Origin of the sequence: Umezawaea sp. NPDC059074 (assembly GCF_042738955.1) — a bacterium.
GTDB lineage: Bacteria > Actinomycetota > Actinomycetes > Mycobacteriales > Pseudonocardiaceae > Umezawaea.
The window spans coordinates 1-57,671 of the sequence record NZ_JBHYHC010000009.1 but is presented as its reverse complement, the minus strand read 5'-3'; the positions used below and the strand labels follow the sequence as shown (position 1 = coordinate 57,671).

Below are 57,671 nucleotides of genomic sequence, written 5' to 3'. Positions count from 1 at the left end.
GTCTTGGCGGTCAGCCAGTTCATGTTCACCCCGATCATCACGACCACACTGCTGATCTGCACGCTCGTGGCGTTGGTGACGGTTCCGACCGCGATCATGCTGGGCCGCAACATCGCCCGCCGCAGCGTCTGGGAACACGAGGCCAGAGCCCGCGAACGCGCCGCCGAAGCCTCCCGCCGCGAGCTGGTCGCCTGGATCAGCCACGACCTCCGCACCCCGCTGGCGGGCATCCGCGCCATGGCCGAGGCACTGGCCGACGGCGTGGTCGCCCAACCACGTGAGGTCTCGGACTACGCGGGCCGCATCAGCACCGAGGCGGACAAGCTCTCCGCCATGGTCGACGACCTGTTCGAACTGTCCCGCATCACCGCCGGCGCCCTCAGGTTGACTCTGTCCGACGTTCCCTTGGCCGACATCGTCAGCGAGGTGGTCGCGGCCGAAGGCCCGATCGCCCAACGCAAGGGCGTCCACCTCACCGCCAGCGCCGCAACGTGGCCAGTGGTCCTCGGCAGCGATCCGGAATTGGCACGCGTGGTCCGCAACCTCCTGTCCAACGCCATCCGCCACACCCCACCGGACGGCACGGTAGCCATCCACGTGGACGTCGACGGCCAGGAAGCCCGCCTCCAGGTGGACGACGCCTGCGGCGGCATCCCGGAACCAGACCTGCACCGCGTGTTCGAGGTGGCGTTCCGCGGCACCCCAAGCCGCCAACCAGTAGGCGGCGGCCTGGGCCTGGCGATCGCCCGAGGCCTCGTGGAGGCCCACAAGGGCACCATCGACGCCCAGAACCACGGCCCCGGCTGCCGCTTCGAAGTCCGCCTGCCCTTGGCGGCGGCTATGGCGGGGTGAGTTCCTCCGGGAGCGGGAAGGCGTAGAAGCGGAGGGCTACCTCGCGGGTGCCGGGGGCGCCGCGGCTGTGCAGGAGGCAGTAGCGCATTGCCAGGTCGTGGTACTCGGCGTCTAGAGCTGCCAGTTCCGCCTCTGTCAGGTGGGCTCCGGCGCGTTCGCCCTTGCCCCACGGGCCGAAGTCGTCGCGGTTCTGGGCTGCCCACGTGAGCAGGCGGATCTCGTGGGCGAACTTCGCGTCCAGGAACGCGGCGATCGTGGGGCGGTCGGTGTCCGGCACGTCGGCCAACGTCGGCAGGCGGAGGTCTTGTCTTGCCGGGTGCCAGTGGCCGTCGCGGGATTGGCGGACGTAGCCGGAGCGGGCCAGTTCGTGGAGGTCGGGGGTCACGTCGTCGCGGTTCAGCGCGGTGGCGAGGGCGTTGGCGGTGGTGGGGGCCAGTGCGCCGAGCGTGGTCAGCAGGTGGCGGGTGTCGGGGTTCGTGTGGAGCGCCACGTCGTGGGCCGACAGGGTGCGGCGGGGCATGCCGTCGGCGAGGATCAGCCTGGCGCGCAGGACCAGCAGGACGGCCGCGGGGAGTTCGACCAGCAGTGCCAGTGCGACGCTGGTCCAGCGGTCCGGGTCGGACCAGTCGAGGACCACGTCGAACCAGGCGTCGCAGCACAGCAGCGCGGCCGTGGCGGAGAGCAGCGGGACCGCCGCGCGGCTGCGGCGCAGGCCGAGCCACGTGGCCGTGCCGAAGCAGCCGATCAGGGCCACGTCGAACCCCACCCACGCCAGGCGCCACTGGGTGGTGCCGTAGTCGTCGGGCAGGGTGTTCGCCAGGTACACCGTCCACGGCACCAGCACCACCGCGGCGGCGGCGATGAACACGAGCAGCGCGCGTCTGATCACCTTCGCACCGTAGGGCGAAGCGCGCGGCGGGGCATCAGGGTTCGTCCCCGGTCAGCGCAAGGGGTCGGTGGCGAACGCCTTCACGCCGGTAGCGAAGCTGGTGAGCGCGGTGAAGCCGAGGAGGCGGGTGGCTTCGGCGGGGTCGGCGACGACGTGGCGGACGTCGGCCGAGCGGGCCCCGCCGACGACGCGCGGTGTCGGGCCGTCGCAGGCCAGGGCCAGTTCGACGGCCAGGTCGCCGACGGTGCGGGGTTCGCCGGAGCAGATGTTCAGCGGCGTGAGGGTGTCCGTCTCGGCGTGCAGGGCGAGGACGTTGGCCCGTGCCACGTCGGTGACGTGGACGAAGTCGCGGCGCTGACGACCGTCTTCGAGGACCGTGGGGGCCTGGCCGTTCTCCAGCGAGGAGCGGAACAGCGAGGCGACGCCCGCGTACGGGGTGTCGCGCGGCATCCGCGGGCCGTAGACGTTGTGGTAGCGCAACGCCCACACGGAGCCGCCGGTCTGGCGGGCCCACGCGGCGGCGTAGTGCTCCTGCGCCAGCTTGCTGGCGGCGTAGGTGCTGCGCGGGTCGAGCGGCGCGGTCTCGGGCACGAGCAGCGGCTCCAGGGCGGCGCCGCAGTAGGGGCACGGCGGTTCGTAGTCGCCGTTGTCGATCGACTCCTGCTTGCGCGGGGCGGCGCGGACGACGTCGTGCGTCGGACAGCGGTACCGGCCCTCGCCGTAGACGACCATCGACGACGCGAGCACGAGCTTGCGGACACCCGCCTCGTGCATGGCGGCCAGCAGGACGGCGGTGCCGTAGTCGTTGTTGAACGCGTAGAGCGGCGCGTCCGACGGGTCGAGGCCGTGGCCGACGACGGCCGCCTGGTGGCACACCGCGTCCACGCCGCGCAGCAGCCCCGCCACGACGGTCGGATCGCTCACGTCGCCGACGACGACCTCGTACCGCTCGGCCCACGGCGGCACCGGACCGCTGTGGGCCTGCGGCAGCAGGGCGTCGAGCAGCACCGGCTCGTCACCCCCGGCGGCCAACGCGTCGGCGACGTGGGACCCGATGAAACCGGCTCCGCCGGTGAGGAGAACTCGCACGTGGTCGACGTTAGGGGCCAGCGGTCCGCGACACCCGCCCCGAGAGCGACACGTCATGGAACCGTCAGATCCGTCCATTGGCTACGGTTGTCCGCATGGAACGCAGCGCGCAGCGCCTCGGCCGCGCCCTCGTCGTGATCGTGGACGACCGGGTGGCGCACGGTGAGCACGACAACAGCACGGGACCACTGGTCACCGAACTGCTCGAAGAGGCAGGTTTCATCGTCGACGCGACAGTCGCGGTCGAGGGCGAGGTGGTCGACATCCGCGCCGCGCTCAACACCGCGGTCATCGGTGGCGTCGACCTCGTGGTCACGGTCGGGGGGACGGGCGTCTCCCCGCGTGACGTCACCCCCGACGCCACGCAGGGCGTGCTCGACCGCCCGATCCCCGGCATCGCCGAGGCCCTGCGCGGCTCCGGCCTCGCCGCGGGCGCCGTGGACGCGGGCATCTCCCGCGGCCTCGTCGGCGTGTCCGGCAGCACCCTGGTCGTGAACCTCGCCGGTTCGCGCGCCGCGGTCCGCGACGGCATGGCCACCCTCTCGACCCTCGTGCCCTACGTGATCGAACAGCTCTCGGGCCTCGACGAGGCATGACCGACCAGCAGGAGGACGACGCCGTCGCCGCGGAAGCGGCGCGGCGACGTCGCCTCGCCGAGGTGTTCGGCGAGGTCCTCCCGGACACGACCTCGGACGAGCGGGACCCCGACCAGGGCGACGCCGACCGCGAGTCGTGGTACCGCGAGAACCGGCCGCCGCACCACGGCGGTTAACCCCTTTCCGCGCCGCCGCAGGCTTTCGTGCTCGTTACCAGCCTGCGCGGCGCGGGTCAATGGCCCGTGCTCGACCATGGTTCGGCCAGTGAGGGGGATCGTTCGGGGAACTCCGATTCCCAAGACTGGTGGAGGTCCGAACACCTCTCCCAGCCTGGAGTTCTCCATGATCGAGTCCCACCGCCGGTCCCGTTCCGCCCGCCGCCGCGGCCTGTCGATCGCCACGGCGGTCGTGGTGAGCGGAGCCGTCATGGCGGCGGCGGTCCTGCCGTCCTCGGCGGCCCCCGCGGCGCAGCGCGACGTCGTGCAGCAGAGCCTGACCGCGCTGGTGCGCACCGACGGCTTCCCCGCCGCGCTGGCCTCCGTTCGGGGTCGGGACGGGCGGGTCCGCGACTACACCGCGGGCGTCGGCGACCTGGCGACGAAGTCGCCGGTGCCGGTCAACGGCCAGGTCCGCATCGCCAGCAACACCAAGACGTTCGTCGCCACCGTGGTCCTGCAACTCGTGGCGGAGGGGAAGGTCCGGCTCGACGAGCCGGTCGAGACCTACCTGCCGAACGTCGTGCGGGGCGAGGGGATCGACGGGCGGGTCATCACCGTGCGGCAGCTGCTCCAGCACACCAGCGGGTTGGCCGACTACGACGAGATCGTGGCCGACGGCTACGACAAGGTCCAGCACCGCTACTTCGAGCCGCGCGAGATCGCCGACATCGGCCTCGCGAAGCCCGCCCAGTTCGCCCCTGGCACCGGGTGGGCGTACAGCAACACGAACTACGTCCTCGCGGGCCTGGTCGTGCAGAAGGTGACCGGTCGCCCGATCGGCGAGGAGATCACCCGCCGCGTGATCGACCGCGTCGGCCTGCGCCACACGTACTGGCCGGGCCAGGGCGACCAGTCCATCCGCGAACCCCACCCGCACGGCTACTTCGCCGCGGGCCCCGGCCAACCGCTCGCCGACGTCACCGAGATGGACCCGTCCCTCGGTTGGGCCGCGGGCCAGCTGATCTCCACGCCCCGCGACCTCAACACCTTCTTCCTCGCCTTGGTGGACGGCCGCCTGCTCGCCCCGGCGCAGCTCGACGAGATGCGCACGATGGTCGCGGCCCCCGGCTCCAGCGTGCGCGGCGACGAGAAGTACGGCCTCGGCCTGGCCACCTTCACGTTGAGCTGCGGCGGAGTCGCGTGGACCCACGGCGGCGACGCCCCCGGCTACGAGACCCGCAACGCCGTGACCCCGGACGGCCGCGCCGCCACCATCGCCGTCACCGCCCTGCCCACCACGGTGGACGCCGCGAGGCACGTCGAGGAAGCCGTCGACGCCGCCCTGTGCAAGTAACCCGAACCCCGGAGCCCCGGTCGCGCAGCCGCGTGGCCGGGGCTCTGGTGTGAGCGGCCGGGAACGGAAAGGGAGAAGGCGGGGAATGGTGGAGGGAAAGCGCTGAGATGCGACAGCGCTGTTGCCACTGGTCGGGGTGAGACGAGGAAACAGGCACTGGGAAGTGGGCAGAGAAAGGACAGGGGAGTGCCGAAGGGAAAGCGTCAAGGCACGGGCTTGACGGCGCTGGAGTCGCCGGTCCGAGAGGAGCCGCTGAGAAAGGGCCGACCGGGAGATGGCGCGGCGACGAGGAAGGCGGGTGTGGGCGCGGTGGGAAGGACGCGGAGGCTGCGGTGATGTGGGGGTGGTGAAGGGGGAGTGGGCGCGGCGATGGGAGTGGTGTGCGGGGGAAGAGGAGCTGCGGGAGTAGCGGGGAAGGTTGTTGTGCGGGCTGGATTGGTGGCGGCTGGGCCGTCGCCGGTCCGAGGGTGGACCGGCGACGGGTGGGTCAGCGCTGGCGCTGTTGGGCCGCGAGCAGGTCGCGGATCTCCTTCAGGAGTTCGGTGTCGGTCGGTTCCGACGGGCCGGCTTCCTTGCCGCGCTCGCGGCGCTCCTTGATCTTGTTCATCGGCAGCACGAGGATGAAGTAGACGACCGCCGCGACGATCGCGAAGTTGATGATCGCGGTGATGATCGCGCCGAAGTCGATCAGGGTCTTCTCGTTCGACTCGATCAGCTTGTACGCGAAGCCGTCGACGTTGCCGCCGCCGATGGCCGCGATGATCGGGTTGATGAAGTTGGACGTGAACGCCGTGACGATGGCGGTGAAGGCGGCGCCGATGACCACGGCCACGGCCAGGTCGATGACGTTGCCGCGCATCAGGAAGTCCTTGAAGCCCTTGAGCACAGCCAGCTCCTCAAATGATGGGGGGACGAGCAGGGGTTAGCGGAGGGTAACCGCAAGTGGCTGTTCCAGTGACACCGCCGCTATTCGTGTCGCATTCTTCCTGCTCAACCCGAGCACCACGAGTCGGTCGGGTTTCGCGTCCCTCACGGCCAGCACCGTCGCCCCGTCCGCCAGCACTTCGGCGTCCGCGCCGACCACGTCGACGCGGCTGCCCGGTCTCAGCAGTTCGGCCACTCCGGCGTCCGCCAAGCGCACGGCGACCGACGTCCTGTCCGGGTCGGCGGTGGTCAACCGGACGTCGGTGATGGGCTCACCTGACCTGGCGGCGCCGGTCAGCGCTTGGCCGACCGCGGTGTCGAGGGACTCCAGCACCCCGGTCGGTCTCTCCGTCAACGGCGTGAGCCGGAGGTCGGCCGACGTCAGCGCGACGCCGGGCGGGAGGTCGCGCGCGGCGACGACCGCGACGGCCGGAGCCGGGGCGGGCCACAGCGCGCAGGCGACGGCCAGCAGGGCGAAGAGGCAGGCCAGGGCCTTGCGCGGCCGGGGTGGGAGGTGGAGGGGCACAACTCGACGTTAGGGCTCGGGAGGTGGCCCGGAAAGCGCAAACCCCCGAGCTGTGGACAACTCGGGGGCCTGTGGACAACTCAGGTTCTAGGAGGCGGCCTTCGCGGGCGTGCTGGCCGGAGTGCTGGTCGACGACTTGGAGTCGCCGCTCTTGCTGTCGCCGCTCGCGGCGGGAGCGGCGGCGGGCGTGGCCGGAGCCGTCGCGCTGCTGCTGGACCGGCTGTCCGTGCGGTAGAAGCCGCTGCCCTTGAACACGACGCCCACGTTGCCGAACAGCTTCCGCAGCCTGCCGTGGCACTGCGGGCACTCGGTGAGCGCGGAGTCGGTGAACGACTGCACCGCGTCGAAGCGGTGATCGCACTCGGTGCAGGCGTACTGGTAGGTCGGCACTTGCCCTCCACGAGCTGTTAGTTGGCACTCGGGCATGACGAGTGCCAATACTTCATCATGCGCCGGCAGGACCTGGCACGCAAACAAGTCGGGCCAAGGTCACACCCTGCTCAAGCCCGCGGGCGTGAACACCGCCGTCATCCGCACGTCGTGCGGCTCGACCGGCAGGTCCTCGACGAACTCGACCTCCCGGACCACGCCGACCAGCGGCGCGTCCGCGAGAGGAAGGGACCGGTCGTAGTGGCCGCCGCCCTTGCCGATCCGCGTCCCCCGCCGGTCCACGGCCAACGCCGGGACCAGCACCAACGCCGCCGAACCGATCGCCGACGGCCCCAGCCGCGCGCCGATGGGCTCGCGCAGACCGTGCGGACCCGGTCGCAGAGCGTGGTCACCCGTGTACTCAGCCCAATCGAGTGGCGCCGCGCCGACCACCACGGGCAGCAGCACCCGGTACCCCGCCCTGCGGAGGGTGTCCAGCAGCGCGACCGAACCCGGCTCCGACGCCGTCGCGAGGTAGGCGCACACGGTCCCACCAGCGGCGACGTCGAACTCGGCGACCACGTCGAGCACCCCGGCGGCCAGCGCTTCGGCGTCGTGCCCCCGCTCGGCCAACGGCACCGCTCTGCGCGCCGCCGTCAGGCGTTCGCGCTCGGCGTTCTTCCGTTCGAGTTGATCGGACGTCATGGGAGGTAACCCTAGGTGCGGCACTACGCTCGCCACCATGAGCTCGACTCGCGCCTTCCGCACCGCAATCGTGCCCGCAGCCGGTCTCGGGACCCGCTTCCTGCCGACGACGAAGGCGGTGCCCAAGGAGCTGCTGCCCGTCGTGGACACCCCCGGCATCGAGTACGTCGCCGCCGAGGCCGCCGAGGCGGGCGCCACGAAGCTGGTCATCGTGACGTCCCCCGGCAAGGACGCCGTCGCCGAGTACTTCCGCCCCCAGCCCGAGCTGGAGGCCACCCTCGAGAGCCGCGGCAAGCACGAGCTGGCCGCCAAGGTCCGCCGTGCCGAGCAGCTGTTCGAGACGGTCGAGACCGCGATCCAGGAGCAGGCGCTGGGTCTCGGCCACGCCGTCGGCTGCGCCGAGGGCAACCTGACCGGCGAGGACGAGGCCGTCGCCGTCCTGCTGCCCGACGACCTCGTGCTGCCCAACGGCGCTCTGACCGAGATGGCCGCGGTCCGCGAGCGCCACGGCGGCACGGTGCTCTGCGCGTTCGACATCCCGCGCGAGCAGATCTCCGCCTACGGCGTCTTCGACGTCCGCGACACCGACCAGGACGACGTGAAGCAGGTCGTCGGCATGGTCGAGAAGCCGAAGGCCGAGGACGCCCCCTCGACGTTCGCCGCGGCCGGTCGCTACTTGCTCGATCGGGCGATCTTCGACGCGTTGAAGCGCATCACGCCGGGCGCCGGCGGCGAGCTCCAGCTCACGGATGCCATTGCCCTGCTCATCTCCGAGGGCCACCCGGTCCACATCGTCGTCCACCGCGGCGAGCGACACGACTTGGGCAATCCGGGGGGATTCCTCCGAGCTGCGGTTGACTTCGCGCTGAAGCACCCCGACTACGGGCCCGAGCTCGGGGAGTGGTTGCGGGGTCGCCTCGACAACTCTTGAGCGGGGTTTCAACGATGAGGTCAGTGGATGAGCAGCTCGCGCGGGTGATCGCCGCCGCCGTGCGGCCCGCCCCGGTGCGGGTCGCGATCTCCGAGTCGCAGGGCTTGCTCTGCGCCGAGGAGGTCGTCGCGGAACGCGCGTTGCCCGGTTTCGACCAGGCCGCCGTCGACGGCTACGCGGTGCGCAGCGTGGACGTGCAGGGCGCGGGCGAGCAGCCGGTGCAGCTGCCGGTGGTCGGCGAGATCCCGGCGGGGTCGCGGCAGCCGAGACGGTTGCAGCCCGGCCAGGCGGTCCGGGTCGCGACCGGCGCGCCGCTGCCCACGCTGGCCGACGCCGTCGTCCCGCTCGGCTACACCGACGGCCACCAGGCCAAGGTGACCGTGCAGCGCCCGGTGCCGTCCGCCGCGTTCGTCCGCCGGACCGGCGAGGACGTGCAGACCGGCGACATCGCGGTCCGCCGCGGCGCGTCCATCGGCTCGGCCCAGGTCGGCCTGCTGGCCGCCGTGGGGCGCAACAAGGTGCTCGTCCACCCCCGGCCGCGGGTGTCGGTGGTGTCGGTCGGCGAGGAGCTGGTCGACGTCGACCGCACGCCCGGCCAGGGCCAGGTCTACGACGTGAACTCCTACGCGCTGGCCGCCGCCGCCCGTGACGCGGGCGCGGAGGTCAGCCGGGTCGGCATCCAGTCCGCCGACCCGCGACGGCTGCGCGAGGTCGTCGAAGGACGGCTGCTGCTGTCCGAGATCGTGGTGGTGGCGGGTGGCGTCGGCGGGGTCGTGGGCGACGAGGTGCGGGCCGCACTGGCCGACCTCGGCGACCTGGACGTCACCCGCGTCGCCATGCACCCCGGCTCCGCGCAGGGGTTCGGGCGGCTCGGGCCGGACGCCGTGCCCACGTTCCTGCTGCCCGCGAACCCGATGAGCGCGCTGGTCGTGTTCGAGGTGCTGGTCCGGCCGCTGATCCGCGCCGCGCTCGGCAAGCGCAACCCGTACCGCCGAGCGGTCGCCGCCCGGCTGCTGTCGCCGCTGACGTCCACCAAGGGCCGTCGCGGTTTCCTGCGCGGGCAGCTGCTGCGCGACGCCGAGAACGGCGAGTACCTGGTGCAGCCGCTCGGCACGTCCGGCTCGCACCTGCTCGCGTCACTGGCCGAGGCGAACTGCCTGATCATGCTGGACGAGGACGTCACGGACGTCGCCGTCGGCGAGGAAGTGCTGGTCAGCTTCCTCGCGCAGAGAGGATGAGCGCGTCGTTCCACCTGGAGTCCAGCAGGCACCCCGGCTGGCCGACGAGGCTCGGCCCGCTCCGGGTGCCCGCGGGCGTCGTCGCGCTGCGGCCGCCCAAGCTGTTCGACGGCAGCGCTTGGAGCCGCACCCGGCTGCGCGACCGGGCGTACCTGGAGAACTGGGAGCCCACGGCCCCCGACGGCTGGACCGAGCGCAACTCCGTGCTGTCGTGGCCGACCCAGTGGTCGTCGCTGCGGGCGCTGGCCCGGCGCGGTGAGGCCCTGCCGTTCGTGATCACCGTCGACGGTGAGCTCGCCGGGCAGATCACCGTCGGCAACATCGTCCGCGGCTCGCTGCGCTCGGCGTGGGTGGGCTACTGGGTCGCGGCCGACCGCGCGCGGGGCGGTGTCGCCACAGCGGCCCTTGCGCTCGTCGTCGACCACTGCTTCGGCGACGCCGGACTGCACCGCCTGGAAGCCACCGTGCGCCCCGAGAACGCCGCCAGCCTGCGGGTCCTCTCGAAGGCCGGGTTCCGCGAGGAGGGCCTCTTCCAGCGCTACCTCGACGTCGCCCACGCCTGGCGCGACCACTACTGCTACGCGATGACGAGCGAAGAGGCGTCCCCGGAAGGCCTAGTGCGCCGATTGGTCGCGCGGGGCAACGCCCAAATCCCCTGAGCACAGCGTCCAACTGCCGTAAAGGGCTCACCCGAAAGTGGGTGATAAAGCACACCTTCGTACGTACGGCACCCGGCGAGCCTCCGACACAGGTGTGACTGTTGTGACTAGCGTGGCGAACGCACGACGCGTTCCGCTTGCTGGCAGGGGGAGGTGACGGGGATGCCCAGTTCGTTGATCATCGTCGGGCTCGTAGTTGCCTGGCTGGTCGTCCTCGTCCCGATGGTCGCCCGCAAGCGCACGGAAGTTGCTCGCACCGCGGACTCGGACGCCCGGAACGTGCGAGCGGGGAGCACGCGCGGCAGCATGGAAGAGGAGCACCCCATGCCTGACGCCGACGACGAACTCATCGACGAGTTCGAGGCCGAATTCGACGACGACTACGACGAGTACCTCGACGACGACATCGTGCACCGCCCGTACCGACCGGGCCGGGGCGGCTTCGACGCCGAGACCGCCCGCATCGTGGCCCAGGCCCGCTACGCGTTCCGCCGCAGGGTCGTCGCGTTCATGCTGATCACCTCGCTGGTGACCGGCCTGCTCGCGGGCATCCTGTACCCGATGGTCTGGTGGGGGCACGCCGCCGTCGACCTCGCGCTCGTCGGCTACCTCGTCTACCTCCGCCGCCAGGTGCGGATCGAGGAGGACATCCGCGCCCGCCGCCAGTCCCGCCTCGCCCACGCCCGCCGCCGCTCCGCCCCGGCGCCGGCTCAAGCCCCGGCCCCGGCCCCGGCCTCTCGGCCGGAGCAGACGCGCGCGCCCGTCGTGGAAGAGGCCGAGCCGGAAGTCGAGGAGCCGCAGGAGTCCGGACTCGCCCCGCGGCCGGTGTTCCGGCACCGCACCCGTCCGGGCACGATCGTGGTCGAGGCCGACGACGAAGATCCGGTGTTCGTCGAGCTAGACGGCCCGCAGTACCAGCCGTACCGACGCGCCGCGGGCGAATAGGAGGGGGTGGCAAAACCACCCCCGCGCTACTGATATGCTTCTCTCGCACGACAACGAGGGGCTGTAGCGCAGTTGGTAGCGCGTCTCGTTCGCATCGAGAAGGTCCGGGGTTCGATTCCCCGCAGCTCCACGCAAGTCAAAGGCCCGGACACTCCATTGTGTCCGGGCCTTTGACGTTGAGCGGTGCCGAAGTCGATCGCTGGTGGCGGTCGCGCGGCTTCTCGGCGGGTGGTTGTGCGTTCGGGGTGGGCTTCGTCATTTCCGGTGTCGGCGGTTCGGGGAATCGCGCTTTCCGCGGAGATCGCGGTTCCGGGGGAAAGAGCCGTTGGTTCCGGGGGCTCGGGCGGGAATGCGGGGGAGTGGGACGTCCGTGCAGGTTGCACGGGTGTGGGGATTGTCGCGCCGGTAAACGTGGTGGTCGTGGTGGGTGGGACCGGTGTGCGGAGTGGTCGTGTCCGGTCTGATCAGGGGTGCGGCGTCCATTGAGGACCTGTCCGGTACCGGATTTGCCGTTACGACCCGCCGGTGAATTTCCTACCGACCGGCCACTGGCGCACCCCCGCCCGCATAGGGTGGGGGCTGTCGAGAGGGGTGGTGGAAGTCGTGGGGCTGGCCGAGTCCTTGCTCGCATGGCTGCACGGCTGGGCACTGCCGCTCTGCCCTGGCGACTGGGCGTGGACCGTGACGGCGTTGGGCGCTGCCGCGGGGCTGTTGCCGACGATCGCCGCGCTGCTCGCCATCACCGTTCGCCGGGTCGTGGGGAATTCCTACGGGCCGGTCGCGGGCGCGATCTTCGCGGCGCTCGGGGTCAGCAGCACGCTGGTGCTGCCGTGGCTGCTGTTCTCCGGAGCGGACGAGGCGCTGCGCCGCCGGACGCTCGCGGGCACGGAGTCGTTGGACGAGACGCCCTGCGGGGCGTTCACCCAGTTCGACTACCTGGTCGGCGCGCGGTCGATCGGCCGGATCGTCAGCGACCCCGGCGGCACGCAGGTCGTGTTCCTGGTCGCGGGGGGCATCACGGCGGTGCTCGCGCTGCTGTGCCTGCTGTTCGTGATGATGCAGGCCGGGTCCGCGTTCCGCCTCGGCCCGAACTGGCCGCGCCGGGTCTTCTGGCCCCCGTTCCTGGTGCTGTTGGTCGCCACGTCGTTGCTGCCCGTGACGCTGGTCGGCCACCTCCTCCTCGGATTCTTCCCGATTGCGCTGATTGGCTCATTCGTCGTGCGCATCTTCGGGTTGACTACGGCCATGCTGAACCGCCCCGGACGTGATCGCGGCAACGAGACACCGCAGGCCGCGGCCAACCGCGTGCCTCCGCCGCCCCACCAGGGCGGGCAGAACGGGCCGCAGAAGCCGCCGCCGTACCAGCCCGCCCAGATCCCGCCGTACCGCCCGGCGGGCTCACCACCGCCGTACCAGCCGCACCAGTCGCCCGCGCCGCTCTCGCAGCCCGTGCAGCAGCCGCCCGCGCAGAAGCCGCCGCCCCGCCAGTACCCGCCCACGCGGGTGGCCGAGGTGCCGCGCAAGGACCCCGCGCCCACGCGCGTCGAGCAGCCGCCCGCCCAGCAGCCCCCGCGCCCGACCAGGGTCGAGACGCCCCAGGGCCCGCCGCCGACGCGCGTCGACACGCCCCAGGGTCCACCCCCGAACCGCGTCGAGCCGCCCACGCGCGTGGAGCACCCGCAGTCCCAGCCCCAGCCGTTGTCGAAGCTCGCCGACACCCCCGGCCCACTGCCGTTCGGGCCCGGCGCGGCGGCAGCCGCTGCTGCCTCCGCCCCCATGGCCACCGGCGAGGACAAGGTGTGGAACCCGGCCAGCGGCCGCTTCCGCCGCGTGCGCCAGCTCGGCCGCGGCGGCTTCGGCACCGTGTGGCTGGCCGTCGACACCCAGCTCGACCGCACTGTGGCGGTCAAGCTGGCCCACGCCCCGGACTCGGACACCGAGCAGCGCATGCTGCGCGAGGCCCGCGCGCTGGCGGCGGTCCGCCACCCGAACTGCGTGCGCGTGTTCGACATCGTGCAGGACCCGGACGGCCTCGCCATCGTCATGGAGTACATCGACGGCGACCCGCTGTCCGACGTGGTGCTCAAGAGCGGCCTGCTCGCCGACACCCTCGCCGCCCGCCTGTGGGTCAACATGGCCGACGCCTTGGCCGCCGCCCACGACCGAGGCGTCCTGCACCGCGACGTGAAGCCGTCCAACGTCATCGTCGACACCGAGGGAACCGCCCACCTCATCGACTTCGGCATCGCCCGCTCCAAGGGCGACAGCACCCTCACCGCGGCCGGGATGATGGTCGGCACCCCCGACTTCCTGGCCCCGGAAACCGCGCGCGGCGACGCCGCCAGCCCCGCCTCCGACGCCTGGCAGCTCGCCGCGACGGTCAGCTACGCCCTCACCGGCCACCCGCCGCGCGGAACCAGGGACAACCCGATCTCCTCCCTCATGGCGGCCGCCCAGGGCGAGCCGAACGTGAAGCTGCCGGTCCGCAGCGTCCACCACCGCCTACTGGTGTCGGCACTCGACGCGGACCCGAAGCGCAGGCCGTCCCTGGCCGCGATCCGGGGCGAGCTGAGCGGCTGGCTGTCCAACGCCGGGGTCAGCAAGGAAGGCCCGGTCACCAGGATGATCTCCAAGCCCGACCCGCCCACTCGGCCGGTTCGCTGAGGATCGCCTGACCCCATCCCTGTTCGACGAGGCAGGGATGGGCGAGACAGGGGCAGGGCTGGGTTACCTCCAATCGGTGAGGGCTGAAGCCGCGGACGGCATGGCCGGGATTCCTGGCTCGCGGCGGCAGTCGGATGCCGCCACAGAGGGCTGTCGGCTGTCGCCGAGCAGCGGAGAACCGCTATCGGCTTAGCGACCCGCGACCGGACGGCCGCCATGGCGGAGCGGCGGACCGCTGGGTGGCGATTGCCGGTGCCCGCGGCGAAGCGAATGGCTGGTGGCCAATCGCTCTGCGGTGGACGGCAACCGGTCGACAGCAGGGCTGCTGGGGCACGGCGGCTGGCTGGGTAGCTGGTGGTAGTAGGGGAAATGGCGGTTGGCGGCTCCTGATGCGGCTGCGGCTGGGTGGGGACCGTCGCTGGGTGAGGTAAGTCCGCGACCGGGGCGGTGGCTGATGGCAACGGGGAGGGGCGGTTGGCAGCTCCTGACGGGGCTGTGGCTGGGTGGCGGGCAGGTGGGTCCGCGACCGGGCGGTGGCTGATGGCAATGGGGGAAGGGGCGGTTGGCGGCTCCTGACGCGACTGCTGCTGGTGGGGATCATCGCTCGGCAGGCGGGTCCGCGCCTTGGGGCGGCGGCTGGATGGCTGGTGGCAATGGGGGAAGGGCGGTCGCTGGCTTCTGATGAGGCTGTGGGTGGGGGCGTCGCTGGGCGGGTGGGTCCGCGACCGAGGCGGTGGCTGTGGCAGTGGGAAAGGGCAGTCGCTAGCTCCTGACGGCGCTGTGGCTGGGTGGGGGTCATCGCTGCGCAGGTGGTGCCCGCCTGGAGCGGTGCCTGGCTGGGGCGACAGGGAAGGGCGGTTGCTGGCTTCTGACGGGGCTGTGGGTGGGTGGGGGCCGCTGGGCGGGCGGGCCTGCGGCCGGGGTGGCTGGTGGCAGTAGAGGAAGGCGGTTGCTGGCCCCTGGCGCGGCTGAGGCCGGGTGGGGATCGTCGCTGGGCGGGCGGGTCTGGCCAGCCGGGGCGACTGGCTGGGTGGCTGGTGGCAGTAGGAGAAGGGCGGCCTGCGGCCCCTGATGCGGCTGCTGCTGGATGGGGATCGTCGGCGGGTCGGCGGCCGGGGGCGGCCAGTTGGTGGTTGGTGACGTGGAGAGGGCGGTTGGCGGCTCCTGACGCAGCGATCGGTTGCTGGGCGACGGCTGAAGGTTGGTTGGCCGCGGTGGAGCGGGCGGTTGGCTGGAGGACCTGCGGTGGGGCCTGTGGATGGCTGGCTGGCTGTGGACGTGAAGCGGCTGGTGGTCCGCGCGGTTCCGGAAGGTGACTACCTGCGATGTGCGCTGGCGGGAGCCGGAGGTGGGCGTGGCAGCGCGGGGTGAGTCGAGGTGGGTGGCCGTGAGGTGGGCGAACGCCGAGTGGGAGGGGTGGGGGTGAGGTGGGCGTAACGAACGTTTGATCCTTGCCGACCAAAGCGGTGATCGGGGAACCGTGCGGTGAACGGGGTGAGTGGTGTCGGGTGGGGAGAGGGTTGCCGAGGAGAGTTGGCATGCTGCTCGGTTGATTCCCACCTCGGGCATCAACGGGGCCGATGAGCAGGAGCGGCGGGCCACCTCGGCGCTTCTCGCGGTGATGTCGGCCGTGCGGGAGTTCGGGCGGGCGTTGACGCAGCCGCTTGGCGCGCCCGCGGCTGCTGTGCGGACGTTCATCGAGGTGCCGTTCGAGGTGGACGGGCGGAAGGTCATCCCGGACGGGCTGATCCGGGTGGTGCGCGGGCAGCGGACGTGGACCGCGCTGGTCGAGGTGAAGACCGGCACCAACGAGCTGCGGGCCGAGCAGCTCGAGAACTACCTGGACGTGGCCAAGGAGTTCGGCTTCGACGCGTTGATCACCATCTCCAACGAGATCCCGGCCATGCCGGGGCAGCACCCGACCGTCGTCGACCGGCGCAAGCTCCGCAAGGTCGCCCTGCACCACTGGTCGTGGACCGAGGTGCTCGGCGAGGCCGTGATGCAGAAGGAGCACCGGGGAGTGGCCGACCCCGACCAGGCGTGGATCCTGGGCGAGCTGATCCGCTACCTGGAGCACCCGCGGTCGGGCGCCATGGAGTTCGACGACATGGGGGCCTCCTGGGTCCCGCTGCGCGAGGCCGTCGCCGCGGGCACGGTGCGGCCCGCCGACAAGGCGGCGTCGGAGGTCGCCCTGCGGTTCGACGCGCTGCTCCGGTTCGCCTGCCTGCAACTGGGGCGGCGGTTGGGCACCGAGGTCACGCCCGCGTTGTCGCGCAAGGAACTGGCGGACCCGCAGGGCCGCGTCACGAAGCAGGTGGCTCAGCTGGTCGCCGAGGGGAAGCTGACGGGCGGCGTCCAGATCCCCGGCACCGTCGGCACGCTGCACGTCGTCGCCGATCTGCGGGCGGGCCGCGTCCTGTGCCACGTCGACCTCGACGCCCCTAAGGAGGGCCGCCCCACCACCCGGATCAACTGGCTGATCCGGCAGCTCAAGGACGCCCCCGGCTCGCTGCGGCTGGAGGCCTTCGCGCTGCACGGGCGCGGGGCGGGCGCCTCCGAGCTGCTCGCGTTCGTGCGCGACAACCCCGGTGTGCTGCTCGTCGACCCGCAGAAGGAGATCCGGGGCTTCCGGATCGAGCAGTCCGCGCCCATGGGCGCGAAGCGCGGCACCGGGCGGAACTCCTTCATCGACTCCGTGCTGGGGTCCGTGACGGGGTTCTACGAGGAGGTCGTGCAGACGCTGAAGCCCTGGGCGGCCACGCCACCGCGCATCCGCCCCGAAGAGGACTTCGCGCCACCGGAGGACGTGCCCGTCGCGCTCGTCTCGACCGCCCCGTCCTCGCAGGACGGACCGGAGACCACGCGGTTGAGCGGCAGTTTGCTGTAGGAGTCGCACGGGATCGAGTAGACAGGCGACCCCCGACAAAAACCGGGGGTCGGCCCGTCACCCGATCGGGTAGAGCTGGGAAACCTAGCTCCACGAGGGCAGCCAGCGCTGCATCTCCCACATCTCCGGCGTGATCGGGTTCCCGTTCAGGATCGGCCACAGCCACACGAAGTTCGCCACCACCAGGCCCACGTACAGCGCCACGGCCAGCAGCCCCGTGCCGCGCCGCTCCTTGCCCGCCACCACCGGCCCGAGCACGTGCCCGAGCGCCAGCGTGATCAGCAGGACCAGGAACGGGGCCATCGGCGTGACGTAGAAGAAGTACATCTGCCGGTCCAGGTTCAGGAACCACGGCAGCAGCCCGGCCATGTACGCCACGAGGACGCCCGCGTACCGCCAGTCGAGCCGCGCGATCGAGCGCCACAGGCCCCACGCGATGGCCGGGAACGCCAGCCACCACATCGCGGGCGTGCCGATCAGCATGATCGCGCCGACGCAGCTGGCCTGCCCGCAGCCCTGCACCGCGCCCTCGTAGTAGTAGAGCATCGGCCGCAGGCCCATCGGCCACGTCCACGGCTTGGACTCCCACGGGTGCCGGTTCGTCGCCGACGTCACCAGCTTGCTGTGGAAGTCCAGCACGTTGCCGCTGTAGTACCAGAGCGCCCGCAGGGCTTCCGGCACGAACGAGTCCTTGCCGATCTTCACGCCCGCCACGTGCCGGTCGATGCCGGTCTCGCTGGCGAACCACGCCCACCAGGTGCCCAGGTAGACCAGGATCGGGATGACCAGCAGCGCCGCCAGCGACGGCAGCAGGTCCTTCGCGAACGAGCCGAGCCACGGGTTGCGCACGCCCGCCGTGCGCCGCGCCAGCGCGCTCCACAGCACGGACAGGACGCCGAACGCCGCCACGTACCAGAGCCCGGACCACTTCACGCCGCACGCGAGGCCGACGCACACACCCGCGCCGAAGCGCCACCAGCGGAACCCGAGCCACGGCCCGTACGGCGACTTGTCGATCCAGCCTTCCTTCACGGCCACGGCCAGCCGGGCCCGCATCTGGTCGCGGTCCACGACCAGGCAGCCGAACGCCGCCACCACGAACACGGCCAGGAAGATGTCCAGCATCCCCATCCGCGACTGGACGTGCGAGACGCCGTCGCAGATCAGCAGGATGCCCGCGATCGCGCCGAGCAGGTCGGACCCCGTGATGCGCCGCGCGATCCGGACGATCAGCAGGATGCTCACCGTGCCCGCGACCGCCGAGGCGAACCGCCAGCCCAGGCCGTCGTAGCCGAACATCCACTCGCCGAGCCCGATGAGCTGCTTGCCCAGCGGCGGGTGCACCACCAGCTCGTAGCCGGGGTTGTCCTCGTAACCGCCGTTGCGCACCACCTGCGCCGCCTGCGGCACGTAGTGCTTCTCGTCGAAGATCGGCGTGCCCTTGTCGGTCGGGAACCCGAGGTTCCAGAACCGCACCAGCCCGCCGACGAACGCCAGTGTCAGCGTCATCAGCCAGCCGCGCAGCCGGTTCGACGGCACCCGCGGGGTCAGGGCCGCGACCCGTTCCTCGCGGTCGGCGCCTTCCGGGCGCGACGGGGGCGGGACTTCGCCGACGTCGACCACGTCGTCTGGTGACTGCGGCACGAGGAGGCTCACGGGTGCGATCGTAGGGTGAAGGCTGTGAGTCCCGTATCTGGATCAGGCCGTTTGGTTCTGGCAGCCACGCCGTTGGGCGATGTCCGCGACGCGTCCCCCCGGCTCGTGGAGGCGTTGGAGACCGCCGACGTCGTGGCCGCCGAGGACACCCGGAGGCTGCACTGGCTGGCGTCCGCGCTGGACGTGAAGCCCACCGGCCGGGTCGTGAGCTTCTACGACCAGGTGGAGGTCAGCAGGCTTCCCGGCCTGGTGGAGGCGATGCACGCGGGCTCGACGGTGCTGCTGGTGACCGACGCGGGCATGCCGAGCGTGTCCGATCCGGGCTACCGGCTGGTGGCCGCGTGCGTGGCCGAGGGCCTGCCCGTGACGTGCCTGCCGGGGCCGTCCGCGGTCACGACGGCGCTCGCCGTGTCGGGATTGCCGTGCGACCGGTTCGCGTTCGACGGGTTCCCGCCGCGCAAGCAGGGCGAGCGGCGGAAGTGGTTCGCGGCGCTCAAGACCGAGTCGCGGACGGTCGTGTTCTTCGAGTCGCCGCACCGGATCGCCGACACGCTCGCCGACGCCGCGTTCGTGCTGGGCGCGGACCGGGCGGCCGCGGTGTGCCGCGAGCTGACCAAGACCTACGAGGAGGTCAAGCGCGGCGGGCTCGGGGAGCTTGCCGAGTGGGCGGTCGACGGCGTGCGCGGCGAGATCACCGTCGTGCTGTCCGGCGCGGAGCCCTCGGAGGCGCCGACGGACCTGGCGTCGCTCGTCGTGGAGGTGCGGCAGCGGGTCGCCGACGGCGAGCGGATGAAGGCCGCCGCGGCCGAGGTGGCCGAGGCGGCGGGCGTGAGCAAGAAGGCGCTGTACGACGCGGCCGTCAAAGCCCCTTGACCAGTTCGGCGGTGATCTGGGTGATCCGCGCCTTCGCGGCCTTCTCGCTGGTGGACGCGGGTTGGGCGGTCAGGACGACCACGACGTAGCGCTGGTCGTCGCCGAGCAGGCCCGAGGTGTGCAGCGTCCGGTGGCCGCGGCAGCACGACCAGCCCTGCTTGACCGCCCACGGCCGGTCGCCCGCCGCCACGGGGAGGCCGAAGCGCTGGTCGAAGCCGTCCGCGCCGAAGTCGGTCATCCCGTCCAGCGCCTTGACGACCAGTTGGCCGTCGGGGTCCTCGAAGAGGTACTGGTAGACGCGCGCCACGTCGGAGGCGGTGGTCAGCGTGTCGCCCCACCGGTTGTCGTCGGCGGGCGGCTCGGTGCCGGACAGGCCGATCCTCTTCGCCCACGCGACCACGATCCGCCCACCGCCTCGGGCGGCCCACAACCGGCTGGCCTCGTCGTCGTCGCTGGTCGCGAGCATCCGCGCCACCGAGGCCGGGTCGCCCGCGCCGCTGGAGAGCGCGTCCAGGGCGATGAGGACCTTCACCAGCGAGGCGCTGTCGAACTGCTGGTCCGGGTAGAACGACGAGAGCGGCTTGCCGGTCTGCCGGTCGACCACGAGCGCGCCGACGTCGATGCCCGCGGCCAGCTTCTCCAGGGGCGGCGACTGCTCGGCTTCGGCGGTCGCGACCGGTTCCTCCGCCGTCGTCTCGGGAGGAGGCGGGGGAGGGACGGTCGTGGTCGTCGTGGGCGGCGGGCTCGAGGAGGTCGTCGTGGTGACGACCGCCGCCTCGTCCCGCGTCCGCTCCGCGCCGACGAGCGCGCTCGTCACCGTCATAGCCGCGACGGCCCCGAACACCACCGCCCCGAGCCACCACCGTCTCGCACCCATGTCCCGGTCGAGGGGTGGACCGGCCTGGAAGGTTGAGTGCAACCTTTTGCGAGGTCAGCGCGTAGGAGACGGCCTTTTGTGACACAGATCACCCGTGGTCGGCCGACCGATGCGCGGGGTGTCGGTGGTCATCCGTAGGCTTACCCGCATGAGTGCCCCCGTGTTGACGGCGGTGGCCTGGCCATACGCCAACGGCCCCCGCCACATCGGCCACGTTTCCGGCTTCGGTGTCCCCTCCGACGTGTTCTCCCGCTACATGCGAATGTCGGGCAACCGGGTGCTCATGGTCAGCGGCACCGACGAGCACGGCACACCGATCTCGGTGCAGGCCGACCAGGAGGGCCTGACCACCCGCGAGCTGGCCGACAAGTACAACCGCGTGATCGCCGAGGACCTCCAGGGGCTCGGCCTCTCCTACGACCTGTTCACCCGCACCACCACCGGCAACCACTACAAGGTGGTGCAGGAGCTGTTCCTCGGCATGTGGCGCAACGGCTACATCGTGCCGAAGACGCAGATGGGCGCGATCAGCCCGTCGACCGGCCGGACGCTGCCCGACCGCTACATCGAGGGCACCTGCCCGATCTGCGGGTACGACGGCGCGCGCGGCGACCAGTGCGACAACTGCGGCAACCAGCTCGACCCGGCCGACCTGAAGAACCCGCGGTCGCGGATCAACGGCGAGGTCCCGAAGTTCATCGAGACCGAGCACCTGTTCCTGGACCTGCCCGCGTTCGCCGAGTCGCTGGGCGGCTACCTGTCCGGTCGCACGGACTGGCGGCCGAACGTGCTCAAGTTCAGCCAGAACCTGCTCGGCGACCTGCGTCCGCGCGCGATCACGCGCGACCTCGACTGGGGCATCCCGGTGCCGCTGGACGGCTGGCGCGACCAGCCGATGAAGCGGTTCTACGTGTGGTTCGACGCGGTGATCGGCTACCTGTCGGCCAGCGTCGAGTGGGCGCGGCGCAGCGGGAACGACGACGCCTGGAAGGAGTTCTGGACCGACCCCTCGGCACAGGGCTACTACTTCATGGGCAAGGACAACATCGTCTTCCACTCGCTGATCTGGCCGTCGCTGCTCATGGGGCAGAACGGCACCGGCGACAAGGGCGGCGTGCCCGGCTCCTTCGGGACGCTGAACCTGCCGACCGAGGTCGTCTCCAGCGAGTTCCTCACGATGAGCGGCTCCAAGTTCTCCACGTCCCGCGGCACCGTGATCTACGTGCGCGACTTCCTCCGCGACTTCGGTCCGGACGCGCTGCGCTACTTCATCTCGGTGGCGGGCCCGGAGAACCAGGACACCGACTTCACCTGGGACGAGTTCGTCCGGCGCACCAACTTCGAGCTGGCGAACGAGTGGGGCAACCTGGTCAACCGGTCGGTGTCGATGGCGCACAAGAACGTCGGCTCCGTGCCCCGCCCGACGGCCCCCACGGCGGCGGACGAGGAGCTGAAGGCCCTCTCGCGGGCCGCGTTCGAGACGGTCGGCGCGAACCTGCGCCGGTCCCGGTTCAAGCTGGCGTCGTCGGAGGCCATGCGGGTCGTCACGGCCGCGAACCGGTACCTGTCCGAGCAGGAGCCGTGGAAGGTCAAGGACGACCCGGACCGCCGCGACACGATCCTGCACACGGCCCTCCAGGTCGTGCAGGACGCGAACACGCTGCTCACGCCGTTCCTGCCGCACTCGGCGCAGAAGGTGCACGAGGCGCTGGGCGGCACGGGCGTGTGGGCCGCGCAGCCGCAGATGATCGAGGTCACGGACCTGGACGAGACGGACCGCAAGTACCCGATCCTGACCGGCGACTACGCGGGCGAGCAGGCGAGCTGGCAGTCGACGCCGATCGAGGTCGGCAGGCCGCTGGAGAAGCCGAGCCCGTTGTTCACGAAGTTGGACCCCGAGCTGGGCGAGACCGGTCCCGAGTGGGCCCCGATCGTCAAGTGACGTCGAAGAGACACGGTGAGCGACCACCGGTGCCGGAATCCCTCCCGGTGCCGGTGGTCGATTCACACACGCACCTGGACGCGTGCGGCGCGCGCACCCGTGAGGCCGTGGTCGAGGTCCTGGACCGGGCGACGGCCGCCGGGATCGACCGGGTCGTCACGGTCGCCGACGACCTGCCGTCCGCCCGCTGGGTCGCGGAGGCGTCCACGTGGGACCCGAGGGTGTTCGGCGCGGTCGCGCTGCACCCGACCCGGACGGCGGCGTTCGACGACGAGCAGCGGGACGAGCTGGCGAAGCTGGCCGAGCACCCTCGCGTGGTCGCGATCGGCGAGACCGGGCTCGACTACTACTGGGACTACTCGCCGCCCGCCGCCCAGCAGGACGCCTTCCGTTGGCACATCGAGCTTTCCAAGCGCGTCGGCAAGGCACTGATGATCCACGACCGGGACGCGCACGACGACATCCTGAGCATTTTGGACGCCGAGGGCGCGCCGTCCACTGTGGTCTTCCACTGCTTCTCCGGCGACCTCGACTTCGCGCGCGCGTGCGTGGAGCGCGGGTTCGTCCTGTCGTTCGCCGGGCCGGTGACGTTCAAGAACTCGGCGGCGCTGCGGGAGGCCGCGGAGTGGGTGCCGGAGGACCGGATCCTGGTCGAGACGGACGCCCCGTTCCTGACTCCCCACCCGTTCCGGGGACGCCCGAACGAGCCGTACGCCGCGAATTACACCCTTCGAGCAATCGCTACTCTCCGTGGTGTTGATCTGGGGGTGTTGGGGGCTTCGGTCACCCGAAATGCCGAGCGCGTGTTCGGACTTCGTGACGTGGCGTGGTCGTAATGGCGTTTACGACGAATGGCGCAGCGGATTGCTCCGCCGTTGGGGTGTCTCACATCACAACTCTGAACTGGGTGTTTGCGGAACTTCCCGACCTCCGTTACGGTCCCGTGACCGTGCCCTCCGAACGCTGAAGTCGCCGAGGAGACGCACACCCGTTGTCGGGGCGGGTACCACTGCCAGAAGCGAGTAGTCGAGACGAACGCACGGGAGTTGCCGAGGAGCAGTCGAGTTACTCCACTGCACGTCAGGTAGCACCCACGGTGCGCGGAGCGTCGGCTCCCGCCTTCATGGAGGTATCGACCCTGTGATCGAACGCGGCAGACCCCGCGCGGACGGCTCGGCGTACTCGTTCAACGACGACACCGACTGGTTCACCCCGGTGACCGGAACCGCCACCGCCACGGGCGTCATGGAGCCCCCGGCCTTCGTGGACCACCCGAGCTCGCCGGGCTTCACCGGCCTCGGCGTGACCCCGGCCGACGTGTACGAGGTGCTCGGCTCGGACGCCGACGCGCTGCTCGCCACGGCCAACGTGGACGTCGACGAGCTGATCCGCCTCATCAACGCCGAGACCACGCTCCTCCCGGCCATCGTCATCCCCGACGAGCTGCCCGAGGACCGCCTGGCCGCCCAGTTCGCCGCGGAGGAGCCCAGCGGGCCCCCAGCGGCGCTCGTGGAGGCCGTGAGCACGTGGAAGCGGAAGTTCCTCAAGGCGACCGTGCTGGCGCTGCTGGTGACCATCACCGGCGGCGGCGCGACCGCCATCGCGATGGACAAGTCGATCACGGTCGACGTGGACGGCCAGGAGAAGACCGTCCGCACGTTCGACTCGACCGTCGGCGACATCCTCGCGGAGGAGGGCATCGCGGTCGGCGAGCACGACGCGCTGAGCCCCGCCCCGAGCGCCAAGGTCGGCGACGGCGGGAAGATCACCCTCGACCGCGGCCGCATGGTCAAGGCGACCGTCGACGGTGAGCAGAAGGAGGGCTGGGTCCGCTCCGTCAACGTCGGCGAGGCGCTCGACCAGCTCGGCATCAACGACGACGGTGCCTGGGTCTCCGAGGACCGCGGCAAGGACGTGCCCCTCTCGGGCATGGCGCTGCAGGTCAAGAGCCTGAAGAACGTCACGCTGTACGACGGCGGCAACGCCCCGCGGCAGCTGAAGACCACCGCGCTGACGGTCGGCGAGCTCATGCAGGCCGAGAAGGTCTCCATGGGCGCCGAGGACACCGTCGAGGGCGGGATGGACCTCAAGATCGCCAACGGCGCCGAGATCCACATCAGCCGCACCGGCGTCTCCGTGGTCAACGTCGCCGAGCCCATCGCGCCGCCGGTCGAGGAGATCCTCGACGCGGAGATGAAGAAGGGCGAGACGAAGGTCGAGCAGGAGGGCGTCGCCGGCGAGGCGATGAAGTCCTACCGCGTCACGCTCAAGAACGGCCAGGAGGTGGGCCGCGAGGAGATCGGCTCCAAGGTCACCAAGGAGCCCGTCGCCAAGAAGGTCCGCAAGGGCACCAAGGCCCCGGCGACCCCCGTCATCTCCGACGGCAGCGACTGGGACCGGCTCGCGCAGTGCGAGGCGGGCGGCAACTGGGCCATCAACACCGGCAACGGCTACTCGGGCGGCGTGCAGTTCAGCCCCTCCACCTGGAACGCCTACGGCGGCGGCCAGTACGCGCCCGAGGCGTACCTCGCGTCCCGCGAGCAGCAGATCGCCATCGCCACCAAGGTCCGCGACGCGGCCGGTGGCGCGTACTCCGCGTGGCCCGGCTGCCGGGCGAAGCTCGGCTTGCCGTAACAATTGCCACGTGACTGAACAAGCGTCGTCGACCGGGCCGGGGAGCATGCTCCTCGGCCCGGCCGACGTTCGGCGCCTCGCGGCCGAACTGGACATCCGCCCCACGAAGAAGCTCGGGCAGAACTTCGTGCACGACCCGAACACGGTCCGGCGGATCGTGACGGTCGCGGACCTGACGCCCTCGGACGTCGTGCTCGAGGTCGGGCCGGGGCTGGGGTCGCTGACGTTGGCGCTGCTGCCCGCCTGCGCGTCCCTCGTGGCCGTGGAGATCGACCCGGTGCTGGCCGGGAGGCTGCCGGAGACGGTCGCGGAGCGGGCGCCGGGGCTGGCGGATCGGCTGCACGTCGTCCTCGGGGACGCGATGCGGGTGTCGGCCGCGGACCTGCCCGTCGCGCCCACGGCGCTGGTCGCGAACTTGCCGTACAACGTGGCCGTGCCGGTCGTGCTGCACCTGATGGCCGAGCTGCCGTCGTTGACCAAGGGGCTCGTGATGGTGCAGGCCGAGGTGGCCGACCGGATGGCGGCCGGGCCGGGGAGCAAGGTCTACGGGGTGCCCAGCGTCAAGCTCGCCTGGTACGCCGACGCCCGCAGGGCCGGGGCCGTGCCGCGCTCGGTGTTCTGGCCCGTGCCCAATGTGGACTCCGCGCTGGTGGCGTTCCGGCGGCGACCGGAACTGGTGTCCAGTGTGGACCGACGGGCGCTGTTCACGTTGGTGGACGCGGCTTTCGCCCAGCGGCGCAAGACGATGAGGGCCGCGCTGGCCGGGTGGGCCGGGTCCGCTGTGGAGGCCGAGCGGCGGTTGGTGATGGCGGGCGTGGACCCCGGCATTCGGGGAGAGCAGTTGAGCGTCTCGGACTTCGCGAGGATCGCGGCGACCGCCTGACCGGGGCCCCTCCGGCTGTGGCGTCGTTGGCCGACGACCGCGCCGAAGCAGAGGTCCTCCTGTTGTGAAGACCCCCCGACGCACACGCTACGGCGGGGGTACGACATTTTTTCGAGGCCGGTGCCGGCCTCGACGCGCGGGGCGGGTGTGGCCCTTGGATGGGGCGGCTTCGGATCGCGGCGACTGCCTGACCGGAGGCTGTCGTGTCACGGGCTGACGGTCATGGCGAGGCAGGGGTCCTCCAGCTGTGAAGACCCCCCGACACACACGCTACGGCGGGGGTACGACATTTTTTCGACGTCGGTGTCGGCCTTGGTGTGCGGGGCGGGTGTGGTCCTCGGGTCGGGTGAGCTCGGGGTCGGTGGGTGCGGTTGAGGCTCGGTCGAGGGTCGGTGTCGTGGTGCTTGATGCTGCTGGTCTGCTTGTGGCTGGTGTCCATCGTTTGAGCGACAGCGCTCGCTCGATTCACCTGTTCGGGTGCATGTGTGCCGGTTGATCATCGGCCAGTGGGCCGATCGGCCGTTGATCCAGGGGTTCGGTACCGGAACCGGGCGGTGATACTGGTCCGGAAGTGTGACTTCTCGAACGATCCCAGATTCTGGGCTGTTCGGGCTTGCGTTTGCGGTGTCGCGTCGGGTGTACTCGTGGTGCCATCCCGAGCGGCCGAGAGACCTGGCTCTTTGACGCCGCAGCAACCACCCGCTGGACGCGGGCAGGTGCTTCCGCCAGGCTCGATGGAGGATTACGTGCCCACGCAGGGAATGCTCACGAGGCGACGGACAGTCGACCAGTGCCGTCGCACGAACACGGGCTGTCGACGCTAACCGTTCAGGCGCCTCCTCTTCCCATCCCCTAGCTTCTACCCGAATTCCTCGCCGTCCTCATCGGACGGTCCTTTGAGGACGGCCGTCGCATGCCACAAGCGAGCGACGCCGCGCGTAGCCGTGGAGCGAAAACGTGATCACAGTCGAAAACCTCACCAAGTCCTTCGCCGGTCGCAGTGGCCCCGTCGTGGCACTGGACGGCGTCAGCCTCGAAGTCCAGGCCGGAACCGTGCTCGGCGTGGTCGGCCCCAGCGGAGCGGGCAAGTCCACCCTCGCCCGGTGCGTCGCGCTGCTGGAGCGCCCCGACAGCGGGGCGATCCGGGTCGACGGCACCGACCTCGCGTCGTTGGACGGCACCGCGCTGCGGGCCGCTCGTCGTCAGATCGGCGTTGTGCCGCAAGGGGATTCGCTGCTGCGGCAGCGGACCGCCGCGGGCAACGTGGCGTTGCCGCTGGAGTCCGCGGGCGTGCCGGGGCCGCAGCGCCGCAACCGCGTCGCCGAACTGCTCGACCTCGTCGGGCTGACCGACCGGGCGGGCAGCTACCCCGAGCAGCTCACCGCCGGGCAGCGGCAGCGGATCGCCGTGGCCCGCGCGCTGGCGGCCGGGCCGTCGGTGCTGCTGGCGGACGACCCGACCGCGTCGCTCGACCCCGACACCAGCGGTTCCGTGTTGACCGTGCTGGACCGCGCCCGCGCCGAGCTGGGCATCACCGTTCTCGTCGCGACGCACGACATGGCCGTGGTGCGGCGGATCTGCGACGACGTCGCGGTCCTCGACGGCGGCCGGGTCGTGGAGCACGGCAAGGTGCTGGACCTGGTGTCCGACGCCGCCAGCCGCACGGCCACGTCGTTGCTGCCCGCGATCGACCAGAACCCGTTGGCGGAGAGCCGTTTCGACCGCGTGGCGGACGTCGTGCTGGTCGGCTTCGCGGCCGTCGGCGCGCTGCTGCCCGAGGTCACCAGCCGGTTCGGCGTCGAGCTGAACCTGCTCGGAGGCGGGCTCACGCGGCTCGGTGAGACGCCCGTCGCGCGGTTCCGCGTCGGTCTCACGGGCGAGCGCTCGGACTCCGCGCTCGAGTGGATCTCCGAGGCCGGCGCGTCCGTCCAGCGCACCCTCAAGGGGCCGCAGGGCGTCGCCGCTTGAGCAGGACTTGAGGCTGGCCGCGGTTCACCGATCACGGTGGGGCGCGGCCAGACCTTTACCTGAGGAACTTTCCGGTTTCGTAACTCGGCTCGACAGTTGTCGCTCAGGGTCCCACTCCTCCGACTGTCGGTAGTCGGGCGCTCACCGCGCCGCCCACCAGTGGTGGAGCGGTGCAGGTTTTCTTGGACGAAAGTGCACCAGGCCCCTGTTTGGCCTGGTGAGACGCCTGGGATGGGTACGCTGCCGTCGTGCAGTCCCGCAAGGCCTCACCCGCGTTGATCGACGTCATCGGCGTGACCGCGATCTCCGCGTCGGACCTCTCCGCCACAGCCCGTGCACTAGACCAATGCCCGCACGGGTCTGTTCGGGTTCGTTGGCGAACGTCCGCCGATCCCCGCCTTGTGCGACCCGCCGGAACCGGCTGATCGCCGGCCGCTGAAACGTCGAACCACCTCACGAAGGAACCCAATGCGTATTCGTGCTGCCCTTGTCGCGCTGCTGCTGACGGCGGGCTGCGGCACTGGAGCCGCCGCGACCGACCCGCACACCGTGCTGCGGGTCGGTGTCAGTCCCAGCCCGCACGGCGAGATCCTCAAGCACGTGGCCGACATCCTGGCCAAGGACGAGAACCTCAAGATCAAGGTCGTGGAGTTCACCGACTACGTGCTGCCGAACACGGCGCTGGTCGACGGCGACATCGACGCCAACTACTTCCAGACCCAGCCGAACCTGGACGCGTTCAAGCAGACGACGGGCGCTCCGCTGGAGTGGATCGGCGCGGTGCACCTCGAACCGCTCGGCCTCTACTCCAAGAAGATCCACAAGCTCGCGGACCTGCCCACCGGAGCCAAGATCGGCATCGCGAAGGAGGGCCCGAACCAGACCCGCGGCCTCGCGCTGCTCCAGGCCAACGGGCGGATCAAGGTGCGAACGGGCACCGAGGCCACGGCGACGCTCCGCGACGTCGAGTACAACCCCGGACAGCTGGAGTTCGTCGAGCTGGAGCCGTCGGAGCTGCCGCGGTCGCTGGAGGACACCGACGCCTCCGTCGTGAACGGCAACTACGCGATCGGCGCGGGCCTCAAGCCGTCGCTCGACGCGCTCGTGCTGGAGAAGGCCGAGGGCAACCCCAACGCCAACGGCCTGGTCACCCGCACCGAGCTCAAGGACGACCCGAGGATCGCCGAACTGATCGGGATGCTCCAGTCGAAGCAGGTCAAGGACTACATCAAGCAGAAGTTCTCCGGGACCGCCCTACCCGTCTGACCAGTGCGCCAAGGCCACCCGGCCCCGCCGGGTGGCCTTGGCTACAGCCCGATGCGAGCGAACACGTCCTCGACGCCCGTAGGCTGCAAGGCGTGCTCGCCGTAGTCCCACCCCCGGTCACCGTCCGCGTCCCGGCCAAGGTCAACCTCCACCTGGCCGTCGGGAACCTCCGCGCTGACGGCTACCACGACATGGTCACGATCTTCCAGGCGTTGTCGCTGCACGACGACGTCACGGTCGCGATCGCCGACGACCCCGGTGTGGAGGTGCGCGGCGAGGGCGCCGACTCCGTGCCCACCGACCCGTCGAACCTCGCCTGGAAGGCCGTTCAGGCCCTGGCGGCGCACGTGGGGCGCGATCCCGAGGACCCGAAGGTCCGCGTGGTGATCCGCAAGAACATCCCCGTCGCGGGCGGCATGGCGGGCGGCAGCGCCGACGCGGCCGCCGCGCTGGTCGGGCTGGCGAGCCTGTGGAAGCTGGAGATCGGCCGCGACGAGCTGGCGACGCTGGCCCGCGGCATCGGCGCGGACGTCCCGTTCGCGCTCTACGGCGGCACGGCGCTCGGCACGGACCGCGGCGACCAGATCGTCCCCGTGCTCGCGCGGCACCCATTCCACTGGGTCATCGCGTTCGACAAGGGCGGCCTGTCCACGCCCGAGGTGTTCGGCGAGCTGGACCGGCTGCGCGCCGACGGCAACCCGCCGCGCGTCGGCGACGCCGAGGCCGTTCTCGAGGGCCTCGCGTCCGGTGATCCCCGGCAGCTCGCGCTGCTGCTGGGCAATGACCTCCAGGCCGCCGCGGTGTCGCTGCGGCCGAACCTGCGCCGCACGCTGCGCGCGGGTGTCAACGCGGGCGCGCTCGCGGGCATGGTGTCCGGGTCCGGGCCCACGTGCGCGTTCCTCTGCACGGACGCCGATTCCGCCGTGCGCGTGGCCGCCGAGCTGGCGGGCGCGGGCGTGTGCCGGACCGTCCGCGTCGCGCAGGGGCCGATGCCCGGCGCCCGCATCGTGGCCACCGAGGAAGCGCACCGGCCGGTGCCCCCCGAAGTCCACGCCTGAGTCCTCCCGCTCGTCTCTCCTCCCCGTCAACCCTGAAGGTGCGCTTCCACCATGGCCAACTTGGTCAACCTCGAGTCCGTGTCGAAGTCGTTCGGTATCCGCCCGCTGCTGGACGGGGTGTCGCTGGGGGTCGGTGACGGCGACCGGATCGGCGTGGTCGGGCTCAACGGTGGCGGCAAGACCACCCTGCTGGAAGTGCTGGCGGGGTTGGAGGAGCCGGACGAGGGCCGGGTGAGCCAGAACCGCGGCCTGTCCATGGCCGTGGTGACGCAGCGGACCGAGCTGCCCGAGGGGTCGACCGTCCGGCACGCGGTGATCGACCCGCTCGGTTTCGACGCCGAGCACGAGTGGGCGGCCGACGCCCGCGTGCGGTCCATTTTGGACGGTCTCGGCATCACCGCGCTGGGCCTGGACTCCCCGGTGGGCACGATGTCCGGTGGCGAGCGCCGCCGGGTGGCACTGGCCGCCGCGTTGGTGCGGGACCTCGACCTGCTGGTGCTGGACGAGCCGACGAACCACCTGGACGTCGAGGGCGTGCGGTGGCTGGCGCAGCACCTGCTGGCCCGCAAGTCCGCGCTCGTCGTCGTCACGCACGACCGCTGGTTCCTCGACACCGTGTGCACGCGCACGTGGGAAGTCGTTGGGGGACAGGTGGAGCAGTACGACGGCGGTTACGCCGACTGGATCTTCGCGCGCGCCGAGCGGGGCCGGTTGGCGGACACGATGGAGGAGAAGCGCCGCAACCTGGCCAAGAAGGAACTGGCCTGGCTGCGCCGCGGAGCACCGGCCCGGACGTCCAAGCCGCGCTACCGCATCGACGCCGCCGAGGCGCTGATCTCGGACGTGCCCGCGCCCAGGGACAAGGTGGAACTGCTGGCGTTCGCCAAGCGCCGCCTCGGCCGCACGGTGCTGGAGCTGGAGGACGCCACGCTGACGGTCGGGAACCGGACGCTGGTGAAGGACCTGACGTGGCGGATCGGCCCCGGCGACCGGATCGGCCTGGTCGGCGTGAACGGCTCGGGCAAGACCACCCTGCTGCGCCTGCTCGCGGGTGAGCGGGAGACCGAGACCGGCCGCCGGATCATGGGCCAGACGGTGAAGCTCGCCCACCTGACCCAGGAGCTGCACGACCTGCGCGGCTCCATGCGGGTCCTGGAGGCCATCGAGGAGGTCGCCCGGCGGGTCGTGCTGGGCAAGCAGGAGATGTCCGCCTCCCAGCTCGGGGAGCGCTTCGGCTTCTCCTCGCAGAAGCAGTGGACGCCGGTGTCGGACCTGTCCGGCGGCGAGCGGCGGCGGTTGCAGCTGTGCCGCCTGCTGATGGCCGAGCCGAACGTGCTGCTGCTCGACGAGCCGACCAACGACCTGGACATCGACACGTTGCAGCAGTTGGAAGACCTGCTCGACTCGTGGCCGGGCACGCTCGTGGTGATCTCGCACGACCGGTACCTGGTGGAGCGGGTGTGCGACCAGGTCGTGGCGCTGTTCGGCGACGGCGGCCTGACCGACCTGCCCGGCGGCATCGAGGAGTACTTGCTCCGCCGCGACTCCCAGCGGGAGCTGGCCGAGTCGCGGGAGAGCGTCGCCGCGGCCCCGGTGGTGTCCAGCGCGGCGGACCAGCGGGCGGCCCGCAAGGAGCTGTCGAAGCTGGAGCGCCGGATGACGGCGTTGCAGAAGAAGGAAGCGGAACTGCACGCGGCTCTCGCGGCGGCGGCCACGGAGCCGGACCGGCTGCTGGCGCTGGACGCCGAGCTGCGCGCCGTGCACGCCGAGGTCGCGACCGTGGAGGAGCAGTGGATGGCCGCGGCGGAACTGGTGGAAGGCTAGGACGTACTCCTCGGCCCCCGATCGCGTGATCGGGGGCCGACCCTTCTAACGACCTCGTCGACGCAGTTCGGCTGCCAGTCGGGGCATCAGCTCGTCCACGAACGCGCAGTCGTAGCCCTGCCCGTTCAACAACGCGTGCGCGAACCGGACCTTGGTGATGTCGGCCGAGGTGGCGCCCAGCATGCCGTCCAGGGCGATCCCGATCTCCTCCAGCATCCGGTCCACCTGCGCCTGCCGGTAGCCGCGCTGGTGCGGGGCGGCCGGGGGCAGCCGGACCTGCCGCAGCTGCTTCCAGCTGGTGATCGGCGGAATCCGCCCCGGCGCCCCGGTGACGCCGGACAACTGCCGTTCCACGCGGGCCAGGAACGCGTCCACCTCGTCCTCGTCGTACCCGCGACGGCCGATGAGCGGACGGCTGAACTTCATCTCCCGGATGTCAGCGGCCGTCAGGTTGTCCTGGCCGAGGATCGTGTCCTCGATGCGGTCCAGGAACTTGTCGACCTGCGACTCCTGGTAGCCGCGCCGCCCCCGCGGGGGCTTGCCGAACGCGGCCGTGCGGACGTCCCGAGCGGTCAGCGGGGGCTCCGAGGGTTCCGGGGTCACGGCCACCGGCGGGGACTGCTCCAGCGTCACCACGACGAGGTCGAGGAACATGTCCACGTCGTCCTCGTCGTACCCGAACTGGTCGGCGGTCGCCTCGCCGAACTCGATCTCCTGGACCTCCAGCGCGGTCAGGTCGTCCTGCCCCCGCAGCGTGGCCTCGATCCGCGCGAGGAACGCGTCGATCTCGCCCTCGTGGTAGCCGGGGGTGTCGCCGCGGGGCTTGTGGAACCGGACCCCCCGCACGTCCTCCGGCTTGAGCCGGGGCGGCGGCTGCATCTTGGTCGACGTGGCGTGCGCGCCCACGGCCGGAGCCGTGGCCTGCCGACGCTGCGGCGTCGACTCGAGCGTCTCCGCCACCAGTTCGAGGAACATGTCGACCTCGGACCGGTCGTAGCCCGCGGTCCCGGTCCTGGCCAGGGGGAAGCGCATCGCGCGGATGTCGTGCGCGGTCACCGTGTCCCTGCTGCGCAGGGTCTCCTCCACGCGGTCCAGGAAGTCGTCGACCCTGTCCTCGTTGTAGCCCTGCTCGCCCACCGGAGGGCGGTGGAACACCACCTGGCCGACGTCGTCCGCGCTCAACAGCGGCGCGGGATGCGCAGGCTGGTGGTGTTTCGTGTCGTGGCCAGCCCGATCCACCCAAGCCTCCCTGAAAATCCTGTCCCGCGAGTATCTCCGCACGGCGGGCCAAACCGTTCGCCCTAATGGCCTAATGCGGGCTGTGATCCGGGGAGTCGCGGTCGTGAACCACGCGCGCGACCCGACCGATCTACCCTGACCACCATGAGCACGTTCGTGAACACGATGCTGGACACCGCCACCGGAGCCGGTGGTCAGGCCAAGGGGATGACCACCGGGGAGCCGAACAGCCCCCGGCGCCGCACCTGGGCGGAGGTGCACGAGCTGGCTGCGCGGATGGCCGGCGGGCTGGTCGCGGGCGGCGCGGAGCCCGGAGCGGCCATCGCCGTGCTGGCCGCCGACCCGGCGGAGATCGCGCCCGCCGTGCAGGCCGTGTGGATGGCCGGGGGCAGCACGACGATGCTGCACCAGCCCACCGCGCGCACGGACCTCGCCGAGTGGGCAGCGGACACCATCAAGGTGCTCTCGATGATCGACTCGAAGCTGGTGCTGCTCGGCAGCCCCTTCGACGCGCTGTCGGGCGTCCTCGACCAGCACGGCATCGGCTACCTCAAGCTCGACGAGCTGCCGGGCGAGCCGCTGACCGCGCCGGTGCCGGTGGACGAGGACGCGACCGCGCTCCTCCAGCTCACCAGCGGCTCGACGGCCGACCCGAAGGCCGTGCGGATCACCCACCGCAACCTCATGTCGAACGCCAACGCCATGAAGATCGCCGCCGCACTGGACACGTCGAGCGACACGATGATCTCGTGGCTGCCGCTGTTCCACGACATGGGCATGGTCGGCTTCCTGACGATCCCCATGCTGTTCGGCATCGAGCTGGTCAAGGTCACGCCGGTCGACTTCCTGGCCCGCCCGACGCTGTGGCCGGACCTGATCAGCCGCTACCAGGGCACGATCACCGCCGCCCCGAACTTCGCCTACTCGATCGCCGCGCGGCGGATGTCGACCGTGGACGACGACAAGGCGTTCGACCTGTCGACCATGCGGCTCGCCCTCAACGGCGCCGAGCCGATCGACCCGGCCGCCGTGCACGCCTTCACCGACGCGGGCGCGCGGTTCGGGCTGCGGCCCGAGTCGATCATGTGCGCGTACGGGATGGCGGAGGCGACGCTGGCCGTGGCGTTCGCGCCGGTGTTCACCGGGCTCGCGGTCGACGTGATCGACCCCGACCAGCTCGAAGCCGAGCACCGCGCCGTGCCGGTGCCCGAGGGCACGCCGAACGCCCGCACGTTCCCGCTGCTCGGGCCGCCCGTGCCGGGCCTGGAGGTGCAGACGATCGACGACGAGGGCAACGTCCTGGGCGAGCGCCAGGTGGGCCAGCTGCGGCTGCGCGGCGAAGCCGTGACGCCCGGCTACCTGACCGTGAACGGCCCGCTCGCGACCCAGAACGCCGAGGGGTGGCTGGAGACCGGCGACGAGGGGTACGTGGTCGACGGGCAGGTCGTCGTCTGCGGACGGCGCAAGGACGTGATCATCATGGGCGGGCGGAACATCTACCCGACCGACATCGAACGCGCGGCGTGCTCCGTGGAAGGCGTGCGGCCGGGCAACGCGGTCGCCGTGCGGCTGGAGGCCGGGACGCGGCGCGAGCGGTTCGCCGTCGTGGTCGAGTCCAAGTCCGCCGGGGACGACGACGTCGAGAAGGTCATGCGCAAGGAGATCACCTCGCGCGTCGTGGACGCGGTGGGGCTGCGGCCGTTCGCGGTCGTGGTGCTGAAGCCGGGCAGCCTGCCCAAGACGCCGTCCGGCAAGCTCCGCCGGTCCGCCGCGACCTCGCTGGTGCCCGCGGGTTAGTGGAACTTGTTCTGGGCCGCCTCGAGGCCGTCGGTGAGCAGGGCCTCGACGGCGTCGGCGGTGCGGTCCAGCTCGAACGCGAGCTCCTTGCGTTCGGCGGCGGAGAAGTCGCGCAGGACGTAGTCCGCCGGGTCCATGCGGCCCGGCGGGCGGTCCACGCCGAAGCGGACGCGGTGGTAGTCCTTGGTGCCCAGGGACTTGGTGATGGACCGCAGGCCGTTGTGGCCGTTGTCGCCGCCGCCGAGCTTCAACCGGACCGTGCCGTAGGGCAGGTCCAGCTCGTCGTGCACCACGATGACGTCGGCCGGGGCGACCTTGAAGAAGTTCGCGGCGCCCGCGACCGGGCCGCCCGAGAGGTTCATGAAGCTGCGGGGCTTGGCCAGGACGACCCGGCGGCCCGCGAGACGGCCCTCGACGATCTCCGCGCCGCCCTTGTGCGCCTTGAACCTGCCGCGCACGCGGGCGGCCAGCTCGTCCAGCACCAGGAACCCGACGTTGTGGCGGTTGCCCTCGTACTTCGGGCCGGGGTTGCCCAGGCCGACCACCAGCGCCAACTCATCGGCCACGGAAGCGCAACTCCTGCTCAAGGGTGTCCAACAGGGCGTCCACCGCCTGCACCCGGTAGCCGCGCCGGAGCCCCGACGTCGTGCTGAACCTGGTGTTGCGGACCTCGCTCGCGGTCATCCTCGTGCGACCGTCGAGCGCGGCGGCGGCCCGCCCGAGGAAGGCGTCCACCTCGACCCGATCGTAGCCGTTCGACGCCTTCGGCAGCTTCACCTCGATGAGGTCCTCGCCGCTGCGCAACCCCGTCGGGGGCACGTACCCGGCGCGCAACTGCCGTTCGACGCGGGCGAGGAAGTCGTCGACCGGGCGGGGGTCGTACCCGCGCTGCCCGCTCACGGCCCGGCGGAACACCACCGCGCGCACCTCGTCCGGGTGAACCCGGATCCGGCCCGACAACGCGTCCGCGATGCGCCGCAGGAACGTGTTGACCTGCTCGACGTCGTAACCCTGGCCCGCCTTCGCGTGGCGGGGGAACTTCGTCAACCGCACGTCGGCCGGGCTCAAAGCTTGTTGATCTTGATAAGCAAACGGAACGCCACCCTCGCGATCGTGCGGGGGTGGCGCTCCGTCAGATCTGCCCGACGTGATGGGGCTCAGCTTTCCTCGGTGGCCTCGGAGGCCTCGTCGGGAGCGTCAGCCGCCTGCGCGGCGTTGATCGCCACGACCAGGGCGTCCGGGTCCGTGACGAGGGTGACGCCCTCGGGCAGGACCAGGTCCGAAGCGTGGATCTGGGTACCGGCCTCGATACCGGAGACGGTGAACTCCACCTGCTCCGGGATGTTCAGCGCGTCGGCCTCGATCGAGATCGAGGTGATGTCCTGCGTGAGCAGGGTGCCGGGCGCGCTTTCGCCGACGAGCACGATGGGAAGGTCGACCGTGACCTTCTCGCCGCGGCGGACCAGAAGCAGGTCCACGTGCTCGATGTAGTTCTTGAGGGGGTGCGTGGTGACGGTCTTGGTCAGCGCCAGCTCGGTCTCGCTGTCGATGGCCAGCGTCAACACTGCGTTGCTGCCGTTTTCACGGATCACACGGGCGAACTCGAGCGCCGGCAGAGCCAGGTGCTTGGGGTCGGAGCCGTGGCCGTAGAGGACTGCGGGGATCTTGCCTGCGCGGCGGGTGCGGCGGGCAGCGCCCTTGCCGAACTCGGTGCGCTGCTCGGCAGCGAGACGGACCTCGGACACGGTGGGGCTCTCCTTGTACGTCGGGCGGGCTAGGCGGGGGCGGCAGCCTGCGGCGGCGAGCAGCGCGGTGCGCGGAAGAAGACAGACACGCGCGGCATCAAAGCCGCCGCGTCGATCACGCCGAACGTGATGCTCGCCCTCGCCGAGGCAACCTGAGCAGTGTAGGCCGGGATTTGCGGGAGCCCTAATCGGGGTGGGGATGGGGCTCTAACGGGTGATGGCGACGGGGTGGCGGCGAGGTGACCTCTGGGGGTCGTGCGGTGGGTGGGGCGACGGGCTGAGGGCCGGAAAACGACAGCGGCGCCCACCGAGGTGGGCGCCGCTGTCGAAGTGAGCGGATCAGGCGTTGCCGTCGAACAGGCTGGTGACCGACCCGTCCTCGAAGACCTCCTGGATCACACGGGCCAGCAGCGGCGCGATGGACAGCACCGTCATGCTCGAGAAGCGCTTCTCCACGGGGATCGGCAGGGTGTCGGTGAAGATGACCTCCTTCGCCCCGCAGTTCTCCAGGCGCTCGTACGCGGGCCCGGAGAGGACGCCGTGGGTCGCGGCGATCACCACGTCCGCCGCGCCCTCCTTCAGGAGCTGCTCCACCGCCTTCACGATGGTCCCGCCCGTGTCGATCATGTCGTCGATGACGACGCACGTGCGGCCCTTCACCTGGCCCACGACGCGGTTCGCCACGACCTCGTTCGGCCTCAGCGGGTCGCGGGTCTTGTGGATGAAGGCGATCGGGCTGCCGCCGAGGGTGTCGGCCCACTTCTCCGCGAGCTTCGTGCGGCCCGCGTCCGGCGAGACGACCGTGAGGTCGTTGTCGGCGTACTTCTCACGCACGTGGTCGGCCAGCAGGGGCATGGCCCACAGGTGGTCCACCGGGCCGTCGAAGAAGCCCTGGATCTGGGAGGTGTGCAGGTCCACCGAGACCAGGCGGTCCGCTCCCGCGACCTTGAACATGTCCGCCACCAGCCTGGCCGAGATGGGCTCGCGGCCGCGGTGCTTCTTGTCCTGCCTGGCGTACGGGTAGAACGGCATGATCACCGTGATGCGCTTCGAGCTGGCGCGCTTCAGCGCGTCCACCATGATCAGCTGCTCCATGAGCCACTGGTTGATGGGCGCGCAGTGGCTCTGGATGACGAAGGCGTCGCACCCCCGCACGGACTCCTCGAAGCGCACGAAGATCTCGCCGTTCGCGAAGTCGTAGGCGGACTGGGGGGTGACCGACACGTTGAGGTGCTTGGCCACCTCCTCCGTCAGCTCGGGGTACGCGCGGCCCCCGAAGAGCATCAGGTTCTTCTTCGGTGTGCCGGACACGGACTTCGAGAAGCTCACGGTCGAGGCCCTTCATCGGTGGTGTCCACAGTCTGGGCCGCGAGCGCGCGTTCCGCAGCGTCGGCGGCGGCGGTGCCCGCCCGACGGCTGGTGACCCAGCCCTCGAGGTTGCGCTGGGGTCCGCCCGACACGGCGAGCGCGCCCGGCGGGACGTTGCGGCGGATGACGCTGCCCGCGCCGGTGTACGCGCCGTCGCCGATCGTGACGGGGGCGACGAACATGTTGTCCGAGCCGGTGCGGCAGTGGTCGCCGATGACGGTCCGGTGCTTCTTCACGCCGTCGTAGTTGACGGTGACGCTGGCCGCGCCGACGTTGCTGTGCTCGCCGACCGTGGTGTCGCCGATGTAGCTCAGGTGCGGGACCTTGCTGCCGACGCCGATGTCCGAGTTCTTGACCTCGACGAACGTGCCGATCTTGCCGGTCGCGCCGAGCTTCGTGCCGGGCCGCAGGTAGGCGAACGGGCCGACGCCCGCGTGGTCGCCGATCTCGGACTGGCTGCCGTGGGTGCGGACGACCGACGCGCCCGCGCCGATCACGCACGCCGAGAGCGTGGTGTCCGGGCCGATGGTCGCGCCCTCGCCGACGGTCGTGCCCGCGCGCAGCTGCACGCCGGGCTCGATGAGCACGTCGCGACCGAGCGACACGTCCGCGTCCAGCCACGTGGTCGCCGGGTCGACGACCGTCACGCCCGCGCGCATCGCCTTCTCGACGAGCCTGCGGTTGAGCTCCGCGCCGAGCTTCGCGAGCTGGACCTTGTCGTTCACGCCCTCGACCAGCCACGGGTCGCCCGCGATGAGAGCGCCCACGCGCCTGCCGTCGCCGCGGGCGATGCCCAGGACGTCGGTCAGGTACAGCTCGCCCTGCACGTTGTCCGTGGACAGCCGCGAGAGGCCGTCGCGCAGCACCGCCGCGTCGAACGCGTAGACGCCCGAGTTGATCTCGGAGATCGCGCGCTGCTCCTCGGTGGCGTCCTTCTGCTCGACGATCGCCTGCACGGCGCCGTCGGCCGAGCGCACGATCCGGCCGTAGCCGGTCGGGTCGGTCAGCACCGACGTCAGCACGGTGACCGCGTTGCCGGACTCGACGTGCTCGGCCAGCAGGCCGCGCAGGGTGTCGGCGTCCAGCAGCGGCACGTCGCCGTAGCTGACGAGCACGGTGCCGGTGAGGTCGGCGGGCAGTTCCGCCAGGCCGCAGCCGACGGCGTGCCCGGTGCCGTTCTGCTCCTCCTGCACGGCGACGGTGACCTTGCGGTCGAGCGCCACGCCGAGGGCGTCCAGGTGCTCGGTGACGGCCGCGCGGCCGTGTCCGACCACGACGGCCAGGTGATCGGGTTCCGTGCCGGCCGCCGCGCGCACCGCGTGCTCCACCAACGAACGACCCGCGATCCGGTGCAGCACCTTGGGGGTCGCCGACCGCATGCGGGTGCCTTCACCCGCGGCGAGGACGATGGTGCTGACGGGGCCTGCGGAGCCTGGGGTGCTACCACCCTGGAGCATCAGCGCTCTCCCTTAGAAGCAGTTCTTCTCAGACTTGCCTGCGACGGGAGGGGACCTGGCTCCCGCCAGGAGTCGATACTAGGCCTCCGCCTCGGGTTCCCCGGCGACGGCGGCCACCTGGGATCCACCTTGGCGCTTCGCCACGTACATCGCGGAGTCGGCTCGGGAGAGGGCCTGGTTCGCGGTCTCGCGGGGGCGCAGGGAGATCACGCCGACCGACAGGGTGACCCCGCGCGAGAGGTCCAAAGGCAAGCCCGCCACGGCATCCACCGCTCGACCCAGTGCCGCCTGCGCGGCGCTGAGGGGGGCTCCGGGCAGCAGCACGACGAACTCGTCGCCGCCGTAGCGGGCGACCATGTCGTCACCCCGGAGGGCTTGGCGCAGTGTGCTCGCAATCACCCGCAGGACGTCGTCGCCCTCGGCGTGCGAGTACCGGTCGTTGACCACCTTGAACCCGTCCAGGTCGACCAGCGCGATCGACAGCGGGTAGGTCTGGCCGGTGATGAGGGTCGCCATCTTCTCGTCGAGCGCCCGCCGGTTGGGCAGGCCGGTGAGCGGGTCCTGCATGGCCTGCTGCGCGATGGCGCCGTGCGCCCGCGTCAGCCGCTCGTGGTCGCGCCGGGTGATGAGGGTCGACGTGCGGGCCTCCTGCATCTGCCACAGCTCGATCTCGAGCGCCGTGGCGTAGCTCTGGAGGGCCGACACGGTCTCCTCGCCCGCGGTGTCCGACAGGCGGGCGTACTCGCGGACCAGGCACAGCATCAGCGTCGGCTCGGAGGTGTCGTGCTCCAGGCGCTTGCGGGCGTCGCTGAGCACCTTGAGGCCCTCGTCGACGCGGCCCTCGGTCTGCAGGCACCGGGCGAGCGCGATGGCCACGATGATCAGCTCGCGGGCGTACATGGACAGCTCGCGCAACGTCCACAGCCGGTCGAGGTGGTCGGGCGACGGGTCGGCCAGCGCGTGCGCGGCCCCGATCACCGGCACCTGGTCGGCGGCGGAGCGGTCGCGACGGCCGGGGTGCAGCGACTCGCGGAACGGGCCCTCCACGGCCTTCGCTATGGCGGAGGCCATGTCGAAGTGGGCCTTGGCCTCGTCGAAGTTGTCGACCCGCTCGATCCGCAGGCCCCAGCCGATCTTCAGCCGGGTGCGGTTGAGCAGGTGCACGTAGATCTGGTGCGGGCCCGCGCTCTCCCTGATGGCCTCGTTCGCCCTGGCCAGGACCTCGTCGGCGAGCGCGAACACGCCGAGCTGGGTCAGCACGAGCCCGGTGCTCTGCAACGCCGACGCGAGCAGCCGGTTCCACGTGCGCTTGTCCAGCACGGGGTCCTGGGTGAGGCCCTCCTCGAGCATCGCGAGCCCGCGGGCGACCTCGGTGAGCGCCTTGTCCTCGACGTTGCCGAGCAGGAAGCGGCGGCCGCGCAGCGCGTGCGCCTCGGCCTCCAGCACGACCAGGCCGTGCCGCTGGGTGTGCGCGAGCATCTCGTCGAGCAGGGGGTCGGACAGGTCGACCAGGCCGGGGGTCACGAGCCGGACGACGGCGGCGGCGCGGAGGAGCTGGGCGACGATCCGCGGCTCACCGCGGCCCTGGGCCTCTTCGAGGATCTCGTCGACCTCGCTCGCGGCGTCGAGCTGGTCCGCGAGGTGGCTGCTCTGGGCGATCGCCATGAGTTCTTGCGCGCGGCCGACCAGCCAGGCGTCGGACATCTCGTGCAGCGCCGGCGACACGTTGTCCTGCTCATCGACCGCTTCGTCGTGCAGCGACCCACACCCCCATGCACCAACCGCAGGGTTTCGGGCCGGAGGTCCCGGCCCGACAGTTCCGCTCCGCCACCAGGATTCGAACCTGGACCATCTGAACCAAAATCAGAGGTGCTGCCTTTACACCATGGCGGATCGGGCGGGGCAAGCCCCGCCCGCGCGAACACATGTTGTCATGCCTGCGCCGAGCATGGTCGCATGACCACTCAACTGGCCGCTGCCATTCGGTAGTTCGATCATGACGTACCGTGTTGTGCCAGGTCAAGAGGCGCCGATGACTCCGTCCAGGAAGTCGTCCACATTTCGCCGGTACGCGGCCGGGTCGGTGTTCCACGCGGCGGTGTGGTCCGCGCCGGGCACCTCGACGTACTGGATCGGCCACTGGAGCCGCGCGGCGGCCGCCGCCAGGTCCCGCGAGCCCTGCACCGGGACGGTGCCGTCGGCGTTGCCGTGGAAGATCAACGTCTTGGGTTTCACGGCGGGCGGGTGCGCGACGAGGTCGAACTTCTCGAAGCCGATGTCGGCCCGCCAGTCCGACACCAGCTCGGCCACGGGCACGATCGCCGTCGGCACGTCCCGGTTGGCGGCTTGCAGTTCGAGGGTCTTCGTCCAGTTCGTGACCGGCGCGTCCAGCACGACGCCGATGACGGTGCTCGCCAGCGGCGACTGGGAGAGCAGCTGCCCGACGATCGCGCCGCCCATGGACCAGCCGTAGAGCAGCACGTGCGCGGCCCCCTGGGACTGCGCGTAGCGGATCCCGGCCTCCACGTCGTGCCACTCGGTGCCGCCGAGGTGGTACAGGCCGTCCGGGGACGCCGGGGCGCCCTCGTCGGTGTCGTTGCGGTAGCTCATCACCAGCGTCGGCAGGCCCCGCTCGTGCAGTTGCGGCAGCACCCGCAGCGCCTCGGCGCGGGAGCCCGCGCGGCCGTGGACGGCGACGACCCACGTGGTCGACGTGCCGGGCACGAACCACGCCGGGGCGTCGCCCAGCTCGGTGCCGATCTTGACGTCGGTGAAGTCGAGTCCGACGGCCGCCTTCGGGTCGGTGGCCCAGACGTTGGTCGCCATCCGCACCTTCGTGCCCGCCGGAGGGGCCGTGCCGTCGAGCAGCGGGCGGCGCACCTTGCCGTCCGGCCGGCCCTCGACCGGGCCCACGCGGGACGCCCCGCCGTCCCACAGCAGCCCCCACGTGCCCGGCAGGACGGTGTCCTCGGACTGCTCCAGGAGCACGGCGGGCTTGGCCGCGTCGCCCGTCGGACCGGCGGACGTGTCGGGGTAGCCGGGGCGGGCGTTCGCCGGGTCCAGCAGCTGCCCGCTGTAGTACCAGCCGCCCGCCAGCACGCCCCCGGCCGCCAGCAGCAGGAGGACGACCACGCCCAGGGTGGTGAGAACGACGATCCGTCGGCGGCGGCGCGGCCGAACGTTGGGTGACTCCACCCGCACATGATGCCGGGGCAGATCGTCCCGTGCGCGTGGGGAAAGCGTCTCGATCCTGAGAAGAACCCGAGATTTGCGTTGACCACTGGCCAAACAAGGGTGACCTAACCTACGCTGGCGTAACTTACGGTCGCGTAGGTTCACCTCCACCCCCCACACCCCGAGGTATGTCGCATGACCAGCACCATCGACCGGTCCACGGACAAGGGGCCCAAGCCGATCATCGACGGTCGGCGCGGGAACTCCGAGCAGTTCGGCGTGTACGTGTTCGTCATCGTGCCGTTCCTGGCACTGCTGGCCGCGGTCCCGATCGCCTGGGGCTGGGGACTGGGCTGGGTCGACGTGGCCCTCTTCGCCGTCTTCTACTGCTTGGCGGGCCTGGGCATCACGATCGGCTACCACCGCTACTTCACCCACGGCTCGTTCAAGGCCACCCGCGCGTTGAAGATCGCGCTCGCGATCATGGGCAGCACGGCGTTGCAGGGCCCGGTCATCGACTGGGTGGCCGACCACCGCAGGCACCACGCGTTCTCCGACAAGGAGGGCGACCCGCACTCGCCGTGGCTGTTCGGCAGCGGCCCGGCCGCGCTGGCCAAGGGCTTCTGGCACGCGCACATGGGCTGGCTCTTCGACCGCGACACCACCAACGCGCAGCGCTTCGCGCCGGACCTGCTGGCCGACAAGGACCTCGTCCGGATCAACCAGCGGTTCGTGCTCTGGACCGTCGTCAGCCTGCTGACCCCGGCCGCGCTCGGCGGCCTGATCACGCTGTCCTGGCAGGGCGCGCTCAGCGCGTTCTTCTGGGCGGGCCTGGTTCGCGTCGCGTTCCTGCACCACGTCACGTGGTCGGTGAACTCGATCTGCCACATGATCGGCGACCGGCCGTTCGCGGCCCGCGACAAGTCCGCCAACTTCTGGCCGCTGGCGATCCTGTCGTTCGGCGAGTCGTGGCACAACCTGCACCACGCCGACCCGACCTGCGCGCGGCACGGCGTGAAGCGCGGGCAGATCGACATCTCCGCACGGCTGATCTGGGTGTTCGAGAAGGTCGGGTGGGCGACGAACGTGCGCTGGCCCAACACGCAGCGCCTCCAGCGCATCAGCGCCAAGAAGTGACCCCGCCCGCCCCTCGCCGCGGCCTCCGTGGCGAGGGGCGCGCGTTTTGCCAGATCGTCGAGCGCCTAGGGTGATCGAGGTGACTGGGAGACGGCGCAAGGGCGAGGCGGACTCTGCGCCGGTCGTCAGGGTCCGGATGACGGGCAAGGAACGGCGCGAGCAACTGCTCGACGTGGCGCGCGCCCTGTTCGCCGAGAAGGGCTACGAGGTCGCCTCCGTCGAGGAGATCGCGCACCGCGCGGGCGTGAGCAAGCCCGTGGTGTACGAGCACTTCGGCGGCAAGGAGGGCATCTACGCGGTCGTCGTCGACCGCGAGATGGAAGCCCTGATGGACCAGATCGTCAACGCCCTGTCCGGGGGGCACCCGCGGGAACTGCTGGAGCAGGCCGCGTGCGCGCTGCTCGACTACATCGAGGGCTCGTCGGACGGGTTCCGCATCCTCGTGCGCGACTCGCCGGTGGCCTCGTCCACGGGCACGTTCTCCTCGCTGCTCAACGACATCGCCTCGCAGGTCGAGAGCATCCTCGGCACGCACTTCTCCCAGCAGGGCTACGACCGCAAGCTGGCCGCGCTGTACAGCCAGGCGCTCGTCGGCATGGTCGCGCTCACCGGCCAGTGGTGGCTGGAGGTGCGCAAGCCGAAGAAGGACGAGGTGGCCGCGCACCTGGTCAACCTGGCGTGGAAGGGCCTGTCCCACATGGACCACAAGCCGAAGCTGCGGACCCGTTAGGCGCGGGTGATCCGCAGCAGCTTGTCGTTGTCGCCGTTGGACGTCGTGACGTAGAGGGCCCCGTCCGGCCCGGTCCTGGCCGCGCGCAGCCGCCCCTGCGTGCCGTCGAGTTCGGCGGGCACGGCCACCGAGTGCACGCCGCCCTCGGGGGTGAGGGTGAACAGCATCAGCTTCGAGCCCTTCAGCGCGACGACGGCCAGCACACCGTCCAGGTCGCCCCACTGCCCGCCGCTGAGGAACGTCGCGCCCGCGATGGCCTCGGTCGGGGAGCCCGACTTCCAGATCGCCTCGACGGCGTCCGGGAACCGCGTGAGGTCCGTCATCGGCACGCTCTCGTCGTAGCCGGGCTTCGTGCCGCCCTGTCCGGGGTCCCAGCCGTAGTTCGCGCCGGGCTTCAGGAGGTTCAGCTCGTCGTCGACGTCGGGGCCGTGCTCGGCGGTGAACACCTGGCCGGTCTTCGGGTTCACCGCCACGCCCTGCACGTTGCGGTGGCCGTAGGTGTAGACCCGGCTGCCGGGGGTGGGGTTGTCCGGCTTCGGCGCGCCGGTCGCGAGGTCGATCCGCAACACCTTGCCGCCCAGGCTGTTCAGGTCCTGCGCGATCGTCCCGTTCGCCGTGTCGCCGGTGCCGACGAGCAGCGACCCGTCCTGCGCGAGCGTCGGACGGCACCCCGAGTGCCTGCCGCTCTGGTTCACCGGCAGGCCGCCCAGCAACGGGTTCTTGACCCGGATCGCGCTGGCGCCGTCGGTGGACAGCTGCCACGTGACGAGGCGGACGTCGTTCTGCGACGTCTGGCAGGTGGTGAACAGCCGCGAGGTGGCGAAGTCCGGGTGCACCACCAGACCCATCAGTCCACCCTCGCCGCGCGGCTTCACGTCGTCGAGGTCGGCCTTCAGGTCGGTGGCCTTGCCGTCCTTCACCAGGGTCAGCTTCCCGGCCCGCTGCGTGACGAGAACCTGCCCGTCGGGCAGGAACCCCACGTCCCACGCGTGGCTCAACCCGCCGACGACCTCCTCGACCTTGAGACCGGAGGGGGCTTGGGCGGGCGGGGCGCTGCCACCAGCGGTGGTCGTCGTGCACCCGGCCACGAGGGCCACGGCCAGAACCCCGGCGAGTCTGCGCATGTGTCCACAATGCCGGGTTGGGGGTGTGGTGGGCGTTGCACGGCCCTCTTACGCCGTCGCCCCCAGGTGCGCCGCGACGTCGGCGGGCAGCGGGTACGGGCGTTCGAGCGGCAGCAGGGCGGTGGCCTCGTCCAGCGACCCGGCGCGCACCAGCGCGTGGACCTCGCGGGCCAGCGGCGTCACGTCGGTGAGGCCGGTGATCCACTCCTGGACGTACCGGACGCTCGTGGCGCCCGCCAGGCCGAGTTGCAGGGAACGGTGGTCGAGGGCGTTGTGGTGCAGGTCGCGCTCCGGGTCCCACTGGACGCGGACCTCGGGCTTGGACACCGTGCGGTCGTGGCTGAGGACGGCGGCCCGCAACGCGGACTCGAACCCCGTCCGGGTGATCCGCACGGCCAGCACGTGCTCCTGGCCCTCCTTCAGCCCCCACCCGCAGCGGTACATCATCCACAGGAACGACGGCTTCACCCACGTCATCCGATCGGGTTTGAACGGGGGCACGAACCTGCCCGCCGCGAGCGCCGGTAGTGCGATCGAGGGCGAATAGGCCTGGTAGACGGTGATGTGCCGATCGTCGTAGTCGGCTCTGACCTCTTTGTTCTTCACCACTCCAGCGTGCCCGCCCCCGCAAGCGAGTTACGCTGGAAGTCGAGAACCCCTCCCCGGAGCGATCAGTCCCGGGCAGGGGTCTGTCCGCGTTTCACGCACGGGAGTCCCGAAATGCCCCAGTTCGGCCCGCTGTCCGGCCTGCTGACCACCGTCCTGTCCGACAAGGCGCTGCGCGCGCTGGTCGACGCCGCGGGCGAGCCGTCGCTGGAACTGGAAGGCCCACCCGCCGCCCGCCCGCTGGTCACGGCCGCGCTGGCCTCGGCGAAGGGCGCCGACCGGCCGGTGCTGGTGGTGACCGCGACCGGCCGCGAGGCCGACGAGCTGACCTCCGAGCTGTCCGACCTGATCGGGCCGGACGTGGTCGTGCACTTCCCGTCGTGGGAGACGCTGCCGCACGAGCGCCTGTCGCCGCGGGCGGACACGGTCGGGGCCCGGTTGCAGATCCTGCGCAGGCTGGCGCACCCGGACGAGCACCCGGCCGGGGCGTTGAAGGTCGTGGTCACGACCGTCCGCAGCCTGATCCAGCCGATGGCGCCAGGGCTGGGCGAACTGGCTCCGGTGCACCTCGAGGTCGGGGTGGAGTTCGACTTCGCCGAGCTGGTGCAGCGGTTGGTGGACGTCGCCTACGCGCGGGTCGACATGGTCGAGAAGCGCGGCGAGTTCGCGGTCCGCGGCGGCATCCTGGACGTGTTCCCGCCGACCGCCGAGCACCCGCTGCGGGTCGAGTTCTGGGGCGACGAGGTCAGCGAGATCCGGCCGTTCTCGGTGGCCGACCAGCGGTCGCTGCCGACGGAGGTGCGCGAGTTCACCGCGCCGCCGTGCCGCGAGATGCTGCTGACCGACGACGTGAAGAGGCGCGCGGCGGCGCTGTCGGCCGAGCACCAGGGGGACGCGCACCTGGTCGAGATGCTGGACAAGATCGTCGAGGGCATCCCGTCCGAGGGCATGGAGGCGCTGATCCCCGCCCTGTGCGAGGGCGAGCTCCAGATGCTCACCGACATCGTCCCGGACGGCACGCAGGTGCTGCTGGCCGACCCGGAGAAGATCCGGGCCCGCGCGCAGGACCTCGTGCGGACCGGCCAGGAGTTCCTCGAGGCCTCGTGGATGGCGGCGGCGGGCGGCGGCAAGGCGCCGATCGACCTCGGGGCGTCGGCCTACCGGAGCCTGGCCGAGGCGGCGGACGCCGCGCGCGCCAAGGGCCGGTCGTGGTGGACGCTGAGCCAGCTGACCAGCGAGGGCGAGGACGTGCTGCGGCTCGACCTCAAGCACGTCGAGGCCTACCAGGGCGACATCGACCGGGCGTTCGCCGACCTGCGCGCGCACGTCGCGACCGGCGGCACGGCCGTGCTCGTCGTGCCCGGCACCGGTACCGCGCAGCGGGCGGCCCAGCAGCTCCGGGACGCCGACGTGGCGTCGACGCTCGCGGAGGACGGCCTCGTCGAACCGCCGAAGGCCGGGCTCGTCACGGTCGTGCGCGGCACCCTCGAAGAGGGTTTCTCGATCCCCGAGCTGGCGCTGGTCGTGCTCACCGAGACCGACCTGACCGGCGGTCGCGGCGGCACGTCCACGAAGGACATGCGCAAGATGCCGTCGCGGCGGCGCAACAGCGTCGACCCGCTGGCGCTGCGGCTGGGCGACTACGTCGTGCACGAGCAGCACGGCATCGGCAAGTACATCGAGATGGTGCAGCGCACGGTCGCGGGCGCGACCCGCGAGTACCTGGTGCTGGAGTACGGCTCCAGCAAGCGGGGCCAGCCGGGCGACCGGCTGTTCGTGCCCACCGACCAGCTCGACGACATCTCGCGGTACGTCGGCGGCGAGCTGCCGACGTTGAACAAGCTCGGCGGGTCGGACTGGAAGAACACGAAGACCAAGGCGCGCAAGGCGGTCAAGCAGATCGCGGCCGAGCTGGTGCAGCTCTACGCGGCCCGCCAGTCCGCGCCCGGCCACGCGTTCGCCCCGGACACGCCGTGGCAGCGCGAGCTGGAGGACGCGTTCCCGTTCACCGAGACCGTCGACCAGATGGCGGCGATCGACGAGGTCAAGGCCGACATGGAGCGGTCGGTCCCGATGGACCGGGTGATCTGCGGCGACGTCGGCTACGGCAAGACCGAGATCGCGGTGCGGGCGGCGTTCAAGGCGGTGCAGGACGGCAAGCAGGTCGTGGTGCTCGTGCCGACGACCCTGCTGGCGCAGCAGCACCTGAACACGTTCGCCGAGCGGATGCGGGCGTTCCCCGTGACGGTGAAGGGGCTGTCGCGGTTCACCGACGCGCTGGAGGCCGAGCAGACCGTCGCGGGCCTGGAGGACGGCTCGGTCGACGTCGTCATCGGCACGCACCGGCTGTTGCAGAAGGGCTTGCGGTACAAGGACCTCGGCCTGGTGATCGTGGACGAGGAGCAGCGGTTCGGCGTCGAGCACAAGGAGCACATCAAGGCGCTCCGCACGCACGTCGACGTGCTGACGATGTCCGCAACGCCGATCCCGCGCACGCTGGAGATGAGCCTCGCGGGCATCCGCGAGATGTCCACGATCCTGACGCCGCCGGAGGAGCGGCACCCGATCCTCACCTACGTCGGCGGCTACGACGACAAGCAGGTCGGCGCGGCGATCCGCCGGGAACTCCTCCGCGACGGCCAGGTCTTCTACGTGCACAACCGGGTCTCGTCCATCGAGCGGGCCGCGCGCAAGATCCGCGAGCTGGTGCCGGAGGCGCGGGTCGTGACCGCGCACGGCCAGATGAACGAGGACAAGCTCGAGAAGATCATCGAGGGCTTCTGGGAGAACGAGTACGACGTGCTCGTGTGCACGACGATCGTCGAGACCGGCCTGGACATCTCCAACGCCAACACGCTGATCGTCGAGCGCGGCGACATGCTCGGCCTCTCGCAGCTCCACCAGCTCCGCGGCCGCGTCGGCCGTGGCCGCGACCGCGGGTACGCGTACTTCCTGTACCCGCCGGAGTCGCCGCTCACCGAGACCGCGCACGACCGGCTCGCGACCATCGCGCAGAACACCGAGTTGGGCGCGGGCATGGCCGTCGCGATGAAGGACCTGGAGATCCGCGGCGCGGGCAACATCCTCGGCGCGGAGCAGTCCGGCCACATCGCGGGCGTCGGCTTCGACCTGTACATCCGGCTGGTCGGCGAGGCCGTGGAGGCGTTCCGCAAGCACGCCGGGGCCGAGTCGGAGGTCGAGGAGGAGCTGGCCGACGTCCGGATCGACCTGCCGGTCGACGCGCACATCCCGCACGACTACGTGCCGGGCGAGCGGCTGCGGCTGGAGGCGTACCGCAAGATCGCCGCCGCCGGGGACGCCGCCGCGCTCCAGGGCGTGCTGGACGAGCTGAAGGACCGCTACGGCACGCCGCCGCTGCCGGTCGACCGGCTGCTCGCCGTGGCGGCGCTGCGCCGGGTCTGCCGGGCGCACGGCATCACCGAGGTCGCGACGCAGGGCAACACCATCCGGTTCGCGCCGATGCCGCTGAAGGACTCGCAGCTCGTCCGGCTGCGCAGGCTGCACCCGAAGGCCGTCTACAAGGAGTCCGTCTCGACGGTGTCCGTGCCGCGGCCGACCGAGGGCGCGGCGGGCGGCCGGATGGGTGCGCCGCAGTTGCGCGACCAGGAGCTTCTGGACTGGTGCGCGCACTTCATCGAGTCGTTGGCGGGTAGCGCTGTGAGCGCGACCACTGGGGCGTGAGAAAGTAGCGTCGTGAGCACTGTGCTGAGGTCCCGGTACCGTCGATTCACCCTGCTCGGCGCTGCCGCCGCGCTGCTCCTCGCGGGCTGCGGGGCGACCGGTCCGTCGCAGACGGGGTCGGCCGCGATCGTGGGCGACACCACGATCCCCCTCAACCTCGTCCAGGACAGGTTGGGCAAGTACCTCGACCGCCTGCCCGCGGACCAGCAGGAGGCGGAGGGCGGCGCCCCGAAGCCGAAGCTGGACCAGACGGCCCGCGACATCCTCACCTTCAAGATCCAGCACGAGCTGACGCTCCGCGCGGCCGACAAGGAGGACGTCAGCGTCTCCGAGGACACGCTGAGCCAGCTCCTGGACCAGGCCGGTGGCGCGCAGCAGCTCAGCGAGGGCACGTTCTTCGACGCGGACACCTTCCGCAACGAGCGCGCCCGCGACCAGCTCCTCCAGGTCGAGATCGGCCGCAAGTACGCCAGCAAGCTCTCCGTGACCTTCGACTACTTCTACGCGAAGGACACGCAGGAGGCGATCGACAAGGCCAAGCAGGTCGCGCGCGACCCGAAGAAGATGGCCCAGTTCGTCCGCGACGCCCAGCAGAAGGACGCGCAGGCGGGCGAGACCGACGCCACGGTCACCTCGGCGCAGTCGCCGCAGCTCGCGACGACGCTGCTGTTCGGCGTCCCGGCCGACACGGTGATCGCGTTCCCGCCGTCGGAGCAGCAGGGCAACTGGATCGTCGCGCACGTCAAGAAGCGCTCGACCAACGCGTCGGGGTCCTCCGACGGCGCGTCGCAGGAACTGACGCCGGACGTGCTCGCGGGCATCGGCGTGCGGATGCTCCAGCCGCTGGCCGACCAGCTGAACATCAAGGTCAACCCGCGCTACGGCGTGTGGGACACCGCGAAGATGGGTGTCGCGCCGAGCGAAGGCGAGAAGGCGGGCTTCCAGATCGCCGTCCAGCAGCCCAAGCCGTGACCCTGGTCGACGGGTGCGCCGTGGTGCTCCGCGGCGCGGTCGACGTGCTGCCGGTCGCCGCGCTGCCCTACCTGCGCGGCGCGGCGCACGTGGTCGGGGTGGACGAGCCGCCGCCCGCGCCCGACCTGCTGGTGAAGCTGGCCCGTGACGAGTCCGTCGTGCTCGTGGCGGCGTCGGTCGACGAGCCCGCCGCGGCCGCGCTGGTCGCGGCCGGGGCCCCGGTGATCGGCCTGCCCGCTGGCATGGGACTGGTCGAGGCGGTGGCCGTGATGGACCGGCTGCGCTCACCCGGCGGCTGCCCGTGGGACGCCGAGCAGGACCACGACACGCTGCGGCAGTACCTGGTCGAGGAGACCTTCGAACTGCTGGAGGCCATCGAGGACGGCGACCGCGCGGCGATGCGCGAGGAACTGGGCGACGTGCTGCTCCAGGTCTTGTTCCACGCCCGCGTGGCCGCCGAGCACGCCTCGGACGCGTTCACCGTGGACGACGTGGCCGCCGAGCTGGTGGCGAAGCTGGTCGGCAGGCACCCGCACGTGTTCGCCGGCGGTGACTCCGCGGTGCGCGACTCCTCGACCCAGCAGGTGCGCTGGGAGGAGCTGAAGCAGGCGGAGAAGCAGCGGGAGTCCAGTGTGGACGGTGTCGCGCTCGGGCAGCCCGCCGTGGCGCTGGCCGCGAAGCTGGCGCAGCGCACCAAGCGCGCCGGGTTCCCGGTCGACCTGCTGCCGGAGGGCGACGACTCGGCCACGACGCTGTTCGTCGTGGCGGCGCTGGCGAAGCTCGCGGGCGAGGACCCCGAGACCGAGCTGCGGGCGGTGGCCCGCACGTTTGCGGCCAACGTCCGCGCGGCCGAGACCGCCGCACGTCTCGAAGGAATCACCACTCTCGACACCGAGGACTGGCGCCGGTTCTGGCCCGCTAACGTCGAGGTGTGATCGAACCCGCATACCTCCGCTTCCCGCACCTGCACGACGACCTCGTGGCGTTCGTGGCCGAGGACGACGTCTGGCTGGCCCCGCTCGACGGCGGCCGGGCGTGGCGGGTGACCGCCGACCAGGTCCCGGCCCGCGGGCCGCGGTTCTCCCCGGACGGCGCGAGACTGGCCTGGGCCAGCACCCGCGACGGGGCGCCCGAGGTGCACGTGGCCCCGGTCGACGGCGGGCCGTCGGAGCGGCTCACGTACTGGGGCCACCGCACGACCAGGGTCGCCGACTGGACGCCGGACGGCGACGTGGTCGCCGTGACGGCCGCCCGTGAAGCCACGTCGGACCGGTCGTGGGCGCACGCCGTGCCGCTGGACGGCGGACCCGCCCGGCGGCTCCCGTTCGGCTGGGTCGGCGACGTCGCGCACGGCCCCGACGGGGTGCGGGCGATCACCAGCTCCTACGGCCGCGACCCGGCGTGGTGGAAGCGCTACCGGGGCGGCTCGGCGGCCAAGCTGTGGCTCGACCTGGACGGCGACGGCGAGTTCCACCGGATCCTGCCCGAGCTGACGGCCTCGCTCACCTCGCCGATGTGGGTCGGCGGCAGGCTGGCGTTCCTGTCCGACCACGACGGGGTCGGCGGCGTCCACTCGGTCCTCCCGGACGGCACGGACCTGCGGCGGCACACCGAGCAGGAGTTCTACGCGCGCGCCGCCACGACGGACGGCACCCGCGTCGTCTACCAGCTCGCGGGCGAGCTGTGGCTGCTCGACGGCCTGGACGCCGAACCGCGGCGGCTCGACATCCGCCTCGGCGGACCGCGCAACTCCCGACGCCCCAAGCACGTGTTCGCCAACCGCAACGTCGAGGACGTGGCGCCGGACCGCACCGGCCGGGCCAGCGCGATCGAGGTCCGCGGCACCGTGCACTGGGTGACGCACAAGGACGGCCCGGCCCGCGCGCTGGCCGAGCAGCCCGGCGTCCGCGCCCGGCTGCCGAGGGTCGTCGGCGAGAGCGGCCAGGTCGTGTGGGTGACCGACGCCGAGGGCGAGGACGGGCTGGAGTTCTCGCCCGTCGCGGGCGTCGAGCCGGGCAACGCGCCCCGCCGCGTCGCGGTCGGGCAGCTCGGCCACGTGGAGGAGCTGCTGGTGTCGCCGGACGGCCGCCGGGTCGCCGTGGCCACGCACGACGGCAGGCTGCTGCTGGTCGACGTGGAGTCGGGCGAGCTGCGCGAGGTCGTGTCCGGCGCGAACCCGATGGTGAGCGACCTGGCGTTCTCGCCGGACTCGAACTGGCTCGCCTGGTCGCATCCGGGGCCGCGGCCGTTGCAGAACATCCGGATGGCGAACACCACGGACCTGTCCACCGTGGACGTGACGCCGCTGCGGTTCACCGACTTCTCGCCCGCGTTCACCGAGGACGGCCGGTACCTGGCGTTCCTGTCGGTGCGCAGCTTCGACCCGGTGTACGACGCGTACGTGTTCGACCTGTCGTTCCCGACCGGCTGCCGCCCGTACCTGCTGCCGCTGGCCGCGACCACGCCGTCGCCGTTCGACCCGTTCCGCCTCGGCCGCCCGATCGGCGACGACGACGCGGCCGACAAGGCCAAGGACGGCGACGACGAGAACCCGATCACCGTCGTGGACCTGGAGGGGCTGGCGGACCGCGTGGTCACCATCCCGGTGGCCGCCGCGCGGTACGCGGACCTGTCCGCCGCCAAGGGGAACCTGCTGTGGCGGCGCAGCCCGCTCGTGGGCGTGCTCGGCGACAACCTGGCGAGCCCGGACGCCCGGCCGCCGCGGTCGGTGCTGGAGCGCTTCGACCTGACCAAGCTGAAGGCCGAGGTGCTGGTCGAGGGACTGGACGGCTACGCCGTGACCGGCGACGGGCAGCGGATGGTCGTCACGGACGGGCCGTCGGTGCGGCTCGTGCCGACCGACCGCAAGGTCGACGCCGAGGACGAGAACGACTCGATCGACATCGACCTGTCCCGCGTGCGGGTGGTCGTGGACCGGGTCGCCGAGTGGCAGCAGGCCTACGCCGAGGCGGGCAGGTTGATGCGCGACAACTTCTGGCGCACCGACATGGGCGGCGTCGACTGGCAGGGCGTGCTGGACCGCTACCGGCCGCTGGTCGACCGGCTGGGCAGCCACTCCGACCTGGTCGACCTGCTGTGGGAGGTGCAGGGCGAGCTGGGCACGTCGCACGCCTACGTGGGCGGTGGCGGCGGGTACGGCGGGCGGTCTCAGGGGCTGCTGGGCGCGGACCTGGAGCGCGACGACAGCGGGGCGTGGCGGATCGTCCGGATCATCCCCGGCGAGACGTCCGACCCGGCCGCGCGGTCGCCGCTGGCCGCGCCCGGCGTGGCGATCCGGGCCGGGGACGCGCTGGTCGGCGTGGACGGCAGGCAGGTCGACCCGCTACTGGGGCCCGCGCCGCTGCTGGTCGGGACGGCGGGCAAGCCCGTGGAGCTGACCGTCCGGCCGGGCGGCGGCGGGGAACCGCGGCGGGTGGTCGTGGTGCCGCTGGACGACGACTCGGCGCTGCGCTACCACGCGTGGGTGGCCGAGCGGCGGGCTCGGGTGCACGAGCTGTCCGGGGGCCGGGTCGGGTACCTGCACGTGCCGGACATGATGGGCGGCGGCTGGGCGCAGCTGCACCGCGACCTGCGGGTGGAGCTGCAGCGCGAGGCGATGGTGCTGGACGTCCGGGAGAACTCCGGCGGGCACACGTCCGAGCTGGTGGTGGAGAAGCTCGGCCGGAAGATCATCGGCTGGTCGGTGGCCCGCGGCTACCAGACGTCCGACAGCTACCCGTCCGAGGCGCCGCGCGGGCCCGTGGTGGCGGTGACCGACGAGTTCGCCGGGTCCGACGGGGACATCGTGAACGTGGCCATCAAGGAACTGGGGATCGGGCCGGTGGTCGGGACCCGCACGTGGGGCGGGGTGATCGGGATCGACAGCCAGTACGCGCTGATCGACGGGACCCCGGTGACCCAGCCGAGGTACGCGTCCTGGTTCGCCGGTCACGGGTGGGGCGTGGAGAACCACGGCGTCGACCCGGACGTCGAGGTGGTGATCACGCCGCAGGACCGCGTGGCCGGGCGGGACCCGCAGCTCGACAAGGCCGTGGAGCTGGCGTTGGAGGCGCTGGTGGAACGGCCGGCCGCCGTGCCGCCGCAGCTGCCCCCGCTGGTCTGACCGGCGCTCGCCTGATCGGGTACCACCCGACCGTGGAGCGCGTCACCGTTGCGGCGGGGTCCCGGAAAACGATCAATAGGAGGGTCGTTTTCCGGGAGCGGTACGGGGGTTGTGGTGGGTCATCGGGAAGTGCCGCGGAGCGGACGAGGGTGCTTCGGGGCGGTCGTGGCGCTGCCGCTGGCCGCGATCGGGCTCGGAGGAGCACTCGCACTCGTTGTGCTGCAAGGGGAACAGCCCGGTGAGGGAGCCGAGGTGGAGGCGGTGCCGGGGGTGTCCCGGCCCACGCTGGTGAGCGCGCGCCGGTCGACAGTGGCGGAGCCCTCGGTCACGGGGTCGGTGACGGCCCCGCCGCCGTCGTCGTCGTCGGTGGAGGTCGCGCCGGTCGAGGTCGAGGTGCGGGAGGCGGTCCGGAGCGGGCCGTCCTCCGTGACCGAGGTGCCGGAGGTGCTCGCCGCGCCGGAAGCCGCACCGGAGTCCACTGTGGAGGAACGGCGGCAGCGGGGCGAGCGGTCGCACCGGCACCGGCCGACGAGGACCGCGCCGCCGGTGACGACGGCTCCCGACAGCGCTCCGCCGCCGACCGTCACGCCGGTGACCACGCCGCCGGCCCCGACGATCGAGCCCGTGCCACCGGCGTCGGAGGTCCCGCCCTCGCGGTGACCGGTCAGCGGAAGAGGGTGTCTCCCCAGTAGCCGCCCTCTTTCACACCCGGCGGGACGGCGAAGTGGCCGGACCCGGTGTGCTCGACGTACTCCATCATCTTGTCGCGGGTGGAGAGCGCCTGCTGCATCGGCACGAAGTGCGTGCGGGTGTCCCGGTTGAAGCCGATGAAGAACAGGCCCGCGTCGAGGTGGCCGAGGCCGTCCGAGCCGTCGGTGAAGTTGTAGCCGCGGCGCAGGATCTTGGCCCCGTTGAGGGTCTCGTGCGAGGCGAGCCGGATGTGGGCGTCCACGCCGATCACCGGTTCGCCGCCGTTGCCCTTGACGTGCAGGTCGGGTTCGTCGAACTCGGCGAGCTGGCCCAGGGGAGCGCCGGTGCCCTTCTTGCGGCCGACGATCTCCTCCTGCTCGCGCAACGAGGTGCGGTCCCAGATCTCGATGTGCATCCGGATCCGCCGCGCCACCAGGTAGGTGCCGCCGACCAACCAGTCCGGACCGTCCTCTTTGGACACCCAGACGTGGTCGCGGAGGGTGTCCGCTTCCTCGGCCTTGACGTTCCTCGTGCCGTCCTTGAAGCCGAACATGTTGCGCGGGGTGGCCTGCGCCTGCGTGGTCGAGGACGTGCGGCCGAACCCGAGCTGCGACCAGCGCACCGAGACGCGGCCGAAGCCGATGCGGGCGAGGTTGCGGATGGCGTGCACGGCGACCTGGGGGTCGTTGGCGCAGGCCTGCACGCACAGGTCGCCGCCGCTGCGCTTCGGGTCGAGGTCGTCGGCGGGGAAGTGCGGCAGGTCGATCAACGCGGGTGGGCGTTGGTCGGCGAGGCCGAACCGGCCGTCGAACAGCGACGGGCCGAACCCGATGGTGATGGTCAACGCCGACGCGGGCAGGTCGAGTGCTTCGCCGGTGTCCTCGGGTGGTGCTTCCAGCGAGCCGCCGACGGCTCCGCCTTCGGCGGCTTCCTGGCCGTTGGTCATGCGGACGGCGGCTTCGGTCCACTCCTTGAGCAGCGCCACCAGTTCCTCGCGCTTCGTGGTCTTCACGTCGAAGGCCACGAAGTGCATGCGGTCCTGGGCGGCGGTGGTGATGCCCGCCTGGTGCTCGCCGTGGAACGGGACGGCGGACGCGAGCCCGGAGGTGTTCTCGACCTCCGGCGACCGGTCGGCCGTCAGCGCGCCGACGGCGGCGCCCGCCCCCGCGAGCGCCACACCGGCGCCCGCGAGGCCGAGCAGCCTCCGTCGGGGAAGTCCTCCGGTCACTTGGCCACGGCCTCGGCGACCTTGCTGATCGGCTCGCCGAGCGCGTCGACCGCGGCCGCCAGGTCCTTGATCTCCGACTCGCTCAGCTCGGTGTAGAGCTTGAAGCCGTCACCCTTGCGCTGCTTCTCCAGCAGGTCGTCCAACGCCTTGAAGTTGGTGTCCAGCGTGGCCAGCAGGGCCGCGTCCTTCTCCTGGATCACCGGGCGCAGCGCCGCCACGGCGGCCTGCGAGCCGTCGACGTTGGCGCGGAAGTCCCACAGGTCGGTGTGCGAGTAGCGGTCCTCCTCGCCGGTGATCTTGCCGGTCGCGACCTCGTCGAGCAGTTCCTTCGCGCCGTTGGCCAGCTGCAACGGGGTCAGCTCGACCGTCTTCGCCTTGTCGACGATCTCCTTCACGTTGGTGAGCAGGCCGTCGGCGATGGCGGGGGAGTCGGCGACCAGCCCGGTCGTCCAGAGGTCCTTCTCCAGCCGGTGGAAGCCGGTGAACTCCTGGCCCTCGGCGATGACCTCCTCGCGGCCGTCGATCTTCGGGTCGAGGTCGCCGAAGCTCTCCGCGACGGGCTCGATGCGTTCCCAGTAGGTGCGGGCGATCGGGAACAGCGCCTTCGCGTCCTCGACCTTGTTCGCCTTGACCGCGTCGACGAACTCCGTCGTCTTCGCGAGCAGGCTGTCGGCCTGGGAGTTCACGTACCGCTGGTACTCCTTGGTCGCGTCGGCCAGCTTCTGGTTGGTGTCGACGGACTTGCGGCCCTCGCCGGTGACGGTGAAGTCGGCGCGGATGCCGTCGCCGACCATGCCGGGCTTGCACGCGGT

At 71.4% G+C, this 57,671-nt stretch carries 47 protein-coding genes, 2 tRNA genes and 1 riboswitch (1 of these 50 running past the window's edge); of the genes, 28 read left to right on the top strand and 21 right to left on the bottom strand.

Annotated elements, in window-relative coordinates; genetic code table 11:
- On the top strand, positions 1-852 hold the 3' portion of the coding sequence (locus ACFWW9_RS06800; protein WP_390372447.1) for a sensor histidine kinase. It extends 162 nt beyond the left edge of the window; the window shows 852 of its 1,014 coding nt (coding positions 163-1,014); its start codon lies off the left edge, out of view; the stop codon is at positions 850-852.
- On the opposite strand, the gene ACFWW9_RS06795 is transcribed toward ACFWW9_RS06800, so the two are convergent.
- Both ACFWW9_RS06795 and ACFWW9_RS06790 read right to left on the bottom strand, forming a co-directional pair.
- Positions 839-1,741, bottom strand: coding sequence for a hypothetical protein (locus ACFWW9_RS06795; protein ID WP_390372445.1), 903 nt, complete (start codon positions 1,739-1,741; stop codon positions 839-841). The genes ACFWW9_RS06800 and ACFWW9_RS06795 overlap by 14 nt on opposite strands.
- Positions 1,742-1,792: 51 nt before the next feature.
- The gene (locus tag ACFWW9_RS06790; RefSeq protein WP_390372443.1) at positions 1,793-2,830 is read right to left on the bottom strand and encodes an NAD-dependent epimerase/dehydratase family protein; all 1,038 of its coding nucleotides are present in this window, start codon (positions 2,828-2,830) and stop codon (positions 1,793-1,795) included.
- A gap of 95 nt (positions 2,831-2,925) precedes the next feature.
- Between ACFWW9_RS06790 and ACFWW9_RS06785 the strand changes: the two genes are divergently transcribed.
- The 3 genes from ACFWW9_RS06785 (at position 2,926) to ACFWW9_RS06775 (ending at position 4,938) form a co-directional block, all read left to right on the top strand.
- A complete protein-coding gene (locus tag ACFWW9_RS06785; RefSeq protein WP_106185590.1) occupies positions 2,926-3,426 on the top strand; it encodes a molybdenum cofactor biosynthesis protein B in 501 nt (166 codons plus the stop codon).
- The gene (locus ACFWW9_RS06780; protein WP_390372439.1) at positions 3,423-3,602 is read left to right on the top strand and encodes a hypothetical protein; all 180 of its coding nucleotides are present in this window, start codon (positions 3,423-3,425) and stop codon (positions 3,600-3,602) included. Before ACFWW9_RS06785 ends, ACFWW9_RS06780 begins: the two co-directional genes overlap by 4 nt.
- Positions 3,603-3,768: 166 nt before the next feature.
- Complete coding sequence (locus ACFWW9_RS06775; RefSeq protein ID WP_390372436.1) at positions 3,769-4,938, top strand: serine hydrolase domain-containing protein; 1,170 nt, start codon at positions 3,769-3,771, stop codon at positions 4,936-4,938.
- Between the two features lie 487 nt (positions 4,939-5,425).
- Here the strand turns inward: ACFWW9_RS06775 and mscL are convergent, their stop codons facing one another.
- The 4 genes from mscL to ACFWW9_RS06755 form a co-directional block, all read right to left on the bottom strand.
- Positions 5,426-5,824, bottom strand: coding sequence for a large conductance mechanosensitive channel protein MscL (gene mscL, locus ACFWW9_RS06770; RefSeq protein WP_390372433.1), 399 nt, complete (start codon positions 5,822-5,824; stop codon positions 5,426-5,428).
- 36 nt (positions 5,825-5,860) lie between these two features.
- On the bottom strand, positions 5,861-6,388 hold the full coding sequence (locus ACFWW9_RS06765; RefSeq protein ID WP_390372431.1) for an SAF domain-containing protein: 528 nt from the start codon (positions 6,386-6,388) through the stop codon (positions 5,861-5,863).
- A gap of 87 nt (positions 6,389-6,475) precedes the next feature.
- Positions 6,476-6,778, bottom strand: coding sequence for an FmdB family zinc ribbon protein (locus tag ACFWW9_RS06760; RefSeq protein WP_390372428.1), 303 nt, complete (start codon positions 6,776-6,778; stop codon positions 6,476-6,478).
- A gap of 99 nt (positions 6,779-6,877) precedes the next feature.
- Entirely contained in the window at positions 6,878-7,462 is a 585-nt protein-coding gene (locus ACFWW9_RS06755) for a 5-formyltetrahydrofolate cyclo-ligase (protein ID WP_390372425.1), read from the bottom strand.
- Positions 7,463-7,499: 37 nt separating this feature from the next.
- Between ACFWW9_RS06755 and ACFWW9_RS06750 the strand changes: the two genes are divergently transcribed.
- The 7 genes from ACFWW9_RS06750 (at position 7,500) to ACFWW9_RS06720 (ending at position 16,786) form a co-directional block, all read left to right on the top strand.
- Positions 7,500-8,393, top strand: coding sequence for a UTP--glucose-1-phosphate uridylyltransferase (locus ACFWW9_RS06750; RefSeq protein ID WP_390372422.1), 894 nt, complete (start codon positions 7,500-7,502; stop codon positions 8,391-8,393).
- A 14-nt stretch (positions 8,394-8,407) separates the two neighbouring features.
- Complete coding sequence (glp, locus tag ACFWW9_RS06745) at positions 8,408-9,631, top strand: gephyrin-like molybdotransferase Glp (RefSeq protein WP_390372419.1); 1,224 nt, start codon at positions 8,408-8,410, stop codon at positions 9,629-9,631.
- Complete coding sequence (locus tag ACFWW9_RS06740; protein WP_390372416.1) at positions 9,628-10,290, top strand: GNAT family N-acetyltransferase; 663 nt, start codon at positions 9,628-9,630, stop codon at positions 10,288-10,290. Before glp ends, ACFWW9_RS06740 begins: the two co-directional genes overlap by 4 nt.
- Before the next feature lie 162 nt (positions 10,291-10,452).
- Positions 10,453-11,235 carry a gephyrin-like molybdotransferase receptor GlpR gene (glpR, locus tag ACFWW9_RS06735; protein WP_390372413.1) on the top strand — a complete coding sequence of 261 codons (783 nt, stop codon included), beginning with the start codon at positions 10,453-10,455 and terminating at the stop codon, positions 11,233-11,235.
- Between the two features lie 57 nt (positions 11,236-11,292).
- Positions 11,293-11,365 (top strand) — tRNA-Ala (locus ACFWW9_RS06730).
- Positions 11,366-11,760: 395 nt separating this feature from the next.
- On the top strand, positions 11,761-13,899 hold the full coding sequence (locus ACFWW9_RS06725; RefSeq protein ID WP_390372410.1) for a protein kinase: 2,139 nt from the start codon (positions 11,761-11,763) through the stop codon (positions 13,897-13,899).
- Positions 13,900-15,448: 1,549 nt separating this feature from the next.
- The gene (locus ACFWW9_RS06720) at positions 15,449-16,786 is read left to right on the top strand and encodes a hypothetical protein (RefSeq protein ID WP_390372407.1); all 1,338 of its coding nucleotides are present in this window, start codon (positions 15,449-15,451) and stop codon (positions 16,784-16,786) included.
- A gap of 84 nt (positions 16,787-16,870) precedes the next feature.
- On the opposite strand, the gene ACFWW9_RS06715 is transcribed toward ACFWW9_RS06720, so the two are convergent.
- Positions 16,871-18,442: a dolichyl-phosphate-mannose--protein mannosyltransferase gene (locus ACFWW9_RS06715; RefSeq protein WP_390372405.1), complete on the bottom strand. Its 1,572-nt coding sequence runs from the start codon at positions 18,440-18,442 to the stop codon at positions 16,871-16,873.
- 24 nt (positions 18,443-18,466) lie between these two features.
- Here ACFWW9_RS06715 and rsmI point away from each other — a divergent pair, with 24 nt between their 5' ends.
- A complete protein-coding gene (rsmI, locus tag ACFWW9_RS06710) occupies positions 18,467-19,315 on the top strand; it encodes a 16S rRNA (cytidine(1402)-2'-O)-methyltransferase (RefSeq protein ID WP_390372402.1) in 849 nt (282 codons plus the stop codon).
- On the opposite strand, the gene ACFWW9_RS06705 is transcribed toward rsmI, so the two are convergent.
- Positions 19,302-20,192: a hypothetical protein gene (locus ACFWW9_RS06705; RefSeq protein WP_390372399.1), complete on the bottom strand. Its 891-nt coding sequence runs from the start codon at positions 20,190-20,192 to the stop codon at positions 19,302-19,304. The genes rsmI and ACFWW9_RS06705 overlap by 14 nt on opposite strands.
- A 148-nt stretch (positions 20,193-20,340) precedes the next feature.
- Between ACFWW9_RS06705 and metG the strand changes: the two genes are divergently transcribed.
- The 8 genes from metG to ACFWW9_RS06665 all read left to right on the top strand — a co-directional run bounded on the left by metG (position 20,341) and on the right by ACFWW9_RS06665 (position 31,767).
- The gene (gene metG / locus ACFWW9_RS06700) at positions 20,341-22,134 is read left to right on the top strand and encodes a methionine--tRNA ligase (RefSeq protein WP_390372396.1); all 1,794 of its coding nucleotides are present in this window, start codon (positions 20,341-20,343) and stop codon (positions 22,132-22,134) included.
- Between the two features lie 53 nt (positions 22,135-22,187).
- Positions 22,188-22,970, top strand: coding sequence for a TatD family hydrolase (locus ACFWW9_RS06695; protein ID WP_390372393.1), 783 nt, complete (start codon positions 22,188-22,190; stop codon positions 22,968-22,970).
- Positions 22,971-23,379: 409 nt separating this feature from the next.
- The gene (locus ACFWW9_RS06690) at positions 23,380-24,768 is read left to right on the top strand and encodes a transglycosylase family protein (protein WP_390372623.1); all 1,389 of its coding nucleotides are present in this window, start codon (positions 23,380-23,382) and stop codon (positions 24,766-24,768) included.
- Between the two features lie 46 nt (positions 24,769-24,814).
- On the top strand, positions 24,815-25,651 hold the full coding sequence (rsmA, locus tag ACFWW9_RS06685) for a 16S rRNA (adenine(1518)-N(6)/adenine(1519)-N(6))-dimethyltransferase RsmA (RefSeq protein WP_390372622.1): 837 nt from the start codon (positions 24,815-24,817) through the stop codon (positions 25,649-25,651).
- 647 nt (positions 25,652-26,298) lie between these two features.
- Positions 26,299-26,392: riboswitch (SAM riboswitch) on the top strand.
- A 216-nt stretch (positions 26,393-26,608) separates the two neighbouring features.
- The gene (locus ACFWW9_RS06680; RefSeq protein WP_390372390.1) at positions 26,609-27,619 is read left to right on the top strand and encodes a methionine ABC transporter ATP-binding protein; all 1,011 of its coding nucleotides are present in this window, start codon (positions 26,609-26,611) and stop codon (positions 27,617-27,619) included.
- 468 nt (positions 27,620-28,087) lie between these two features.
- A complete protein-coding gene (locus tag ACFWW9_RS06675; protein WP_390372388.1) occupies positions 28,088-28,885 on the top strand; it encodes a MetQ/NlpA family ABC transporter substrate-binding protein in 798 nt (265 codons plus the stop codon).
- A gap of 92 nt (positions 28,886-28,977) precedes the next feature.
- On the top strand, positions 28,978-29,943 hold the full coding sequence (locus tag ACFWW9_RS06670; protein WP_390372386.1) for a 4-(cytidine 5'-diphospho)-2-C-methyl-D-erythritol kinase: 966 nt from the start codon (positions 28,978-28,980) through the stop codon (positions 29,941-29,943).
- Between the two features lie 51 nt (positions 29,944-29,994).
- On the top strand, positions 29,995-31,767 hold the full coding sequence (locus tag ACFWW9_RS06665) for an ABC-F family ATP-binding cassette domain-containing protein (RefSeq protein ID WP_390372383.1): 1,773 nt from the start codon (positions 29,995-29,997) through the stop codon (positions 31,765-31,767).
- A gap of 45 nt (positions 31,768-31,812) precedes the next feature.
- Here the strand turns inward: ACFWW9_RS06665 and ACFWW9_RS06660 are convergent, their stop codons facing one another.
- Positions 31,813-32,949 (bottom strand): DivIVA domain-containing protein, encoded by a 1,137-nt coding sequence (locus ACFWW9_RS06660; RefSeq protein ID WP_390372381.1) that lies wholly within the window; start codon positions 32,947-32,949, stop codon positions 31,813-31,815.
- Positions 32,950-33,150: 201 nt separating this feature from the next.
- Between ACFWW9_RS06660 and ACFWW9_RS06655 the strand changes: the two genes are divergently transcribed.
- The gene (locus tag ACFWW9_RS06655; protein WP_390372379.1) at positions 33,151-34,803 is read left to right on the top strand and encodes a fatty acyl-AMP ligase; all 1,653 of its coding nucleotides are present in this window, start codon (positions 33,151-33,153) and stop codon (positions 34,801-34,803) included.
- On the opposite strand, the gene pth is transcribed toward ACFWW9_RS06655, so the two are convergent.
- From pth to ACFWW9_RS06615, 8 genes are all read right to left on the bottom strand, one after another.
- Positions 34,800-35,369 (bottom strand): aminoacyl-tRNA hydrolase, encoded by a 570-nt coding sequence (gene pth / locus ACFWW9_RS06650; RefSeq protein ID WP_390372377.1) that lies wholly within the window; start codon positions 35,367-35,369, stop codon positions 34,800-34,802. The genes ACFWW9_RS06655 and pth overlap by 4 nt on opposite strands.
- The gene (locus ACFWW9_RS06645) at positions 35,359-35,871 is read right to left on the bottom strand and encodes a DivIVA domain-containing protein (protein ID WP_390372374.1); all 513 of its coding nucleotides are present in this window, start codon (positions 35,869-35,871) and stop codon (positions 35,359-35,361) included. Before ACFWW9_RS06645 ends, pth begins: the two co-directional genes overlap by 11 nt.
- 89 nt (positions 35,872-35,960) lie before the next feature.
- Entirely contained in the window at positions 35,961-36,548 is a 588-nt protein-coding gene (locus tag ACFWW9_RS06640; RefSeq protein WP_390372371.1) for a 50S ribosomal protein L25/general stress protein Ctc, read from the bottom strand.
- A 339-nt stretch (positions 36,549-36,887) separates the two neighbouring features.
- A complete protein-coding gene (locus ACFWW9_RS06635; RefSeq protein WP_390372619.1) occupies positions 36,888-37,859 on the bottom strand; it encodes a ribose-phosphate diphosphokinase in 972 nt (323 codons plus the stop codon).
- 14 nt (positions 37,860-37,873) lie between these two features.
- Positions 37,874-39,373, bottom strand: a complete 1,500-nt coding sequence (glmU, locus tag ACFWW9_RS06630; RefSeq protein WP_390372368.1) for a bifunctional UDP-N-acetylglucosamine diphosphorylase/glucosamine-1-phosphate N-acetyltransferase GlmU — start codon at positions 39,371-39,373, stop codon at positions 37,874-37,876.
- Between the two features lie 78 nt (positions 39,374-39,451).
- Positions 39,452-41,098, bottom strand: a complete 1,647-nt coding sequence (locus ACFWW9_RS06625; RefSeq protein ID WP_390372367.1) for a GGDEF domain-containing protein — start codon at positions 41,096-41,098, stop codon at positions 39,452-39,454.
- Between the two features lie 97 nt (positions 41,099-41,195).
- A tRNA-Gln gene (locus ACFWW9_RS06620) sits at positions 41,196-41,266 on the bottom strand.
- A gap of 126 nt (positions 41,267-41,392) precedes the next feature.
- Positions 41,393-42,568, bottom strand: a complete 1,176-nt coding sequence (locus tag ACFWW9_RS06615) for an alpha/beta hydrolase family protein (protein WP_390372364.1) — start codon at positions 42,566-42,568, stop codon at positions 41,393-41,395.
- Between the two features lie 174 nt (positions 42,569-42,742).
- Here ACFWW9_RS06615 and ACFWW9_RS06610 point away from each other — a divergent pair, with 174 nt between their 5' ends.
- Together ACFWW9_RS06610 and ACFWW9_RS06605 are read left to right on the top strand one after the other, a co-directional pair.
- A complete protein-coding gene (locus ACFWW9_RS06610) occupies positions 42,743-43,684 on the top strand; it encodes an acyl-CoA desaturase (protein WP_390372362.1) in 942 nt (313 codons plus the stop codon).
- Positions 43,685-43,820: 136 nt separating this feature from the next.
- Positions 43,821-44,414 (top strand): TetR family transcriptional regulator, encoded by a 594-nt coding sequence (locus tag ACFWW9_RS06605; RefSeq protein WP_390372617.1) that lies wholly within the window; start codon positions 43,821-43,823, stop codon positions 44,412-44,414.
- On the opposite strand, the gene ACFWW9_RS06600 is transcribed toward ACFWW9_RS06605, so the two are convergent.
- Together ACFWW9_RS06600 and ACFWW9_RS06595 are read right to left on the bottom strand one after the other, a co-directional pair.
- A complete protein-coding gene (locus ACFWW9_RS06600) occupies positions 44,411-45,538 on the bottom strand; it encodes a PQQ-dependent sugar dehydrogenase (protein WP_390372359.1) in 1,128 nt (375 codons plus the stop codon). The two genes, ACFWW9_RS06605 and ACFWW9_RS06600, sit on opposite strands and share 4 nt — an antisense overlap.
- 48 nt (positions 45,539-45,586) lie before the next feature.
- Positions 45,587-46,144: a DUF4291 domain-containing protein gene (locus ACFWW9_RS06595; protein ID WP_390372356.1), complete on the bottom strand. Its 558-nt coding sequence runs from the start codon at positions 46,142-46,144 to the stop codon at positions 45,587-45,589.
- 114 nt (positions 46,145-46,258) lie between these two features.
- Here ACFWW9_RS06595 and mfd point away from each other — a divergent pair, with 114 nt between their 5' ends.
- From mfd to ACFWW9_RS06570, 5 genes are all read left to right on the top strand, one after another.
- Positions 46,259-49,846 (top strand): transcription-repair coupling factor, encoded by a 3,588-nt coding sequence (gene mfd, locus ACFWW9_RS06590; RefSeq protein ID WP_390372353.1) that lies wholly within the window; start codon positions 46,259-46,261, stop codon positions 49,844-49,846.
- 12 nt (positions 49,847-49,858) lie between these two features.
- Positions 49,859-50,818, top strand: coding sequence for a SurA N-terminal domain-containing protein (locus tag ACFWW9_RS06585; RefSeq protein ID WP_390372350.1), 960 nt, complete (start codon positions 49,859-49,861; stop codon positions 50,816-50,818).
- Positions 50,819-50,820: 2 nt separating this feature from the next.
- A complete protein-coding gene (locus ACFWW9_RS06580) occupies positions 50,821-51,753 on the top strand; it encodes a MazG family protein (protein WP_390372614.1) in 933 nt (310 codons plus the stop codon).
- Positions 51,750-54,941 (top strand): PDZ domain-containing protein, encoded by a 3,192-nt coding sequence (locus ACFWW9_RS06575; protein WP_390372348.1) that lies wholly within the window; start codon positions 51,750-51,752, stop codon positions 54,939-54,941. Before ACFWW9_RS06580 ends, ACFWW9_RS06575 begins: the two co-directional genes overlap by 4 nt.
- Positions 54,942-55,106: 165 nt before the next feature.
- Positions 55,107-55,601 carry a hypothetical protein gene (locus ACFWW9_RS06570; protein ID WP_390372346.1) on the top strand — a complete coding sequence of 165 codons (495 nt, stop codon included), beginning with the start codon at positions 55,107-55,109 and terminating at the stop codon, positions 55,599-55,601.
- A 4-nt stretch (positions 55,602-55,605) separates the two neighbouring features.
- Here ACFWW9_RS06570 and efeB read toward each other — a convergent pair whose 3' ends face one another.
- Positions 55,606-56,859 carry an iron uptake transporter deferrochelatase/peroxidase subunit gene (gene efeB / locus ACFWW9_RS06565; protein ID WP_390372344.1) on the bottom strand — a complete coding sequence of 418 codons (1,254 nt, stop codon included), beginning with the start codon at positions 56,857-56,859 and terminating at the stop codon, positions 55,606-55,608.
- Positions 56,856-57,671: iron uptake system protein EfeO (efeO, locus tag ACFWW9_RS06560; RefSeq protein WP_390372342.1), on the bottom strand; the 816-nt coding region annotated here is incomplete at its 5' end. The genes efeB and efeO, both read right to left, overlap by 4 nt.

What these genes read in the sequence shown, in the direction of transcription:
- ACFWW9_RS06755 (WP_390372425.1), bottom strand. Translation starts at nt 7,462, where the DNA reads ATGACGTCCGATCAACTCGAACGGAAGAACGCCGAGCGCGAACGCCTG.
- ACFWW9_RS06665 (WP_390372383.1), top strand. Translation starts at nt 29,995, where the DNA reads ATGGCCAACTTGGTCAACCTCGAGTCCGTGTCGAAGTCGTTCGGTATC.
- ACFWW9_RS06655 (WP_390372379.1), top strand. Translation starts at nt 33,151, where the DNA reads ATGAGCACGTTCGTGAACACGATGCTGGACACCGCCACCGGAGCCGGT.
- ACFWW9_RS06690 (WP_390372623.1), top strand. Translation starts at nt 23,380, where the DNA reads ATGGAGCCCCCGGCCTTCGTGGACCACCCGAGCTCGCCGGGCTTCACC.
- glp (WP_390372419.1), top strand. Translation starts at nt 8,408, where the DNA reads ATGAGGTCAGTGGATGAGCAGCTCGCGCGGGTGATCGCCGCCGCCGTG.
- glmU (WP_390372368.1), bottom strand. Translation starts at nt 39,373, where the DNA reads ATGCTCCAGGGTGGTAGCACCCCAGGCTCCGCAGGCCCCGTCAGCACC.
- metG (WP_390372396.1), top strand. Translation starts at nt 20,341, where the DNA reads ATGAGTGCCCCCGTGTTGACGGCGGTGGCCTGGCCATACGCCAACGGC.
- mfd (WP_390372353.1), top strand. Translation starts at nt 46,259, where the DNA reads ATGCCCCAGTTCGGCCCGCTGTCCGGCCTGCTGACCACCGTCCTGTCC.
- ACFWW9_RS06610 (WP_390372362.1), top strand. Translation starts at nt 42,743, where the DNA reads ATGACCAGCACCATCGACCGGTCCACGGACAAGGGGCCCAAGCCGATC.
- ACFWW9_RS06785 (WP_106185590.1), top strand. Translation starts at nt 2,926, where the DNA reads ATGGAACGCAGCGCGCAGCGCCTCGGCCGCGCCCTCGTCGTGATCGTG.
- ACFWW9_RS06605 (WP_390372617.1), top strand. Translation starts at nt 43,821, where the DNA reads ATGACGGGCAAGGAACGGCGCGAGCAACTGCTCGACGTGGCGCGCGCC.
- ACFWW9_RS06740 (WP_390372416.1), top strand. Translation starts at nt 9,628, where the DNA reads ATGAGCGCGTCGTTCCACCTGGAGTCCAGCAGGCACCCCGGCTGGCCG.
- rsmA (WP_390372622.1), top strand. Translation starts at nt 24,815, where the DNA reads ATGCTCCTCGGCCCGGCCGACGTTCGGCGCCTCGCGGCCGAACTGGAC.
- ACFWW9_RS06780 (WP_390372439.1), top strand. Translation starts at nt 3,423, where the DNA reads ATGACCGACCAGCAGGAGGACGACGCCGTCGCCGCGGAAGCGGCGCGG.
- ACFWW9_RS06750 (WP_390372422.1), top strand. Translation starts at nt 7,500, where the DNA reads ATGAGCTCGACTCGCGCCTTCCGCACCGCAATCGTGCCCGCAGCCGGT.
- ACFWW9_RS06675 (WP_390372388.1), top strand. Translation starts at nt 28,088, where the DNA reads ATGCGTATTCGTGCTGCCCTTGTCGCGCTGCTGCTGACGGCGGGCTGC.
- ACFWW9_RS06705 (WP_390372399.1), bottom strand. Translation starts at nt 20,192, where the DNA reads ATGGGTGCGAGACGGTGGTGGCTCGGGGCGGTGGTGTTCGGGGCCGTC.
- glpR (WP_390372413.1), top strand. Translation starts at nt 10,453, where the DNA reads ATGCCCAGTTCGTTGATCATCGTCGGGCTCGTAGTTGCCTGGCTGGTC.
- ACFWW9_RS06775 (WP_390372436.1), top strand. Translation starts at nt 3,769, where the DNA reads ATGATCGAGTCCCACCGCCGGTCCCGTTCCGCCCGCCGCCGCGGCCTG.
- ACFWW9_RS06600 (WP_390372359.1), bottom strand. Translation starts at nt 45,538, where the DNA reads ATGCGCAGACTCGCCGGGGTTCTGGCCGTGGCCCTCGTGGCCGGGTGC.